This is a genomic window from Aromatoleum diolicum, assembly GCF_012910955.1.
Lineage (GTDB): Bacteria > Pseudomonadota > Gammaproteobacteria > Burkholderiales > Rhodocyclaceae > Aromatoleum > Aromatoleum diolicum.
Map to the genome: position 1 here is coordinate 170,474 of NZ_WTVQ01000002.1, position 54,044 is coordinate 224,517.

Below are 54,044 nucleotides of genomic sequence, written 5' to 3' on the forward strand. Positions count from 1 at the left end.
GCCATCTGATGCCTCTGGTGGGCGATTTCATCACGACGTATCCGGACGTCAGCGTCGATCTGGAATTCAGCGACCGGCGGGTCAATCTGATCGAGGAAGGCATGGACTTTGCCGTGCGCATTTCCGAACAGATCGACCCGACGCTGGTGATTCGGCGCCTGAGCGTGAGTTCTCTGGTGACGGTTGCGGCGCCGGCCTATCTCGACCGCCATGGCCGCCCGCAGCATCCGGACGATCTGCTGAACCATCACTGCCTGACGTACACGCTGGGGCCGGGTCTGGGGTGGGGCTTTCGCGTCGATGGCGAGCCGTATTCCGTGCCGGCGAAAGGGCGCTTCCGCGCGAATAATGGCGATGCGCTCCTCGATGCGGCGATTCGCGGGCTGGGCATCGTGCGCGAGCCGACCTTCCTGGCGGCGCAGGCGGTGCAGGCAGGCCTGCTGGAGGTGTTGCTGCCGGAATACTCGGCGACCGAATTGCACATCTACGCGGTGTTTCCCGGCAGCCGCTATGTGCCGCACCGGGTGCGGACGCTGGTGGATTATCTGGCGGAGCGAATCGGGCCGGTGCCTTACTGGGATCAGGGAACGCTGGCGAGGAAATAGCCAAGCTGCGGCCCACCACGATGGTGCGCGCTATGCGCGCGCTGCCGCCCCCGGCGCGGCGCCGACGCCGGGACAGCCTCGATGTGGGCGGATCAGGTCAGAAATTCATCCGCCACGGTAGTTCGCCCTGGATGAACAAGCGTGCCTCTTCGGAGGAGGGACGCGCGAAGAAGCGTTGCACCGGGGCGTGTTCGCGCACGCGGCCGGCGCTCATGAACACCACGTCGTCACCCAACCTGGTGGCCTGACCGAGGTTGTGGGTGGTCATCAGGATGCGTGTTCCATCGGTGCGGATCTCGCGCACGATGCGCTCGACGGCGGCTGTCGCGGATGGGTCGAGGCTGGCAGTGGGCTCGTCGAGCAGCAGCAGGCGCGGCGCGGTGACCCATGCGCGGGCGAGCGCCAGGCGCTGCCGTTCGCCGCCGGATAGCTGCCGTGCGCTGTCGCCGGCGCGCGCGGCGAGTCCCACGCGTTCGAGCACCTTCGCGGCGCGCTGGTGCCGCTCGCGGCGTGCGATGCCGTGCGGTTTGAGCGCGAGCGCGACGTTTTCCAGCACCGATGCACGCAGCATCATCGGATGCTGGAAAACCATCGTGACGCCAAGTTCAGGGCGCCCGCCGCCGCCCCAGTCGATCGAACCGCTGCTCGGTTCGAGCAGACCGCACAGCGTGCGGAGCAACACGGTCTTGCCCGCGCCGTTGGGGCCGAGCACGAGCGTGATGCCCTCCCCGCCCAGTTCAAGGTCGACGCCGTCGAGGATGGCGCGGCCGTTGGGCTGAAAACGCACATCGCGCAGACGCAAGGGAAACATCGGGCTCACCCGTATCGCCGCATGGCCCAGCCGCGTACCGCGAAGGCGACGGCGTTGAGCGCGAGGATTACGGCGATCAGCACGAGTCCAAGCGCGATCGCCAGCGGCAGGTCGCCCTTGCTGGTTTCCAACGCGATGGCGGTCGTCATCACGCGCGTGGCGTGGTCGATATTGCCACCAACGATCATTACGGCGCCGACTTCACTCATCGCCCGGCCAAGTCCGGCGAGCACCGCCACCATCAGCGAATGGCGGCAGTCGTACAACAGCGTAGTGACGCTTTGCCACCATGAAAAACGCATCGCACGCAGTTCCTCGGCGTAGCGTTGCCAGGTGTCTTCGACCACCTGACGGGCAATCGCCGCCATCAGCGGCACGACCAGCAACGTTTGTGCTGCGACCATCGCGCCCGGGGTATACAGCAGGCCCCATTCGCCGAGCGGCCCTGAACGCGACAGGAACAGGTAGACGACAACGCCGACCACCACCGAAGGCGCGCCCATCAAGCCATTGATCAACACTGACAGCGCATGCTTGCCCGGGAAGCGTCCGATCGCAAGACAGGCACCCAGCGGCAGTCCGATCAGGGTGCCGAGCACCACCGCAGCACCGCTGACGCGCAGCGAGAGCGCGACGATTTCCATCGCGCGCTGGTCAAAGGTAGCGAGCAGTGAGAAGGCATCGGCGAAAGTCGTTGCGAAGGCGGACATCGGCGGGAGAATAGCGTAAGCGCACGGATTAGGCAGCTTCGCAGGCCGGAATGCGAAGCGTGGGCTTCACGGGCAGAAGCGAAGTTCGGAAATCAACCGCCGCCGCGCTGCATCGCGCGGTCGAGCGGGGTCAGCAGATTGCGCCGCGCGGTCTCGTCGCCACCGCAGAATTCATAACGTGCAGCGAGGAGGGGAAGTTCGAACAGGCCGAGACGGCGGATGCCGCGTGCGTCGATATGAATATCGAGTCGGGTCGTGCCGGAATGCAGGCGGAAATGGCTGGCGGAGACCGCGTCGACGCCGGCGGGCCAGGCCTTGCGCAGATCGCGCTCGAACTCGGCCGGCGTGGCGGTGAGTTCGCGCTCGAAGCGTTCCGGCACCGGGCCGGTGATGTATGCCAAACCTTAGCCGCCGGCGATCGGCGGCCAGATGGCGAGTTCATCGCCATCGGCGAGCCGGTGGGCGGGGCGCTGCGAGGGCGGAATGAACAGGCCATTGACCAGGACGAGATGGGCGCTGCGCTCGGGCACCTGGTAGCGCGCGATCAGGCTGGCGATGGTGGTGCCCTCCTCCACCTCCAGTTCGACGCGGTTGCCTTTGCGGTCGGACGGGAGGTAGTCGGTGAGTGAGGCGAAGAGCTTGAAGCCGATCTTCATTGCGCGCGCATCTCCATTCGCTTCATCGCGCCAGGGCCATCGGCTGCTGTGAGCGCGCGACGTAGGCCTCGACGAACTGCAGCGGATTGGCGAGCAGGCGGTCCTTCCAGTCGCCGAGTTTCACCTGGCCGTGGATCAGGCCGCGCAGTGCGCCCACATGCTGGGTGAGGCCGATCGAGGTCGCGCCGATCATCACGTCGTCCTTGAACTGCAGGCTGAGGTAGCGGTATGCGGTGTCGTCGGCGTGTTCCACGCCGGTGCCGCCGCTGTCGCTACCCTCGCCCCACCACTGGCCGAAGGATGCCGAGATCAGGCCCAGGGTATCGAGCACGTTGATCGCCAGCACGCCGTTGAGGCGCGTATCACGGCCCGCCATGTTGAGCGCGGCGACGCGCGCCTGGTCCGCGGCATTGGGCTGGATCGCGGCGACCAGATGGGCGCCGGTGAAAAGGTCGGGCGCTTCGGCCACATCACCGGCGGCGAAGATGCCAGGCACGCTGGTTTCGAGCTTGTCGTCGACGAGCACGCCCTTGGCGACATGCACCGGCGTCGAATCGAGGAAGGCGGCGTTGGGCGCCACACCGGCCGCGACAATGACGAGATCGCAGGGCAGGACTTCGCCGGTCGACAGCGTGACGTCGACCGTCGATGGCGCACTGCCGCGGTCGATACGCTGCACGCCGGCGTTGGTGACGACGCGGATACCCTTGTTCTCGACCCAGCGCTTGATCATGCCGCCGGCCTTGGGCGTCATCATGCGCGGCACCATGCGGTCGCCCATCTCGACAACGGTGAGTTCCACGCCGCGCGCGGCGAGTGCCTGCATGATGATGCAGCCGATGAAGCCCGCGCCCAGCTGCAGCACCCGCGCACCGGGTTTGGCCAGGCGAGCGATGGCGCGGGCATCGTCGAGCGTCCAGCAGGTCTGCACTTCGGGCAGGTCGACGCCGGGGATCGGTGGGCGCACGGGATGCGAGCCGGTCGCGATCAGCAGGCGGTCATAGTCCTCGAAGTGGCCGTCGTGGAACAGGATGCGACGCTTGTCGGTGTCGAGCGACACGGCACGCGCGTGCAGTTCGCCGATACGCAGATTCTTGAAGTAATCGGGCGATTTGCGCAGGTAAGTCCCCGACTCGTCGATATGATCTTCCAGCAGATACGGTATGGCCATGCGCGAGTAAGGCGGTGCGTCCTCGTTGCCGACCAGCAGGATCTCGTCGGCGGGCGCCGCGCGGCGCAGCGTCTCGGCTGCGACGACCCCGGCAGGTCCATTGCCGAGAATCACGTGTTTCATGGGATGTCCTCGATTGGGCGATGCAACCCCCGCCCCGCGCAAGCGGGACAGGGGCAAACCGTTTAAGGCAGCGCTCAGAGTCCGAGCCGCGCCAGGGTTTCCGGCGTCGGCACGCCTTCCGGTGTCCAGCCGCGCACCTGGTAGTACTCCGGCAGCATCTTGTCGAGGCCGTTCACCAGACCCTTGGCCGGACCGCTTTTCGCCGGCTCGGTCAGCAGGCGCGGCGGCAAATTGTCGTCCTTGTTGGTGAAACCGGCCGCATTGTTGAACTGGCGCTCCATGTTCCAGATGCGCTCGCCCACTTCGTTGAGCTTCTCCATCGTCCACTCGCTGCCGCACGCCGCGGCAAGCTGCGGCTGCACGTCGGCGAGCGTCCACGCGAACGAGGTGAACACGCAGATGCCGGCGGCGTCGAACACCGCGGTCGCGTCCTGGAAAGCCTTCACGAGTTCCGCCTTGCCTTCGGTAACCAGCGGATCGGTCTTGACCGGAATGCCCAGCACTTCGGACGCGACGGTGTAGCCGCGCAGGTGGCACGCACCACGGTTGGAGGTCGCATAGGCCAGGCCCATGCCCTGGATGCCGCGCGAATCGTAGGCGGGGAACTCCTGCTTCTTGACGCTCATCGACAGTTCCGGGTGCCCGTACTTGGCACACATGCGCGCCGAGCCTTGCCCGAGTTCCTTGCCGAAGCCTTCGCCGGCCGCGGTCATCTCGGCGAGCTTCGCCAATGCCTGGGCCGAGCCGAACGGCGCATCGATGCCGATCTGCTCCTTGGTCAGCACCCCCATCTCGTACAGTTCCATCGCCGCAGCGACGGTGGCACCGAAGGTGATCGGGTCGAAACCCTGTTCGTTGCACAGCAGGTTGGCGTACTGCAGGGCTTCGAGATCGCCGACGCCGTTGGCGGCACCGAGCGCCCACGCGGCTTCGTATTCCAGGCCCCCGGACGCACCCCAGTACTGCGGGCTGTTCTTGACCGTGAAGTGGTTCTTGTCGATCTGCGAGATGCGCCCGCAGGCGATGGTGCAGCCGAAGCACGCAGCATTCGTCACCAGGTGGCTCTTGCCGTCGGATTCACGCTTCTCGTGCATCGCTTCGGCGGAGATCTTCGATGCGTCCTCGAACTGCACGTCGCGGTGGTTGCGGGTGGGCAGCGCACCGATTTCGTTGATGACGTTCATCAGCACCTGGGTACCGAATTTCGGCAGCCCCTGGCCGGTCACCGCATTGTCGGCGAGCACCTTTTTCGCTTCGGTCGTGGCCTTGAGGAAGGCCGGGAAATCCTTGATCCCGGATACGCCCTTGGTGCCGCGGATCGCCACCGCCTTGAGGTTCTTCGACCCCATCACCGCGCCAACGCCCGAACGGCCGGCCGCGCGGTGCAGGTCATTGATCACGACGGCGAACAGCACCTGATTCTCGCCCGCCTTGCCGATCGACGACACACGGATCAGCGGATCCTGGTGGTCGACCTTGATCTGCTCCTCGGTATGCCAGCAACTCGTGCCCCACAGATGCGAGGCGTCGCGCAGTTCCGCCTTGTCGTTTTCGATGAAGAGGTACACGGGCTTGGGCGACTTACCTTCGAAGATCACCATGTCCCAGCCGGCGAACTTCATCTCGGCGCCGAAGAAGCCGCCCGAATTCGAACAGGCGATCGCGCCGGTGAGCGGTCCCTTGCAGCTGACGGTGTAGCGCCCCCCGGTCGAAGCCATCGTGCCGGTAAGCGGGCCGGTCGCCATGATCAGCTTGTTGTCGGGCGACAGCGGATCGACCTTGGGGTCGATTTCCGAGACCAGATATTTGGCCGCCAGACCTCGCGAACCGAGGTATTCGTTGGCCCACTCCATGTTGAGCGGCTCTTCCTTGCACGTGCCCTGAGTCAGGTTCACCCGCAGGACTTTGCGATTCCATCCCATGATGTCCCCTCCTTTCAGGCTGCCGATGCAGCGGTATTGGCTTTGGCAGCCCAGGCCTGCATGCGGCCGAGTCCGGTCCAGTTGGCGTCGATGTAAGTGATTGCAGCGGTCGGACAGGCTTTCGCACAGGCCGGATCGCCCTCGCACAGGTCACACTTCTGCACCTTGCCGGTATCCTGGTTGTAATTGATCGTGCCGAACGGACAGGCGATCGTGCACACCTTGCAGCCGACACAGGTGTCCTCGAACACCATCTTGGCGCCGGTCGTCAGATCGAGCCGGATCGCATCGACCGGACAGGAATGCATGCACCAGGCGTCGGTGCACTGGGTACAGGTGTAGGGCACCTTGCGCCCTTCGTGCTCGAAATTGAAAACCTTGATCAGCGAGTTGCTCGGATTGATGACGCCGGTGTGTTCGTACGAGCATGCCATTTCGCATTGCAGGCAGCCGGTACACTTTGCGGGGTCAATGTGAAGAGATTTCCACATCGATGTTCTCCTCCGTTATGTGATTTGCTTCGGGACACAACAGACAACAGAACGCAAGTACCATGCCCACAACGACATTGTGGGCATGGTACAGGCCCGGTCAGTTCATCCGGCCGAGCTTGCGATACAGCGTGTTTCGACTCACCCCAAGACGACGTGCGGCAGCGGAGACGTTTCCACCTACTTCGCGCATCACCGTTGCAATGGCGTCCAGTTCAATTTCATCCAGGCTGCGGGGACTGGTGGAAACCTCCGCTGCCACGGGTACAGATGCCGGGCCGGACGCAAACGATGATGCCGGGACCGCTGTTGCCCTGCGATCGTCCGCATCTTCGACCGGATCCGTACCAAAAAGCTCCTCGGGCAAATGCACCGGACAGATTTCATTCTCGTTGTCGTCGAGCAATGCCACGGCGACGCGGATGACGTTCTGCAGTTGGCGCACGTTGCCCGGCCAGGGATAGCGTTCGAAGAATTGCATCACGTCCTCGCTGATGCCGATGCCGCCCTCGCGCAGGTCGGCGGCCTCGACTTCGAGGAGGGTCGTCACGATGCGGCGGATATCGGTGCGATCGCGCAGCGGCGGCAGTGTGACCGTCAGGCTGTTGACGCGGTAATAGAGATCCTCGCGGAACAGCCCCTGCTTGACCGCGTCACGCAGCACCCGGTGCGTGGCGCACACCAGCGAAATGTCGACGGGTATCGATTTCATCGAACCGACCGGCGTGACACTGCGCTCCTGCAATACGCGCAGCAGCCGCGCCTGCATGCCCATCGGCATGTCGCCGATCTCGTCGAGGAACAGCGTGCCGCCGTGGGCCTGTTGCAGCTTGCCCACCGCGCCCTCGCGCCGGGCACCGGTAAACGCGCCGCCCACGTAGCCGAAGAGTTCGGACTCGATCAGGTTCTCGGGAATCGCCGCGCAGTTGAGAGCGACGAAGGGGCCGTCACTGCGCACGCCGCTGTTGTGGAAGGCGCGCGCGAACAGTTCCTTGCCGACGCCGGATTCGCCCTGGATCAGCAGCGGAATGTCCTTGCCCTGGACGCGGCGAGCACGATCGAGGGCGAGTTGCAGGCGCTCATCGCCGGTCGCCAGACCGTCGAGCGTGATGCGGTTCTTCGAGCGGTCGCACGGTTTGGCCGTGGCTTTCGAGGTATCCGTGAGTTTGGCTGTCGGCACTTCGACACGCACGGCGCGCTGCCCGCGCACCTGGACATAGACCGATTCGCCGCGCCGCATCTCCAGCAGCAACAGGTCATCGGGCGAATTTGCCGCACGATCGAGCACCTGACCGAAGGCGGCCTTGAACAGCGTACTGAAGGAACGTGCTTCGCCGAGCCCGGCGGACAAGCCCAGCCATTCGCGCGCCACCGGATTGGCACCGAGGATGCAGCCGTCGGCGCTTACGGCCAACATGCCCTCCTGCAGGCTGCCGACGTACTCGGGGCGCGGATGGAAGGCGATACGGATTTCCTTCGCGAATTCCGCCTCGAACAGGCGTTTTTCCAGCAACTGCACCGACAGCCGCACCAGCCCCAGGGTGTGGCGCTGGTGATTGCGTGAATCACCGGAAATATCCAGTACGCCGGCGAGCCGCCCTTGCGCACTGAACACGGGTGCGGCGCTGCAGGTCAGGAAGCCGTTGCGCTCGAGATAATGTTCGGCACCGTGGACTTCCATCGCCGCCCCCTCGAGGATCGCGGTACCGATCGCGTTGGTGCCGCGCACACCTTCCTCCCAGGTCGCACCGGGCTGCAGGGCGACGCGCTGGGCGCGGCCGACGAAATCCGGGTCGCCGAGACAGTGCAGGATCATGCCGTCGGTGTCGGCGAGAATGACCATGCTGCCCGACGCGCGAATCTGTTCGAAGACATGCTCCATGATGCCGCCGGCGTGTTCGAGCAGCCGGGCGCTGCGGTCGCGGGCATCCGAGAGGCGGGATCTGCTCGCAGGATCGATCAGTTGCATGTCCAGATGATCGATCCCGCCTGAACGGCAACGCTGCCACGAGCGCAACACGGGCGGCGCGAGCCCGGTTTCCGGGGTCTCGCCCAGCTCGAAGAAAAACCGTCGCGCGTCCGATACGGTGTTGTCGCGGCGGTCCCGCAACTCCGGCAATACGACCATCATCTCCTCCTGTACTGCGTGTCTGGCGGGACTATTTTGTTGTCTGCCCCTTGTGTCAGAAAGTAGCACCTGCCCCAAGTCGAAGCAATCTGTTTCCTGACCTCGTGGTGCAAACGGAGCAATTTCCCTGCCAATGCATTAACGGATGCAATCCACGGCACTACTGGGCGCAAGCCGGACTCAAAGCATCGTGACAACCATGGCACAGCGCTTGCAGTAGTGAGTCCATGCCAAGCGTGCCGGCAATCAGCGCACCGTCAATCAGCGATGAGGAATCAAAAGGTGGATACGTACAACTACAAGGAGACCCTGACCCGCAACCTGCGAGTCGGAGCAATGGCCATCGGACTCGCGTTCGGCGCGGGGCTGGCACACGCACACGGCGACGTCACGCCCCAGGCGGTGGATGTGTCGACGCTGAAACCGCTCGGGCCGGAATGGCAGGCCGTCAATCCGTACCGTGATGACAAGGAAGCAATCCGCATCGGCGATTCGGCCTTCAACCAGAACTGCGCACGCTGTCACGGGCTGGGCGCGGTGTCCGGCGGCATTGCCCCGGACCTGCGCAAGCTGGACATCGCCCCCGAAACGGACGAGTATTTTCTCAGCCGCATCCGCAACGGCGTGACCCGCAACGGCGCCGTGTATATGCCGCCGTTCGAGGGCATGCTCTCGCAGGAGGCAATGTGGGCAATCAAGGCATGGCTGGAGACCGTTCGTGAAAAATGATCGCCGTGGATTTCTGTTCGCTGCTGGCGCCCTGTGCGCCGGCGCGCTGCTCCCCGCGCATGCCGCTGCACAGCTGGAAGTACAGCAGGCCGGCACGCTGCGGGTGGCGGTGTACGCCGACTTCGCTCCGTATTCGGTGCGCGGCAAGGGCGTGGATATTGCGCTGGCCCAGGCCCTGGCAGAGCGACTGGGGCTGCGTGCCGAGATCGTCGAATTTCCCGCCGACGAAAACATGGGCGATGACCTGCGCAACATGGTGTGGCGCGGTCATTACCTCGGCCGGCGCCCCGCCGACGTGATGCTGCATGTGCCGGTCGACGCGCAGTTCGCCGCGCAGAACGACAAGGTGGCGATCTTCGCGCCCTACCACCTGGAGACCATGGCGATCGCGCGCAATCCGGCGCGCGTGCCGACGGTGGCCGGCTCGGCGGCAAACGCTTTCGAGGTGTTCACGCGTGAAAAGATCGGCGTGGAGCTCGACACCCATGCGAGCGACTTCATGCTAAATGTGCTCAATGGCCGGCTGCGCGACAATGTCGTGCATTTCCGCAGCATCAATGAGGCGGTGGCGGCGATGGGTCGCAACGAGGTCAGCGCGGTGATGGGGCCACGCAGCCAGCTCGAAGCATCGCTGAAGGAGCACAGCGGGTTCGAGCTGAACGCGCTGAACATGCCGGAGATGCGCGTCAGCGGCTGGCCGCTGGGCATGGCGGTGAAGGCCGACCACAAGGAACTCGCCGCATCCCTGTCGGCGGCGCTGGCCGACCTGCAGCGTTCCGGCGAATTGGGGCGCATCTTCGCGGCGCATGGCGTCACGCACCGCGTCCCCTGAGCAACCCGGGAACGTTCCCGACTGCCCCTAAGAAGTAATCGGCACCCTGTCCTGCAGATCTGATCGTTCCGCTTTGGAGCAGGTGCTCCAGAATGGAACACCTTTCATTGCTCGGGCGATCTGCGGGGAGTTTTCACTGCTGCAGATCGCCCGCGGCGCGGGGGCGCAGGCAGTCCCGGACACACACCGCTCATGCAGGCTTGCCGCCGGCACGTTTCAGCATTCCGCGCTGGGGGTCGTAGCCGCGCACCGCGAGGCTAAAGAACACCGCAAGGCAGCCGGCGACGATTAGGAGCGACACGCCCGCGAACTGGCCATACAGCGCGAAGCGGATCGCCTCCACGGCGTGCGTGAAGGGGTTCCACTGCGCGACGAGATGGATCACCGCGGCGCCGGACTCTTCCAGCTTCCACAGCGGATACAGCGCGGGCGAAATGAAGAACATCGGGAAGATGACGAAATTCATCGTGCCGGCGAAGTTCTCCAGCTGGCGCACATGCACCGACAGCAGCAGGCCGAGTGCGCCCAGCATCATGCCGGCGAGCACCACCACCGGCAGCGCGTACAGCCAGCCGCTCCAGGGCACGTCGACGCCGAACAGCGCGGCAATCACGAGAAAGACATAGGCCTGCAGCACCGACAGCAGGGTGCCGGCGAGCAGCTTCGCGAACAGCAGGAAGGAGCGCGGCAGCGGTGCAGTGAGCAGCAGGCGCATCATGCCCATTTCGCGGTCGTACACCATCGCCAGCGATGACTGCATGCCGTTGAACAGCAGCACCATGCCGAGCAGGCCGGGCACGATGTACACCTGATACGGGATATAGGTGTCGTAGGGCGGGATGATCGACACGCCGAACACGTTCTGGAAACCGGCGGCGAACACCACCAGCCACAGCAGCGGCCGCACCAGCGCGGAGGCGAAGCGCCCGCCCTGGCGGACGAATTTGGCGACCTCGCGGCCGGCGATGGCCTGCAGCGCGAGCAAGGCGTGTTGCAGTCTCATGAAGGGGTCCGGGGTGTCGGACGCCCTCAGAACGCGCAGCGGCTGTCGCGCTGGTCGAATCCGAGGGTATCCAGGTTGTTGGTCGGATGCAGGAAACCCGCGATCGGCGCGCGTTCGATGACCGCGTTGTGGGTTGCGAGCAGGACTGGCTGGCGCAGCTGGTTGTCCCACGCGCGGAAGCCGAGACGGTTGCCCTTGAAGCCGTCGAGCGTGATCTCCTCGCCCTTGAGGTACTTGGCCAGCGCGGCGAAGGGCGCGTTCTGCGTGCGCACGACGGCTTCAACGACCGCCTTGACGGCCATCCACGCGGCCCAGTCGGGGTCGGCCATCTTGCGAGCGGCGTGTTTTTCGAGGCGGGCGTTGAGCTGCGGCGCGCCATGGCGCTCCCACGCCCACGACCATGCGGCCGCGGCGAGGCCTTCGGCGCCGACGACCGGGCGCGATCGCACGGTCCGGTAGGGCACGCTGCGGGCGAATTCGCCGTCGCTGTCCGCGACGAAAACAACGTCGTGATCAGCACCGGCCGTCAGCAGGGCGACGTTGCCCTGGTCGCGCTGGCGCGGGTCGTTGCTGAGCACGAAGGGCTTGCGCTCGGCGATCTTCAAACCGAAACGCTTCGCCGCGCGCTCGAAGGCATCCGCTTGCAGGCGGTCTTCGGGGCGCGGCCCTTCGAGCAGCAGCACCGAGCGCCACTTCTTCGACACCAGGAACTGGGCCAGCGCATCCGCCCGCATCGCGTCGTTCGGCAGCGTGTGCAGCAGGTTGGGCTGGCACTGCGCCTGGCGCAGCGCGTCGTCGGGCGCCGAAACGTTGAATAGCAGCAGTTCGCGACCGCGTGCCGCCTTGGACACTTCAGCCACGACCGCGCCGGGCGCGTCGATCAGGAAAAAGCGCACGCCGTCCTTGTTGAGGCGTTCGACCGCCGCGACCAGCGCCTTCGCGTCCGCGCCCGATGCACGCTCGAGCGCGAATTCGACACCGATCGCCTGGCCGACGAAACGCGCCTCGCGCAGCGCCACTTCTGCGCCGGCAAAGGGTCGCCCGAGCGGCTGCGCGAGTCCGCGGAAGAACAGGCGCGTCTCATCGTAGCGGCCATCCGGGTCAAGCTCCAGATGGACGATGCGCACCGTCGTCGTCGCCGCCGCAACCGGCGTTGCCAACGACAGCGCGGCGACCATGCCCAGAGCGAAGCGCAGGAATAGTTTCATGCAGGCATGCATTGCGCAGGGTCCTGTCTTCGTCGATCGCAGCGCGGTATTCATCAGTCGTCGATCACCACGGTGTGCGGCACGCGCCCGACCGGCACCGAACGCAGCACCTTGCGGCTGCGCGCATCGACAATCGAAATGTCGTCGGACAGGCCGTTGGCGACGAACAGCAGGCTCTCGTCACGATTGAGCGTCGCGCCCCATGCACGGTTGCCGACGAGCACGTAATCCTGCACCTTGCGGCTGGCCACATCGACGACGGCGACGTGATTGGCGCGGCCGAGCGTGACGAAGGCGGTCTTGCCGTCGCGCGTCATGGCGATGCCGACCGGCGTGACGTCGTCGGCGCGGAAGCCCTTCGGCGTGAAGGTCACCTTCGCCTTCACCTTGTTGCTCACCCCATCGAGTACCGTCACCTGCCCGCCCAGTTCGCTGGTGACCCACACTTCGCCACCGTCAGGCGTCATCGCAAAGCGCCGCGGGCGATTGGCGACGACGACGTTGGCGAGGATCTTGTTGGTCGCGGTGTCGATGACGTGCACCATGTTTGCGACCTCGGATGTCGCATACAGGCGCTTGCCGTCCGGGCTGAGCCGCACGCCTTCGGGCTCCTCGCCGACCTCGATCTGCGCGAGCGGCTTGCGGCTGGCGACGTCGATCACCGAGACCTGCGCGTCCTCTTCATTGGAGACGTATAAGCGCTTGCCGTCAGGCGAGAGATCGAACATCTCCGGATCCTCGCCGACTGGGATGCTGTGCGTGAGCTTGAGCTGGGCGATGTCGATGACGTCGACGCGGTTGCCCTTGCTCGCGATCACATACAAGGCCATGCGGTCCGGGCTCAGGCGCATGTCGCGCGGACGCTGCCCGGTGGCGATGGTCTTCACGACCTGCCAGGTCTTGCTATCGAGCACGGTGACCGCGTGGTCGTTCTCGCTGCTGACGAACACGTAGCCGGTGTCCTTCGCTGCGGCAGCGCCCGCCGCAAGGACGACGGACAGGGCCAGCGCGTGCAGTGCGGCGGTGCTTCTCGAACGAATCACGGATTGCCTCCTGTCGGGTTGTTCAAGGGTATCGTGGGGACTCAGGCGACGGTATCGCCGGTCATTTTCAGGAAGGCTTCGGCCAGTGTCGCGGTGCCGGCAGCCTCGGCGAGGTTCTGCGGCCGGCCCTGGGCGAGGATGCGCCCTTGGTGCAGCACGATGACGCGATCGGCGGCCTCGGCTTCGTCGACCAGATGCGTCGCCCACAGCACGCCGACGCCGCGCGCGCGCAGCGCCAGCACCTCGTCGAGCAACTGGCGGCGCGAGGCCGGGTCGAGACCGACGGTGGCCTCGTCCATCAGCAGCACCGCCGGCTCATGCACCAGCGCGCGTGCCAGTTCCACCTTGCGACGGTTGCCACCGCTCAGTTCGCGCACCGGATCGCCCGCGCGCTCCGAAAGCCCCAGGCGCTGCAGCGCGTCCGCGATGCGTTCGCGTGCGCGGCGTCCGCCGAGACCGTGCAGACTGGCGTGAAACTTCAGATTGGCGGCGACGCCGAGATCGAGGTCCAGCGTGCTCTGCTGGAAGACGACGCCGATGCCGGCCAGCGCTGCGACCGAATTGTGGCGGATGTCATGGCCGCACACCGAGAGGCTTCCGTCGTCAGCATTGAACAAGCCAGTGAGCAGCTGGAACAGGGTGCTCTTGCCGGCGCCGTTGGGGCCCAGCAAGGCGACGAATTCGCCGCGCGCCACATCCAGACTGACGCCGCGCAAGGCTTCGCGCGGGCCGTAGGACTTGCGCACGTCACGCAGACTCAGCAGGGGCTCCGCATGGGGCGGCGGAGTTATGGAATCGGCCATCGATTCGGCGCTCCAAGCGGTGATCAAATCAGTCATCGGCACTTCCGTCGCTGCCCGTGCCGGCCGTCGCGAGCCCGGCCAGCAACTCCGGGTGCTGCGCAAGAAGGCTCGCCTGCAGCGCCTGCACCGTGGCGTCGTCGGGCATGCGCGGACGCGGCAGCGCGAGCGGATACTCAAGCACCACGCGCCCCGGCGCCGCGGACAGGAAACACACCCGGTCGGCCAGCGACAGTGCTTCGCGCAGGTCATGGGTGACGAACAGCACCGTGCAGCGGCAACGCTGCCACAGTTCGACCAGCATCGCACGCAGGCGGTTGGCGGTGGGCACGTCGAGCGAGACGAAGGGTTCGTCCATCAGCAGCAGCTTCGGCTCGATGACGAAGGCGCGGGCGAGCGCGACGCGGCGCTGCATGCCGCCGGACAGCCGCCCGGGAAAGGCGTCCATGACTTCGCCCAGGCCCATCGCACCCAGCAGGTCACGGGCGCGCCGCTGCGCTGCGTCGGATTGGCCGGCGACCAGCAGCACGTTATCCAGCACCGTGAGCCAGGGCATCAGGCGCGGCTCCTGGAACATGAAGCCGATGCCGTGTTCGGGGGCTGCGCCGCCGAGGCTGACACGTCCGTCGACATCGCGGTCGAGCCCGCCGACGACATTCAGCAGCGTGCTCTTGCCGCAGCCGGACGGGCCGACCACGCAGACGAATTCGCCCGGCGCCGCGTTCAGCGCGAGCCCGGACAGGGCCAGGTGCGGCTGACCGCCGCGGTCAGGATAGGATTTTCGCCGGATTGCGATCTCAAGCATGCCGTTTACCCCCGCCACCGCGTCAGGCGCCGCTCCAGCGGCCGCAACGCGGCCGCCTCCACGATCAGCACAATGGCGGCGAAAACCAGCGTGTAGGCGAGGATGCCGGCGATATCGAAGAACTGGAAGAACATGTTGAGCTGGAAACCGATGCCGTTGCTGCGACCGAGCAGTTCGACCACCAGCACGATCTTCCAGATCAGCGACAGCCCGGAGCGCGCCGCCGCCATCAGGTAGGGGTAGAGCTGCGGCAGATAGACGCGCGTCAACGTACGCCAGCGCGGCAGGCGGTAGGCGTGCGCGACCTGCATCAGATTGCGGTCGATGGCGCGCGCCCCTTCGCGCACGGTCACCACCACGGTGGGAATCTTGTTCACCGCCACGGCGAAAATTGCAGCCGCATCGTTGAGGCCGAACCATACGTAGCACAGGATGATCGTCACCAGCGCCGGGATGTTGAGCCCGAGCACCAGCCAGCCATCGAGCAGGAGGTCGAGCTGCCGCCAGCGGCCCATCGCGATGCCGATCGCGGTGCCGATCGCCATCGCCAGCAGGAAGCTGACCACGACGCGCGCCAGCGTGATGGCGAGATGCCAGGGCAGCGCGAGCGACACGGTTTCATCGACGACGCGCCCGAACACCACCGCCGGAGCCGGGAGGCTGGTGCTCTGCAGCAGCCACGCTAGGAACTGCCACAGCGCGAGGAAACCGAGCAGCGACGCGAGACGCACCCAGCCATCGCCGCGCGGGAACAGCGGTTTCATCCGCCCTCCCTTGCGCAGCGAAGACGAGGGCAACACGGCCGTGTCATCCGCGCCGCCTTTCATTACCGTGCGCCACCCGGGTGCCAGAAGGTTCCGGCCGGCAGCGCCGTTGCCGGCCCAACCAGTTCCGCGCCACCTTCCGCGGCCAGGATACCGAAGACGCGACCTGCGGTGCGTTCGGCCTGCGCACTGTCCGTACCCGGAATCCCGGCACGGAAACCCTGCCGCAGCGCCGCCAGCGTCGCATCGTCCTCGGCGCGCGTGAGCGGACGCAGATCCTCCCACACCGCATCGGACTCCAGCATCAGCTGCTTGGCCTTCGCCGAGGCGCGCAGGAAACCTTCGATCGCGGCGCGGTTGCGCCCGGCCCATTCCTCGCGGAACACCCAGCCGACCATCGGTAGTTCGCCCTCGACGCCCAGCGCGCGCAGGATGTCGTCGAGATTGACCAGTTCGCGCATGCCGGCCGCACGCAGGCGCGCGGCGTAATGCCAGAAGTTCAGCACTGCCGGCAGTTCGCCCTTGAGCATCAAGGCATTGAGCAGCGGCGGCGCGCCGAAATCCGGCTTCACGAGCCGTGCGGCATCCTCGCCAATGGTCTTGCGCGAATAGGCACGCAGCAACAGCCAGCTCTTGTCCAGCGCCCCGCCCGCAACACCCAGACGCATGCCGCGCAGATCCGCGAGCGTTTGCACGCCCGCATCGGGCCGCACCATGACGCCGCCGATCGCCCGCGAATAAGGCACGAAGGCGAAATCGCGCCCCTCGGCACGCTGGCGCGCGACCCAGATCCAGTCATTGACGATGACATCGACGGCACCGCCCTGCAGCGCGACATTGGCGGCATCCTTCAACGCCAACGGCACGACCTCGAAACGCACGCCTTCGCGCTCGGCGAGCCCCATGCGTTTCATCACGTCGAGTTCCCAGCTCACCGTGCCGTATTGCAGCACGCCGATGCGGATCGTCGGCAAGTCGGCAGCACCGGCCGGGGCGATCAGGCAGGCGAGCAGCGCGACAGCTATCAGCCATGCTCGCGCGAGAGGATGGAACATTTCCTGTCTCCATGATTCTTGTTTAATCACCCGCGGGATCGAGCCCACAGGCGTGTGATTCTGCTATGCACGATCTGGTCCAGGTGTCTCGATGCCCTGGCGGACATCGGCGGCCGCCCCGACCGTCCCGCTTTGGAGCAACTGCTCCATTTTGGAACACCCCGAAACCACGTGCTCGCTCCTCCATGCGTGCGACACGCGCTATCAAGGATAGTGCATTGCCCCTTGCGCTGCGCTTGCGCGTTCGGCCTGCTCATCGTCGCTGCCGTGAAGCCCACGCTGCCGGCGTGATCGCGACTGGTTCCGGAAAAAAAACGGGCGGCTGGAGCCGCCCGTGAACTCTTCCGCTCGTGGAGGGAGGAGAGAGGGAGAGAAGAACACTTCACAACGCAGGGCCCCGGACGCCCGCAGCGCGCGCGCCCGGGAACACCGCCGCGCTCAGAAGAAGCCGAGCGCGAGGACCTGGTAACGCGCTCAGAAAAAGCCGAGCGCGTTGGGGCTGTAGCTCACCAGCAGGTTCTTGGTCTGCTGGTAATGGTCGAGCATCATCTTGTGCGTCTCGCGGCCGATGCCGGATTCCTTGTAGCCGCCGAAGGTGGCATGGGCCGGGTAGGCGTGGTAGCAGTTGGTCCACACGCGGCCGGCCTTGATGGCGCGGCCCATGCGGTAGGCCGTGCTGCCGTCGCGCGACCACACGCCGGCACCGAGGCCGTACGGGGTGTCGTTGGCAATCTCCAGCGCTTCCGCTTCGTCCTTGAAGGTCGTCACGGCCAGCACCGGCCCGAAGATCTCTTCCTGGAAGATGCGCATCTTGTTGTGGCCCTTGAACAGGGTCGGCTGAATGTAATAGCCCTCGGCCAGTTCGCCGCCCAGACGGGCGCGGTCGCCGCCGATCAGCAGTTCGGCGCCTTCCTGCCGGCCCACGTCGAGGTAGGACAGAATCTTGTTCATCTGATCGGTCGAGGCCTGCGCGCCCATCATGGATGCGGTGTCGAGCGGGCTACCCTGCTTGATCGCCTTGACGCGAGCCAGCACGCGGTCCATGAACTTGTCGTAGATCGACTCCTGGATCAGCGCACGCGACGGGCAGGTGCACACTTCGCCCTGGTTGAAGGCGAACAGCACCATGCCTTCGACCGCCTTGTCGAAGAGGGCGTCGTCGGCAGCCGCGATGTCCTCGAAGAAGATGTTGGGCGACTTGCCGCCGAGCTCCAGCGTCGCCGGAATGAGGTTCGTGGCGGCGGCCTGGGCGATGACGCGACCGGTGGCGGTGGAACCGGTGAAGGCGATCTTGGCGATGCGCTTGCTGGTCGCCAGCGGCATGCCGGCTTCGCGACCGAAACCATTGACGACGTTGAGCACGCCCGGGGGCAGCAGGTCGGCGATCAGTTCGACCAACACCAGGATGCTGACCGGGGTCGATTCGGCGGGCTTCAGCACCACGCAGTTGCCGGCGCCGATGGCCGGGGCGAGCTTCCATGCCGCCATCAGGATCGGGAAGTTCCACGGAATGATCTGGCCGACGACGCCGAGCGGCTCGTGGAAGTGGTACGCGACGGTGTGTTCGTCGATCTCGCTGATGCCGCCTTCCTGAGCACGCAGGCAGCCGGCGAAGTAGCGGAAATGGTCGATCGTCAGCGGGATGTCGGCGTTCAGGGTTTCGCGGATCGCCTTGCCGTTGTCGACGGTCTCGGCGTAGGCCAGCATTTCGAGGTTGGCTTCCAGCCGGTCGGCGATCTTCAGCAGGAGGTTGGCGCGATCGGCAGCCGAGGTGCGGCCCCACTTGTCGGCTGCGGCGTGGGCAGCGTCGAGGGCGAGATTGATGTCTTCCTCGGTCGAGCGGGCGACCTGGCAGAACGGCCTGCCGGAGATCGGCGTGATGTTCTCGAAGTACTGGCCACGAACCGGCGCCACCCACTTGCCGCCGATGAAGTTGTCGTAGCGTGTCTTGAACTGCACCTTGGCGCCAGTCTTGCCGGGCATCTCGTAGATCATGAACTCGTCTCCAGAAGTTGATTGATACGCTGTTGCGTCGCAATCTCTTTCGCAGGTGGCGTGCCAGCCTGCCGCCGGCGCCGGCATTTCGACGTTTTTCCTTTGCGCAGCAATTACTTGAAAGGCTTATCCATGCATGATCTGTGGTTATCGAGATGAGCACCTGCGCCGCCGCGGGCTGTTCAACAAAGACACAAGTGTTCCGATGCGACGCACCATGAACTCCCCGGTGCGCACGGCCAGATGCGCGCATGCTTGCGCTTGAAGGCCGTTTCGCCAGCGGCACCGCCACCGGCAGCCCGCCGCCTTCAAACAAACGGAATGATTTGTGCTTCATGGATCGCCATAATGCAATCCCATCAGCCCCCCTCCCTGCCGGATACGCTTGCCGCCTCGTGGGAGCGTAGCCACCGGCACGGGCTCCGGCCGGACGAACGGCTCAACGACACCGCACTCGCGCGTACCGACCTGACCGAGCGGCTGGAGGCCAATAACCGGCTGCTGGCCTTCTCGCGGCCGATGATCGAAGGCCTGTACCGCCAAATCGGCAGCCCTTCGTCGACGGTGCTGCTGGCCGACCGCCAGGGCATGATCCTGAGCGCGCTGGGCCACACGGATTTTCTCGACCGCGCCAGCGCCGTGGCGCTACGCCCCGGGGTCGACTGGACCGAGGCCAGCATGGGCACCAACGCCATCGGCACGGCGCTGCAGACCGGCACAGTCGTGGCGGTGCAGGGCGACCAGCATTACCTCGAGCGCAACCGCATTCTCGCCTGCGTGGCGACACCGATCCTCGCGCCCACCGGCGGCATGCTCGGGATTCTCGATGTCTCGTCCGACGCCCGCGAGAACCTGGCCCACGCCGGCGCCCTGCTGCGCACAACCGCCGAGCTGATCGAGCACCGCCTGCTCGAAACGCTCGACGAAGGATTCGTGCGCCTGCATTTCCACACCCGCCACGATGCCCTCGCGGACCCGCTGCATGCGCTGGCGGTCTTCGATGAAGGCGGCCGCCTGGTGGCGAGCAACCGCCAGGCGCGCGCGCTGCTGAAACTGCCCGGCAGCTATCCGGCCACCACCTACGAGGCGTGCTTCGGCACTCCGTGGGCGGCGGTGGTCAACTGGGCCGCGCAGGACCACAACACCCCGTTTCCGCTGCATGGTATCGGCGGCCAAAGCTTCATCGCCCGCGCCAGCCTGCGCACGCGGCGTCGACGCGACCCCGGCGTGCGGACCGCGAGCGGGAGCACACGACGCGAGGATTCGCGCCTCGCGGCAATGGTCCTGGGCGACCCGCATATCGCGCGCATCATCGACACGCTGCACGACTGCGCGACAAGCAACACCCCACTGCTGTTCGAGGGCGAAATGGGTACCGGCAAGGCCTATCTGATGCGCGCCTTTCACGCCGACCATCGCGCATCGGCCGACGCTCCGCTGATCGGCCTGGACTGCAGCACGCTGGCCGCCGGCGCGGCCGGCGAGGAGGAACTGGACAACGCCTGGCTGCAGGCGGCCAACGGCACCCTGTTCCTGGTCGAAATCGACGCCCTGCCGACCGCCCTGCAGGCCCGGCTGTTCGACGCCAACGACGGCACGCGCGCGCGCGTCGTCGGCACCGCACGCCAGCCGCTGGTGGAACTGCGCCGCGAGGGACGCCTCGACCTGCGCAATTTCGACGCCAGCGGCGGTCACGTATTGAGCCTGCCGCCCCTGCGCGAACGCACGGATTTCGACGCGCTGGTGCGCCAGTTCGTGCGCGAAGCGTCTCCCGATCGCCCGATCTACGTCTGTCCCGACGCGCTCGCGCTGCTGCGCCGTCACCGCTGGCCCGGCAACCTGCGCGAACTGCGCAACCAGCTGCGACTGATTCTCGCGCTGATCGGCGACGAGGCCGGTCAGCTGTGCCCCGAAGACATCCCCGTCGAACTGTTCGACGACGGTGGCGACTTGCACCGCTGATGGGGATCATCCCCCGCTACACCGGGCGTGCAAGTTCAGCGTACCGAGGAAGTCATCGCCGTGGCGCTCAAGATCGAGGCCTGTATGCCCCGCTGAGACATCCGTAAGCGGCACCGCCGGCGGGTGCCTGCGCCAGCCTGATGCGTTGTATCTGCACTGCCGACGCCTATACTGGAACGGTAGATGCTCGGCGCAGAACGAGCAGTGCATCCTAAGGGACCAATTCGTTCAGGAGACAAGACATGAACTCCAGATCGGCTTTGCTGGCATTGATCGCGGCACTGACGCTGGTCGTACCGGCCAGCGTCGCGGCCCCGACGGTGAAGGGCGATTCCTTTGACGAGCAGGCCCAGGCCGTGAAAGAAGGGCTGCAGATCAAGCAGGACGCAGGGGTGTTCGGACGTCCCGGCGACGTTCCGGGTGAAGAAGGTCCGCGCGCAAGCGCAGTAGGCGACCGCGACCTCAACCGCTATGTTCAGCGCCTGGCGCTTGAAATCCGCATGCGCAACGCCATTGCCGACCGCGACCCGGAAGGTTTCCGCTAGCAACACGCCGCCGCATCACCTCATCGTGCAGGGCACGCCGGATTCGCGACGCGCAAACTCAATCGTGCAGCGGGCCCGCGTTGCCTGCCTGACCTCCTGATGAATCGCGGGACGGTGGCGGCGTGATCGCTGCGGCCGATTGCGCCCGCGCGGAAACCGTCACGTCGCCGAGGCCCAGTTCGCCTGCCAGTTCGTCGATGAATTGCTGGTGGTCGCGCGGCGCGTTGCCGCGCCAATTGCGCAGATACTGAGGCAGATCGGCAACGCTATCGTCGGGATGCAGATTCAGGTGATGGAGCGCCGCCCATTGTTCCGGCGCCCGTTCGAACAAGGGCAGCAGGAGGTTCGCGACGACCTCGTTGTCGCTGCGGCGGTAGGGATTGCTTCCCAGCGTTTCAAGCCTTGCGTGCAACCAACGGCCCGGCGAAACACCCTCGGGCAAGTGGCGGTGCGCTTCGCCGACCAGGCGATCGGCGTAGGCGCGCAGCGCGGGCGCGTAGTCCTGCCAGGTCGGATACGGTGCCTCGGTTTGCCAGCGCGCGGCCATGCGCCTCAGCGCGAAGAGGCCCGCCGTCTCGCACACCGCTTCCTCGAACCACTGGTTGCGTTTGTGCGCAGTGTTCGCGGCGCGAACTTCGAAGTTCGACATGATGTGGCACAGCTCGTGACCGAACTGGTAGACGTACTGCGCCCAGCGCCGGTCGCGTGCGGACAAGTGCACCTGATATTCGCCCGCGGCCCCCCTCTCGTAGAGGGTGACCGGACTGCCGGCAGCGTAGCTCACCACGATCGGCGCGGCGAACATGGGGGCCGGGCCAGTGACCAGTTCGTTCGCCACGGCCTGCAGCACGGTTTCGATCTCGTCCCGCTCGGCGCTCCCCCAACCCTCACCTGCGACACGGATCGTCACCCCGACAACCGTGTCCGGATCTTCCGCAGCGCGGGCAGACGGCGCCCAGGGCAACGAACCGAGCACGATCAGCAGCGCACACGCAAGGATCCGCCGAACGTCCGATCGCCTCCCAGTCACCCTGCTGTCCCTCCTGCGTTGCCAACCCGACCAAGCGGTCCGGCGATACCCACCTACTCGATATAGTGTCCCACGCCGATCAGCGAGCCGCCCTCGCGCCGCACATAGGAGCGTTTTTTCTCGACACGGTTGGTGACCGGATTGCGCCACACGTAATCGACCGTGGCCTCGTCCGCGGTCTTCAGCTTCTCGATCATCTCGGCGACGATCGCATGCCCCGCGGCATCGACGAGACCGCGTGCGTCGGTGTCCGCCAGCGCGGGGTTCATGCCCATCGCCTCGAAGCGGCCGCTGTCGAGATTGACCATGAACACGTACAGATCATCCTTGATGAAGGCGCCACGGCGGTCGTTGAATGCCGTCGCCGCCTTCGCCGGCCCGTCCGCCCGGGCCAGCGCGACCGCGCGGCCGAGCATGGCGCGCGCGTCGTCCGCGCTCGCGCGCGGCGCCGAATAACCGACACCGACGACGTAGGTGCCGACCTTGCGCACATAGCTGACCTTGGGCTCGACCTTGTTGGTCATACGGTTGAGCCACATGTAGCGCACCGTGCCTTCCTGCGTCGCGCGCGTGGTGTCGATCATCTCGCGGAACAGCGGATTGCCGGCGGCGTCCGTCGTGTTGAGCACCGTCAGGCCGACCAGCGCCTCGGGGGCCGCACCGCTGGCGTGATAGACACCCTTGTCGTCGATTACGAAGACATACAGATCCTTGCGCACGAACTGCCCGTTGCGGTCGTTGAACGCCGCAAAGGCGCGCTCCGGACCGTTGGCTTCCATGAACTTCACGGCCTGCTCGAACAGCGTACGGGCCTCCCGCGGGGTGCCGCGGTCCACCGCGGTGGCGGTATGGGCAGCCAGGCTCAGCAGCACGGTCGCGAGAAGCGGTTTCAGGATGGATTGTTTCACTTGCAGATCCTCTCATGCAGGATTCGGGATGGTCTGCTGAACCCGTTCCGGCCGGACAGGCACCCCGCGCACGGGCTCAGCAGACCACCCCGGCGAACCGGGATGGACAGGGAAAAACCGGGGCGGCATGTGCCGCCCCGCATGCGATTACGGCTTGTGCAGCTTGAACACCCACACGGAACCGCCCTGCTCCAGGAAGTTCACGCGCTTGGCGACATCGCCGCCCCACAGCGGCACCGCACCGCCCCAGCCCGAAACGACCGCGACATACTGCTCGCCGCCGTCGTCCCAAGTGATCGGCGGGGCGATGATCCCGGAGCCGGTCTGGAACTTCCACACCTCCGCACCGGTGGTCGCGTTGATCGCCTTCAGGTAGCCCTCCGGCGTGCCATAGAACACCAGATCGCCGCCGGTGGTCAGCACCCCGCCCCATAGCGGCGCGTTGTTCTTGACCTCCCACACGATCTTGCCGCTGACCGGATCGACCGCGCGCAGCGCGCCGATGTAGTCCTCGTGCAGCGGCTTGATCGTGAAGCCGGCGCCCAGATAGGCCGCGCCACGCTTGTACGACACCGGCTCGTTCCAGATGTCCATCGCCCACTCGTTGGACGGCACGTAGAAGTAGCCGGTCTTCGGGCTGTACGCCATCGGCATCTGGTTCTTGCCACCGAGGAAGGACGGCGCGTTCAGCACCACCTCGCCCTTCTTGCCGTCGCCACCGCCTTCGGTGAAGGGGTTGCCGGGACGCTTCTTGTCGTCGTAGATCGGCCGGCCGGTGTTCAGGTCGATGCCCTTGGCCCAGTCGATCTGCTTGACGAACGGGAAGGCGTTGAGCAGCTTGCCGTTGGTGCGGTCATTGACGAAGAAGAAGCCATTGCGGTCAGCCTTGCCACCGGCCTTGACCATCTTGCCGCTCTTCGGATCCTTGTACTCGAAGGACACGAACTCGTTGACACCGTCATAGTCCCAGCCATCGTGCGGCGTGGTCTGGTAGTGCCAGACGATCTTGCCGGTGTCGGGATCGATCGCCACTGTCGAGGACGAATACAGGTTGTCGCCCGGGCGCAGCCAGCTGTTCCACGGCGCCGGGTTGCCGGTGCCGATGAAGATCAGGTTGACCTCGGGATCGTAGTAGGCCGACAACCAGGGTGCGGCGCCGCCCGTCTTCCACAGGTCGCCCGGCCAGGTCGCGTTGGTCGTGCCCGAGATGCCGTTCTCGACCTGCTTGCCTTCCTTGTCGTACTTGAAGCCCATGTGGCCTTCGACCACCGGCCGCGTCCACACCAGCTTGCCGGTCTTCGCGTCGCGCGCGTCGACCCGGCCGACGATACCGAACTCGCCGCCAGAGTTGCCGGTGATGACCATGCCCTTGACGATCTGCGGCGCTGCGGTGAAGGAATAGCCCGCCTTGTAGTCCTCGATCTTTTCCTTCCACACCACCTTGCCGGTGTCCTTGTCGAGCGCGACGAGCTGCGCGTCGAGCGTGCCGAAGATCACCAGGTTGCCGTAGATCGCGGCGCCACGGTTGACGACGTCACAGCACGGCATGATGCCGTCGGGCAGGCGGTGCTCGTATTTCCACAGCTTTTCGCCGGTCTTCACGTCGAGCGCGAAGATGCGACTGTAGGAGGCGGTAACGAACATCTTGCCGTCATGCACCAGCGGCTGCGACTGCTGGCCGCGCTGTTTTTCGCCGCCGAACGAGAACGACCACACCGGCACGAGGTTCTTGACCGTCGACGGGGTAATCTGCGCCAGGGGGCTGAAACGCTGCCCCTTGGTTCCCAGGCCATAGGTCACCACCTGGTTGGTGTTCTTCGTCCCGTCATTGAGGATGTCCGCATCGGTAACGTCCTTGGCCTGAACACTTCCCAGGCTCGCAAGGGTCAGCGCCAGAATGGTGATGGCGCCGGGTACGCTTACGCTTTTCCGGATCTGCTCCATTTGATTCCTCCTTTCGTTTCTCGTCGTTTTTTCGGAAACCGCCTCCCCGCACAGGGCGACCGGGTTCGGTACCCAAGATCGCAAACTGCGTGCCACCGCTGCAACATCCGGAAACGTAACGTCGATGCGCCCGAAATACGCGAAAAACACAGTGAAATGGCACCCCGCGCTTGCCCGGCCGGCATTTGACCTGTCCTGATTGACAGCAGGTGTTCCGTTTTGGAGCATCCCGCAATTGCTCACCTGCCTGCCCGCCGTACATAAGGTATGGCACACGCCTTGCTGAAAGCGAAGACAAATATCGAGGGCGGCATCGACCGCCCCGTGGAGGAGATTCGATGCGCTGTGCAATCCTGCTCGCGTTGGCGACGCTGTGGCTCGGCCTGACACCGGGCGCCAGCGCCGCGTTACCTGTGACGGCCATGCCGGCCGGCGCGCAATCCGTGGCGCCCGCCGCGGCAGGCGGCGCGGTCACGGACCCGCTCGACTCCGCCCGCTGGGGCGACATGCAGAAGACCTTCTTCGCCGGGCGCACGGTCGTGTTCGACCCCCGCGTAAAGATCAGCGCCCCGGCCATCGCCGAGGATTCGCTCAACGTTCCGGTCAGCGTCGACGCGAGCGCGCTCACCGGCGTCGAGGAAGTGCTGGTGTTCGCAGACTTCAACCCCATTCTCGCCGTGCTGCGCTTCCATCCAGGCCGGGCCAGGGCGAGTCTGGGCTTCCGTCTCAAGCTGCAGCAGTCGTCCCCGGTGCGTGCGGCGGCACGCACCACCGACGGCACCTGGCACGTCGGCGGGGTGTGGATCACCGCCACCGGCGGCGGCTGCACCGCCCCATCCACCGGCTCCGGCTCGCCGGTTTGGCAGGAGCGCCTCAACGAAGTCAGCGGCAAGATCTTTCCGCGCATCGACGGCGGCGAACGCCTGCGCATGCGCATCATTCATCCGATGGACACCGGTCTCGCGCCCGGCATCCCGGTGTTCCACATCGAGGAACTGACGCTCTCCGACGAGTCCGGCGCCGAACTGATGCGTATCCAGGCCTTCGAGCCGGTCTCCGAAAATCCGCTGTTCACGATCGACATGCCTCCGGATGCGACGGGCGGCACGCGCATCCACGCCCGCGGCCGCGACAATAACGGCAACCGCATCGATGCATGGGTGACGCAATGACGGCACAAGGGATCATGTCGCGCCTCGCCGACGCACTGCGCGCAGTGCCGCGGACCATCACCCTGTCCCTTGCCCTGCCCCTCGCCCTGACTCTCACCCTCGCGCCACTGCCGGGCGCCGCCCGCGCCCAGGCGCCCGCAACGTCCAAGCGATTCGACTATCACCTGGAACCACACCGGATCGCCGCTGGCGTGTACGTCCTCATCGGCCGCAACGAGGATTTTTCCGTGGCGAACGGCGGCAATATCCTCAATACCGGTTTCATTGTCGGTAGCGGCGGCGTCATCGTCATCGACACCGGGCCGTCGCGCCGCTACGGCGAACAGATGCTCGCCGCGATCCGGCGCGTCACCGCGCTACCCGTCGTGCTGACGATCAATACGCACCACCACCCGGATCACTTCCTCGGCAACCAGGCCTTCCCCGCCGCCACGCTCGCCGCGCTGCCGGAAACGCGGCGCGGCATCGAACAGGACGGCGAATCCTTCAACGAAAACCTTTACCGCATGACTGGCGACTGGATGGACGGCACCGAGCGCGTCGCGCCGACGCAGCCTCTCGCACCGGGCCGGCGCACGATCGGTGGGCGCGACATCGAATTCCTCGCGCTTGACGGCCATACGCCGGCCGACCTCGTCGTCATCGATCACGCGAGCGGCACCGTCTTCGCCAGCGACATGCTGTTCCACAACCGCGCCGCGACGACCCCGCATGCCAAGCTCGCGCCCTGGCTGGCCGCGCTGACGCGCCTCGAAGCGCTTCCGGCGCGGCAGTGGGTGCCCGGTCACGGCGCGGTCGCGAGCGACACCGCGCCGATCCGCCAGACCCGCGCCTACCTCGAATGGCTCGCCGCGACGATCCGCGAAGGCGCCGAGGCGGGCCTCGACATGACGGAGATGCTCGCCCGCCCGATCCCCGCGCAGTTCAAGGAACTGGCCGAAGTCGAACGCGAATACCGCCGCTCGGTCGTGCATCTGTTCCCGGCCGCCGAGCAGGCCGTGCTGGAGAAAGGCCATGCGCGCTAAGTCAGCGAGCCTCGGTACGCGTGTCGGCCTCGTGCTCACCGCCACGCTCGCGCTGATCCTGCTCGCCGGTGCCGGCTGGTGGGTGCGGGAGACGCGCAAGTCCATCCACGAGGAGGTACAGGCCGCGAGCCACGTCGCGCAGCAGTGGATCGCCGTGCTGGTGTCCGAAACACTGCGCGACAGCGCCGACGGCCCGGCGCGGCTGATGGCGCACCTGCGCGCGGTCGGCCGGCTACGTGCCAACCAGCTCGAAGTGCTCGCGGCCGACGGCGCCCGCCTCTACGTCTCGCCCGAATCCACCTACAAGGCCGGTCGCTTCGCGCCGGACTGGTTCGCCGGCAGGCTCACGCCCCCCCTGCCGGTGCGCCACTTCGATGCCGGCGACCGCCAGATTGTCCTGCGCCCCGACGCCTCGCGCGCGGTCCTCGACGCCTGGGACGACCTCGCCACCGGCCTCGGCTCGGCCCTCGCGCTGCTGCTGATCGTCGCCATCGCCGCCCGCCTTGCGCTCAACCGCGCGCTCGCGCCGCTTGCGCAGATCGACGCGGCCCTCGCCCGCGGTGCCGACGGCCGCTTCGACATCCGCCTGCCCGGCTACCGCGTCGCCGAACTCGACCGCGTCGCCGCGAGCTACAACCGCCTCGCCGACACCCTCGACGACACCCGCGCGCACAACCTGCGTCTCGAAGAAGACCAGGCTTTCGCGCGCGCCGTACATATCCGCCTCGAAGACGAACGTCGCGTGATCGCGCGCGAACTGCACGACGAACTCGGCCAGGCGATCACCGCGGTGCGTGCGATTTCCGGCGCGATCCTGCAACGCTGCGAAGATCAGCCGCAGATCCACGGCAGCGCCCAGGCGATCCTCGCGATGACCGGCCAGATGCAGGACGGCGTGCGCGCGATCCTGCAGCGCCTGCGCCCGGCCAGCGCCGACACCGGCGGTCAACTCGACCAGGCCGTCGCCGACTACTGCCGATTGTGGTCCCGCCACCATCCGGACATCCATGTCGACTGCCGCACTGCACTGCAACATGCCCCCACCGGCGAGGCGCTCGGCCTCACGGTACTGCGCCTGCTGCAGGAAAGCCTCACCAATGTCGCCCGCCATTCCGGCGCATCACACGTCGATGTGCGTCTCGAATTCGAGTCCGACGCGGTCGCGCTCGAAGTCTGCGACAACGGCCGCGGCCTCGCGCCGGAGCCCGGCCCGGGGCGCTATGGCCTCACCGGCATGCGCGAACGCGTCGCCGAACTGCACGGCGAACTGCATCTCGAAACGCCCCCTGGCGGCGGCCTGCGCGTCAGCGCCCGCCTGCCGCAGCTTCTGTCCCGCGAGGAATGTCCCCATGGCCAACACTCTTGAAAACCTCCGCCTCGTCCTCGCCGACGACCACGCCGTCGTCCGGATGGGCTTCCGCATGCTGCTCGAAGGGGCCGGCGCAAGCATCGTTGCCGAAGCCGACTGCGGCGAGGCCGCGCTCGCAGCCTTCGCCGAGCACAAGCCGGACGCACTGGTGATGGACGTCACGATGCCCGGCATCGGCGGTCTGGGCGCCCTCGAACGCCTGCGCGCGCGTCACCCCGACGCACGCGTGCTGATGCTCTCCGCCCACGAGGACGGCCAGATCCCGCTGCGCGCGCTGCGTGCCGGCGCCACCGGCTACTTGTCCAAGCGCGCCCAGCCGCAGGAACTCGTGCGCGCCGTCGCACAGGTCGCGCGCGGCCAGCGCTATGTCGACCCGGAACTCGCCCCACAACTCGCGCTCGCCCAGTTCGGCGGCAGCAACGACCCCGCCGACGCCCTCACCGACAAGGAATTCGCCGTCTTCCTGCAACTCGCGAAGGGCCGCTCGGTGAGCCAGGTCGCGGACACGCACAAGCTCAGCGCGAGCACTGTCGGCACCCACCTGTATCACATCAAGCAGAAACTCAACGCCGCGAACGCCGCGGAACTCGCGCTGATCGCCGTGCGCTCCGGTCTGATCGAAGCCTAGCGTCGTTATCCGATAGCCAAGCCAGGCGGCTGCCGGCCGGTCCGACCGCCGCGACCGCAATCGCAGAACAACACGCCGTCAGCGGTACGATCCGCGCGCATCCCGTGTTGGCGCCAGCCACATCGCGTCCTAGCCGATCGTGTAACCACCGTCGACGACGATATCCTGTCCGTAGATGTTTCTCGCCCCGTCCGACGCCAGGAATACCGAGGTCTCGGCGATATCTCCGGGCTTGCCGAATTCACCCGTCATCAGACGCGAATTGATCGACTGTACGACGGCGCCGAGCACCTCCGGGGGCAGGCCGACCGTGCCCCACAGCGGTGTGGCGATGGGTCCGGGGGCAATCGAATTGACGCGAATCCCCCTCGGAGCGAGTTCTGCTGCAAGCGTCTGGGCAAGCGATTTCAGTGCCGCCTTGCTTGCGCTGTAGATCGCGAGACCGGGGAATCCGACCTGCGTGAGAAAGGTCGTGATGAACTGCACCGACCCGCCGCGCCGGACATGCGGCAGAAACAGGCGGACGGTTTCGGCCGCGGCAAAGAAATTGACCGAGAACTGCGTCTCGAACGCCTCACGCGTACTCTCCTCGAACGAGACCACGCGCGCGATGCCCGCATTCGGTACGACGATATCGACACCGCCGAACGCCTTGACCGTTTCGTCGACGAGCCGCGCGAGATCGTCGCCGCGGGTGACGTCGCCACTGACACCGATCACCCTGCCCGGACTGGCTGCAGCCAGTTCATTCAATGCTTCCACATTGCGTCCGAATGCCACGACCTTTGCACCTTCGGCGACGTAGCGCTCGACGATCGCATGGCCGATGCCGCTGCTTGCCCCCGTCACGACCGCAATCCTGTCTTCCAGACGTCCATTCATCTTCGCATCCTCACCGGCAACTCGTGTAATTCCACGGTTCGGCCAGCATCGCCGGCAGCGCCGCGAAGCTCATTGATATCCATCAATCGGCCGATCTGCTGCCCTCTCCCCAGGGTTGTCGACCATCCGGTCGCTCATCGGTTTCGAGAACAGCAGGCTTCAGCTTATCTCCAGTCGCGGCGGTCGCGATCTCCGTCGCCGCGGCGGTCATCATCGCGATCTCTGCGGCGGTCATGATCCCGATCTCCGCGCCGACCATCACCGCGGCCTTTGAACTTGATCTCCTTGGGGTAGTGACTCCGGGGAAGATCCGTCCAAGGACCGGATCTGGAACCGGAATAACGCCAGTGGTTATTGTCGTAATAATAGTAATAGCCGCTTTGATAGTAATAAGGCTCTACGTCCAGCTCCACGACCAGCGGCAGTGCCGGTGCCATAACCATTCCCGGGCCGCGGCCCGCGGGTGCCACGACGCACGCGCTGAGGAGAAGCGCCGCAAGTGGCGCCACAATTAGCATTCTTAGCATCTCAATTCTCCTGATTGGGCGGCGCATCGGATCAATGATCACTAGCCCTGCGCCTGCCGGCGCCAGCAATCTGCGAACTACACCGATATCAATACAAGTGAATATTAGATACCCGCTCGCGAACAGTCAGTGCGATAGCGCACATAATGGTTTGTTCCGGTCAATGGGTTCGATTGAATCGGGCATGCCGTGCGGAAGCCCCGTGGAAGGCCCGTGGGCAACGCCACAGGACGCTAAACGCTACGACGTTGTGCCAGCACCATCAGGTTGCGCGGCGTGAGCGAGCGGGCACAGAAGGTGCCGACCCGCACCTCGAAATCCGCCTCTTCCAGCCCCAGCGCAAGATCCATGACGAGCCACATCTCCAGCGCGCGGCGAAATGCATGGCGAACGAGCTCGAAGCGCCGCACCTCGGCGCGACGGCGTTCCCCCTCGGCGAGCCAGTGCCCCCAATCGACCACCGCCGGGAAGCACACCCCTTCGCGCTGCGCCAGTGCCTGGCAGTACGCGGCAAAGTCTCCCGATAGCCAGCGCGACGGCACGGGCCGGAAAGTCCGGATCGCATCGCCCTCGAGCGCATTGCGCAAGGCGATGAAGCCCAGCTTCCAGGCCTGATCCCGCGCGAGACGCTGCCGGACATGGCGCGGCGCAGTGACGGTCTCGGTCACCGCCAGACGCAAGGAGCCGGCATCGAGCGGCAGGGAGGCGTCGCGGCTCAGCGGGCGATAGCGCTCGCCCGCGCCGAGGTGATAGCAGCACGGCGCGATGCGGTAACTGTGCCCACCGTCATGGGCTGCGCCGCGGACGAGTGCCCGGTGCAATTCGCCACACGCATGCAGCGCCACGACGGCGCGGCCACGCACGTGGGCGAGCGAGGCACCATCCAGGGCGTCGGCACACAACACCGTCTGCTCGACGCCGGAACGCACCGCGAGCCGCTCGGCCGCCTCGCACAGCGCAGGGTTGATCTCCAGCAAGCTGACCGGCACATGCTCGACGAGCGCCAGCCGGCGCCCGAGATGTCCCTTGCCGGCGCACCACTCCAGCAGCGGCCCCGCCGCGACCGGACCATGCGCCGCGAAGGCGTCGATCTGCTCGCGCTTGCGCCCGGGAATCGACCAGTTCAAATGCGCATCGCAAGGCGGCAGCGCACGGGGGACCAAACGTGGAACATCGCACAAGCGCTCCAGCGTGTCGGCGACCGGTAGCCAGCGCACGAGCCATGCGCGGCATGCGTCCGGCTCGTCGATGAATCGCTCGAGCGCGAACTCGTCGAGCCCAAGCACCGCTTCGGCGAGCGCCGGCCAGTGATCGCACCAGTCCGGGCGGCGCTCGCGAAACGGCGACGGCCGCCAAAGCGCCTGATGCGCGTCCAGCACCGATTGCAGTTCGAGAAATCGCTCGCGATGGGTCATTGGTCAGACGTGGGAGGACGAAAGGGTTGGATAACGGAGCGCTCACGGCCGCTACGCCGCACTCCGCCGTGCCGCAGAAAATACGCGAAAAACGTCGACCAGTGCCGAAAGCCGACCTCGACATTGATATTGGCTCGACAAATGCACCGGCAACCCGGAGAGCCTCGGCGTCGGCCTCGCGGTCGGCCTAATCGCTGCCCTGCCGTTCAAAATTTCACATGGAGTTCGCGTCCTGCTCGGTATTCTGAACCCCGGTCAACGTGGAGGGTCACACTTGGCCCGGACAGGTGGCTAATCAGCGCCCATCCGCGGCTTGTTATATGAGAGGCTTTAACCCGGCGTGATTGCGAATCATGTGTTCCGGCTCCGGAACATAACGCAGCGCCCCCACGAAGGACTGCCATGTCCGACTTGTCGAAACCCCGCGACACGCCGCCGGCCGCAACCGGTCTGTGGCTCACCGTCAAGAAGGCCGCCAGCCGGCTGCAGGACTGGTTCGTGATCCAGTCGACGGCCGTCAAGCTGACGGTGCTGGCCCTGGCCATCCTGATCCCTGCCACCGGCATCTATTCGTTCACGCTCTTGCAGAAGCGTGCTGCCATGGCCGAGCAGGTCGAGAGCATGGTCGTTGCCGGCAAGGCCGGCGAGGGACTGTGGACTTTCAACGACAAGCTGCCCGTGGTCTTCGGCAGCGGCTCGGTGCTGGGTTTCCTTGAAGCGAACCCGGTCGAGCGCATTGTCGTGATCTACGAGCCGCTGATGTGGAACGTGTCGGAGCGCATCATCCTGATCGAATCGCAAGGCAAGCAGCACGCGTATTACCCAAGCGACATGGAAACCAGGATCTTCACCGACAAGGCCGTTACCGCGCCCTGGGGCGCCAGGCTTGCCTTCATTCCGCGCGGCGAGCTCAGCCCCAGCGGCCTCGAATTGTTCGAGCGCCTGGATCAGCGCTTTGCCAGCGGCCGCCCGCAGTCCGCGAACGACGGCTGGAAGGCCGGTGCCAGCGGCGCGTTGTCTGCCGCGCTGATGCTCGGCCTGCTGGCTTTCCTGTACCTCCAGCTCAAGGGCCAGTTCAAGTCGCTCAAGTTTATCGAGCCGGCGCAGGTGCGTGGCTCAATCGACGACCTGGTCGGCATGGATGACATCAAGGCCGAGGTGGCACAGATCAAGGACCAGTATCAACGCCGCGCGGAGTATGCCGAGTACGGCATCTCGAAGCCCTTCAACGTGATGTTCAGCGGCCCGGCGGGTACCGGCAAGACCAAGCTGGCCAGCTACCTGGCAAAGGAGTTGGGCCTCCCCATCCTGTTTCACTCCGCGGCCAACCTGGAAACGGGCTTCGTCGCCGGCGGCTCGAATACACTCAGCCGCATCATGGCCATGGCCAAGCGGCGCAAGCGCTGCATCGTCTTCCTGGACGAGGCGCAGGACCTCTTCATGAAGCGCGGCGGGCGCCGCAAGTTCGACGACGACACCGCGAACACGCTGCTGTCCGTGCTCGATGGCGTGCGCAGCAAGAACGACGCCGAGATCATCTGGATCGTGGCCAGCAACTTCAACAGCGAAACCATGCAGATGGACGAAGCGATGCTGCGCCGCTTCCAGATGAAGGTGGACTTTCGTCTGCCCAATCAAGAGGAGCGGTTGGCGATCTTTGGCCACTATCTCAGCCAGCGCGCCGACAAGGTGCTGCCCGACATGGATCTGCGCCATCTGGTGGCGGTGACGGAGGGCCGCAGCCCGGCCGACCTGGAGACCATCGTCAACCAGGCGGGCATCACGGCCGTGCAGGCGGGCGAGATGATCGGCGCCGATACCCTGATGCAGGCCGCCGAGCGCGTGCTGGTGGGCAACGTCAACGCCAACACTACCGACGAACGCGAGCGCGACCGGCGCATCATTGCGGTGCACGAATGGGGCCACTTCCTGATGGACCTCGATCACGAACGCAAGCGGACCAACGACGACTGGGAGGAGATCCTGGCCGACATGAAGACGATCAAAATTTCGCTCAAGGCCAACCCGCGCAACAACGCATTGGGCTTCGTCTTCCACAAGCAGGGCGCCAACCTGCTCAAGACCAAGGGTGACATCGAACACGACGTGCGCGTACTGCTTGGCGGCATGGCCAACGAGGAACTGTTTTTTGGCGAGGATGGCACGACCAACGGGGCGCACAACGACATCACCCGCGTGACGAAGCTGCTGCACCACGCCGTGGGAGAGATGGGCATGTACCGCAAGACGCGCCTGAACTTCGGCGCACTCGCCAATGACGGCCAACGCAGCAGCACCCTGGACGAGGAAACGCGCAGCATCATGGAAGCACAGAGCGAGCGCCTGTACGGCGAAACCAAAGCCGTGCTCGCCCGGCACAAGCGGCTGACCGAGCATCTGGCCGGCAAGCTACTGGAAGCCGGCGAGATGAGCCTGGGTGAGGCACTGTTCGAAATCCGCAGCTTCGAGGCGGCCCGGGTACCGCCTCAAGCGCAAGAAAGTTTGTCCCACGCGGAGTCGGGCACGGGCGGCCACGAGCACCCGATGATTTAGCGACTGACCGCACACTTCCCAACGCAGAGAGGGCACCCCATGGCCGCAAATCTCTATGACATCGAAATCGAACGTCTTGAAGGTGGCAGCACCACGCTTGGCGAATACGCCGACAAGGTGCTGCTGATCGTCAATACCGCCAGCGAGTGCGGCTTCACGCCGCAGTACGCCGGTCTCGAAGATCTATACGAAAAGCACCGCGCACGCGGCCTGGTCGTGCTGGGATTCCCGTGCAATCAGTTTCGCGAGCAGGAACCGGGCAATGCCGCCGAAATTGCCGCCTTCTGCTCGAAGAATTACGGCGTCAGCTTCCCGATGTTCGCCAAGATCGACGTCAACGGCGACACCGCCCATCCCCTTTACGTCTGGCTGAAACAGCACGCGAAAGGCGTGCTCGGCACCGAGGCGATCAAGTGGAACTTCACCAAGTTCCTGGTCGATCGCAGTGGCACGCACGTTGAACGCTACGCCCCCATGACGACGCCCGAAGCCATCGCCGGCGACATCGAAGCCCTGCTGTGATGCCGCCTTGGGCGTAATCGGCCGACGCGCGTCAGCGTTGCCCGACTCAATCCGGAACGAACACTTCGCGGCGCACCACCGTGATCAGGTCGGACTCGGGCGGGTCGGCGCTGATTGGCGGCACGTTTGCAGCGGTGATCGCGACCGCCGCCCCGGGGATCCCCGCGCGCGGCGTGGTGCGCACGACCTGCGAAGGCGGCAGCGGCGCATGCGCGGTGAGATGGCCATGCATCAAGTCCAGCGCGCGGCGGAAATACACATGCATCGGGATGAAGCGCGTGTCATAACCCGGGAGCAATGCGTTGCCGATGAAGGTATCGAAATGCTGTGCGTTGGTGACCTCGATGTAGCGCAGCCGGCTGCGACCGCCCTCTTCTATGTGGTTCATGCCGAGGTACGGACGCGAGGAGAAACCCACCGGAACCAGCGCGTCCGCACGCCCATGCACGATGATCGCCGGCTTGCCGCGCAGGTCGCCCTTCACGCGGACCTCCTCGACGCCGTCGCGGACTCGTAGCGACTCGACGCTGTCGCTGGCCCACAGGCTACGCAGGCACAGCGCCCCATCCACGTTGAAGTCGAACTTGCCGGTCGAGGCGGAAATGGAAGCACCGTCGCGAAGCGGTCCGCCGACCGAGGCATCGTTGATGATCTGCAGCCCCGAGACCGGCGGAATGCCGTTGCCGGTGCCGAAGCTCTGCGCCGCGCCCGCTGCCGGCCAGGTCGCGGGCGCGCCGGCGGCGTCGACGGCAGCGAAGCTGTAGTTGCATGTTCGCTCCTCCACCCCGAAGCGGCCATAGGTGTTGGCGTAGGTCACCGCGATCGCCGGCATCGCAAAGGCGTAATGCGACGCCGTCAAGGGAATCGATTCGGGCTCCCAGCCATAGGCAAGCAACGCATCCAGTGCGCTGTCGCCCTGTTCGACCGGGGTGCTGCCACCGATCAGCCCCTGGTTCACGAGCGCCTCGCAGCGGTTGGCGGCAAGCACCGCGGGGACGAAAGCCGCGCCGGGCGATCCCGCCGCGCGCGGAGAGAGCGTGGCGCACGGCTGCAGCAGGTTCGCGTAGGTGGTGTAGTCGAACAGTGTTCGACCGCTACCGACGCGCGCCTGGCTACCACGATGGACCGTGAGGCGGTCGTTCTCGCGCAACTGGATCTGGGGTTCGCCGACGGCCACACCGTCGATCAGGTGCTCATCGTCCTGTTCCGCGGCGGCGAGTGCCGCACCGCCTCCGTTCGACACACTCGCCGCAATCACCACGGTGTTGGGCTTGAAGATGGTGCGGACCACGCCCTTGCGCGTCGGCAGACCGTAGGTTTCATTGAGCACATAGAACGCGAAACGCACGGCGTCCAGCGTATCGCGCCCCCAATCCGCTTCCGGGTTGAGCCGGGAATGGGCATGCTTGACCGCGACGCGGTTGGGCCACGCGGCGAGGAAGGCTGCCCGCGCCGAATCGGAGAGATCCGCGGTGAAATGCGAGGCGTCCCCGGCCAGGTCTGCGTCGCTGCGGATCCCGTCGATCAGGCCGACGGTATTGCTCGTCAGGTCATGCATGCCGTTGCCGGTACCCTTGTCGGCATAGGCCACGGCGCAGCCCTTTTGCAGCCCCCATTCGCCCGAGGTGCCGATGGCGCCGTAGATGCCGCGCGAGCCGCTGGAGGTACCGGTGACGATGCAGGGGTCCGCCGGGTTGAAGTGAGCCGGAACCTGCACCATCAGCGTCACGTTCTGCCCTCCCTCCCCGCGGTTGGCATAGGCCAGATACTCCGTGCCGGCGATCCTGCCATCTCCGGGACTGCTCACCACGCCGTTGGCGCTCACGCCGAGCAGCGGACCGAACAGCGTGCCATAGCCGCCATTGCTCGTGGTATCGACCAAAGCCCGGTAGTTGTTGTAGATCGCCAGCCGGCGCAGTTCGGTGGCCGTGGGCACGGCGGAGACCGAAGGTGCCGTCGCGGACTGGATGCCGGCGCTGCCGAGTCCCCCGGTGAGCAGGTCGTCGGAAACGCCATCCGTCGTGCGCACGATGATGTCGCCGAGAAACGCCGGTTTGTCGTTGTAGCCGAATTCGATTTCAGGTGAAGCGGCAAGGCTCGGCATGGCGGCCAGGGCCAGCACCAGCGGGGTCACGATGCGCACACGGAGATACATGGGGGCTCCTCGGTTATTGGTCTTGTTTGTACGCGGAGGACCTCTCGAAACCCGTCGTCCTATGCTTCCCGCGTGCAAGTGTACGTTATTGACCCGTTGTGACCGCGGCGAAATAAGGGTTTGCCCTAGCACAGCAGAATGCGGCGTCAGCATGAGGCCGAAACGGCACTCGCGCTTCACGGTGCGTCGGCAAGCGGATCACTGCCCCAAGCCGACCAGAAATGCAGTGCCGAACACCGCTCCGGCCCCCGTCCCGGAACCGCTACCGCGGTGCGGGGACGGCGTGCTCCTTGCATGGGCAGCGCGGCGCGGCGAGGCCGACTCTTTGCGAAGGGGCCAATAGTTCCTTGTTATACTAGTATCGATAAGTCCCGTTTATTCATAATGACTGAAATGAGAGACCCATACGAAGTTCTAGGTATTTCGCCAGTCGCATCTCTTGATGACATCAAAGCGGCCTACCGCAAGGCGGCCCGTCTTTACCACCCCGACAGAAACCCCTCGGCCGACGCTTCGGCCCGTTTTCGGGAAGCCCAGACGGCTTACGAGTTGCTGGGTGACGATGCGAAGCGCCGCGAATACGATGCGCTGCGCCGTCGCAACCTGATCGACGATCCACTGCAGGAAGCGACCTCGCTGTGGAATGCGTATATTGAAAAAGTGATTACATGACGTCGTTTTATTTTGAAGATCTTTCCGAGCGTTACAATAGTGAGCTGGATGACTTGCGCACTGATTCGGAAAACAAGAACGTGCTCAACAAGCGTCTGCAGGAAAAGCGGCAGTGCTTCAAGGATCTGATGCCCATGATCGAGGAGGCGCCGGAAATGGTCGCGCCCGCGCTGCATGGGGCGTATGCGTTCAACGACCGCAGGATTCTTGACCGGGCGGCCAACGGCACCCCGGGGCTCGGTCGTTTTCCGCGCTGGGCGGAGATGGAAAGAACCCTGGATATTCAGCCGTGGGCGCGTCCGCTGATCGAGATGTGCCTGGGGACTGCCGATGGCGATGCTTTCCTGACCTCCACGGCGGTCCTCGAGTGGATGTTGACCGAAGACATCCGCAGGCCCGACGCCCCGTCCCAGGCCGATGAAGAAAATGAAGACGATACGGAAGACCTTGGCGAAGCCGGTGAAAGCTGGATGACCGAACAAGGTTTCGATACCCCTGACCGTTGAGCACCAAGTCCATGACCCATCCTGCCGTCATTCAGACCCAAGCCCTGATCCTCGCCGGCGAAATCGCCGAGGCGGAATCGCAACTGGTCGCCATCGCCGAAACGCAGGGCGACCAGGCGCTGGTGAGCATCCTCGACGAAATGGCACCAAAGGATCTGCTGGCCATCATGCGCGAGTTCGACTCCAGCAAGGAGTCCGTGATCAATCTGGTCGTCAGTCCCGAACAGTTTGTCGACGCGATCCTGCTCGAACGCAAGTATGGCGAGCCGCTCGAGAAGTACGTGCCGCGCCTGCGCAACACCATGAATGCCGTCATGCACCGGGGGGCAGGAGCCTGCATCGAGATCCTTGAATGCCTGACCGAACGCGATGAAGGCATCCGTCTGCTGGCGGACTACTTCACCGACTACTACGATCTGCTGCAGAACTTCGCCTTCCACGGGCGGTTCGAAGACGACTTCGATCTCGAGAAGGCCATGGCGCCCAAACGGACGCACTCCTTCGATGCGGAGCAGTTCGACGAGATGGAGCAAGGACTCGAAGCCGGTGACTCGATGGAACTGGCACGTCCGAGCATGTCGCGCTCCGAAGTGGCTGACGGCGACTGGATGGAAACGGCCTGGGTGCTTCGCCATGAATTCCAGGACAGCTTCGAACTGCTGATCATCGAAATCCAGGATCGCATGCGTCGCGAAATGGAAGCCGCGCATGTGCCACCGCCGGTCGTGGCCGGCGAGCCGGGTGTACCGAAGATTCAGGAAGACGAAGAAGAGTCCGCCATTTGATAGGGAAGCGCGAAGCCGTTGCGCTTCGCGCGCCACACACGAATGTCCAGCAATACCACTGTCGCAACCGTCGATGTCCGCCCGTATTTCGAGCAGGTGCTCTGTTATGGCGTGAACCAGCGCGTGATCGACGATGAGCGCCTGGCGGCCATCGGACGCGAAGGCGCGAAAGGGATCGTGCAGCTGGCCAGCTTCTTCGGTACCGCCAACCTTCGCCCTGAACTCGAAGCGGCGCGCACCCGCCTGGTGACCCTGGTCAGCCTGGCGCTCGAAGCGGCATCCGGCGGAAAAGTTGCGGCGGCCGCCGACCAGCTGCGCCAGAAAACGCTCCTTGCCCTGTCGAAGGCCGGGGCCGACGCGCTGCGTGCCTTGCTGAAACTCCCGGAAGACCTGATTCTGGAACCGCCCGCCGCCGTCAGCCAGATCGAAAAGCAGATGTTGTCCCTATGGACGCTCGACGAGCCGATGACGCATGCCCGGTATCGGGAGGAAATGCATCGGCGCGAGAGCATCCTGGCCCAGCACGAATTGAGCTACTGGCTGGCCGGAAAGCTGGGCGTGTCGCGCAAGGATCTGCAGATGAACGAACCCTGCGAGGCGGTCATCAACAGCGCATTGCTGGTGTTCTTCGTCGAGAAGAAGCCCGGCAAACTGTTTTCCACCGGCCAGTTCATGGAACTCCATGCATTGGCCTGCAAGAAAAGGAAGCGCGATTTCCCCGCTCTCGACGAGTGGGCCGAAGAGGCGCCAGCTGCCATTCGCGGCGTGCTTGGTGACGCACGTGAGAACTTCCTCGGCAAGCTTTTGCCCACGCTCAAGCAGCACCCCGCCGCGGATTTCATTCCGAAGGAGGAGGTGGGGCCACTGTCGGGATATTTCTTCTTCAACAACTGCGGTCTCGACGAGCTGACGCATCACGACAAAGAGACCGAAGACACCTGGCGGAAAATCACCGGTGGCAAGGGCGAACACCCGGATGTGATGTGCACCGTCCTGTTGATGGTCGCGACCGGCCTGGAGCCCTGTCCGGCGCTGCGCAAGAAGGATGCGATCAGCGTCTGGGAAGGTTTCCGCAGCTCGGGCTTTGACGAGGCGGCGGTCTCCCGATTCATCCAGCAGGTAGTGCCGTTTCAGTATCAGGCCGACGTCAGGCATCTTTGGTCCGAAGACCTGGGGCCCGATGCCGGCATGCAGCTGAACGACACGGATGCGAATCACGTGCTCGCCTACCTGCACGAAACGTGCAGGGCGACGTACAAGCTGCGCTAGAAGGCGGGAGTCGCCTGCAGTTCGGCGGCGGCTGAGCGGAACGGAGACAGCAGAGCCCGGACTACCGGTCTCATGATTTTCTGTAGGATGATTCGGTTGGCTTATGGACGCGGGACTGTGCGCGAAGCCCTAAAGTTGGTACAAACGCCCAACGCGGCGCACGACAACCGACAGGACGCTGAATCATGCTCGTTTCGACCCGGGCCACGCCCCCACACCCCCACCTGCGCACCCGGCTTCGACCGCTGCATCTCGCGCTGCTCGCGGGCCTTGCAGCCTCGACGGCCGCGGCTGCGGAGCCCACCGCCACGCCGACGCTCAACCCGGTCGTCGTGACCGGCAGCCGCGTCGAAGCTGAGAGCTTCGATCTGCCGTTCTCCGTCGACGTCGTCGACATGAAGCCGGTCCAGGACGGCAACCTCGGCGTGAATGCGTCGGAAGCGCTCGCCGGCATCCCCGGGCTGGTGGTACAGAACCGCCAGAACTACGCGCAGGACCTGCAGATCTCGATCCGCGGGTTCGGCAGCCGCGCGGCCTTCGGTGTGCGTGGTGTGAAACTGATCGCCGACGGCATTCCCGCGAGCACGCCGGATGGCCAGGGCCAGGCGGCGACTTTCAACCTCGACACAGCCGAACGCATCGAAGTGATGCGTGGCCCCTTCTCGACGATCTACGGCAACCACGCCGGCGGTGTGATCCAGCTGTTTTCACGGGATCCGAAGGGCGCACCGAGCGTGCGCGGCGGCTTTCTCGGCGGCTCGTGGGGCACGACGAAAGTCGACATCGGCGCCGAGGGCGAGAAAAACGGCATCGGCTACGTACTCGACGCCTCGCGCTTCGACACCGACGGCTATCGCGACCACAGCGCAGCGACGCGCGACCAGGCCTTCGGCAAGCTGAATTTCCGTCCCGATCAGGACAGCAAGCTGACGCTGACTGCCAGCGCACTGCGCCAGGACGACACCGACGATCCGCTGGGGCTGACATGGAATACCTTCCGTGACGATCCGCAAGCCGTCGAAAGCGTCGCCGAGACCTTCAACACGCGCAAGAGCATCGACCATCAGCAGGCCGGCGCCACCTACGAGCGGCGCTTCGGCCCCGGGCGCCTGCAGCTTGCCACGTATGCCGGCGAGCGCAGCGTGATCCAGTACCAGTCGATCCCGACCGGCCCGCAGGGCAGCCCGCGCCATTCGGGCGGCGTCATCGACTTCGACCGCAGCTTCCACGGCCTTGGCGCGCGCTGGATCCACACGCTGATGGCCGGACCGGGCGAAATGACCCTGACCGGCGGCATCGATTACGACCGCTCCGAGGACGCCCGCAAGGGCTTCCAGAATTTCATCGGCACCACGCTCGGCGTGAAGGGCGCGTTGCGACGCAACGAAACTGACACGGTGACGAGCGTCGATCCTTACGTGCAGGGGAGCTGGAAGCTCGACAAGTGGACGCTGCAGGCCGGCGTGCGCCACAGCGACGTGAAGTTCGAGGTCGACGACAAGTACATCGTCACCGGCAACCCCGACGACAGCGGCGACGTCCGCTACCGCAAGACCACGCCGGCGCTGGGCATCGTGTATCAGGCCACCCCGGTGCTCAACCTGTACGCCAGCGCGGCGCGCGGCTTCGAGACGCCGACGCTGACCGAACTGTCGTACTCCGGCGCGGGCGGCATCAATGGCTTCAACTTCGACCTCAAGCCCTCGACCAGCAAGCAGTACGAACTGGGCGCGAAAGCCTTCATCGGCGAGCATACGCGGGTCAATGCGGCGGTCTTCGAGATCCGCACCAAGGACGAACTGGTCGTCGACAGCAGCCTTGGCGGGCGCACGGTGTTCAAGAACGCGGGCCGCACCCTGCGTCAGGGCATCGAACTCGCGGCCGATACCGAGTTCTCGCGCCACTGGCGCGGGCGGCTGTCGGTGACGCGGCTGCACGCGATCTACGACGAGGACTTCGTCACCGGCACCGGCGCAACGGCCAAGACGGTCGAGGACGGCAAGCGCCTGCCTGGCATCCCGGCGCTGTCGGCCTATGCGGAACTCGAGTGGAAGCCGCGCGAAGGCCTCGCCGCGGCGATCGAGACCCAGTATCGCGGCAAGGTCTACGTCGAGGACACCAACACCGAACGCACGGCACCGGCGTACACGCTCGCGAACCTGCGCCTGACCGCGGAACAGAAGTCCGGAAACTGGACTTTCGGCGAGATGCTGCGGGTGGATAACCTGTTCGACCGCGAACACGTGGCATCCGTGATCGTCGGCGACGGCAACGGCCGTTTCTATGAACCCGGCCCGACCCGCAGCTGGTATGCGGGCGTGAGGGCAAGCTACCGATTCTGACCGGCACCGTGCTCCTCCTCCTTCGCGGCGACCGTTTTCACCCTGCCCGACTTTTGCGGGCGGGGTGCATTTTTCTTGTCGCAACGCTGCTTGCCACGACGACGCAAGCCATTGCGGCCGGCCCCGAAGTGATCGTGCTCGAACTTTCTCCGCTCGCCTATGGCGATGCGCGCAACGCCCTGCAGGACGCGATGACCGACGAGGGCCTGGCCCCGCCAAGCATCAGCGAGTTCGGCCAGATGCTCGCTCGCACCGCGAAGGATCTCGGCCACCGCGCGGACTTCTACAAGCAGGCGGAGATCTTCTCCTTCTGCAGCGCGCAGGTTTCGGCACGCATGATTGCCGAGGACGTACGCCACATCGCCTTGTGCCCGCTGACGATTGCCCTCTACACGCTGCCCGGACAAGCCGGCACGGTGTTCCTCGCCTACCGCGCGCCCGACCTTGCCTCCCCGGCCGGCGATTTCGCCCGCGCAATGCTGCGCCGCATCGCCGCGCGCACGCTCGAACACGCCGGCGTGGGTCGCTGAACACCCTCCACCGGCGCCTGTCTGGCGACGTCAACGCCCCGCTCTATCGCGCCACATCCGTCAGCCCGCGGGGACTGTTCCGCTACGCAGGATGTGAAAAATTTTTCGAGCATCCGTCACTGATATTTCATCCCGTCACCGGAATACGCTAGATTGAGCGCTGCTTGCTCGTTCCCCGCGTGATACAGGTGGCGTGTGAAACCTCCGCAGCTCAATCGCGTCGTCCTGCTGATCTACGCTGCCGTTCTCGGCTTCGCCGGGCTGGGTTTCTACGAGCTGTGGTCCTTCCGCATGGCCGCCGCGCTGCGCCTGTCCGGCGAAAGCCTGCAGGCGATGGCCGTGGCGGTGGATGCGACCGCAAGATCGGCAACCAACCACGTTGCGATCCTGCGCGTCGAAGCGGAGCGTGCATTGCAGCAGCCCCCGCCGGAAACGCCACACCCGCTGCGACAGGCGCTTGTCGCTTTCCCGGATGCGGACCGCTTCGCATTGACGCAACTTCCCGCGGGCGTGCCGCCCGAACTGGGCACGTATCTGGTCGGCAGCGGTGACCCCGCGATGCTCTCCGTCGAGGTCGTGCGCGAAATCGAGGCTGCCCTGCATCTGACGCCCTTGTTCCATCGCGTCAAGCAAAACCTTCCGCAGGCCGCCTGGGTGTATTACACGTCGGCAAACCGCTTCGTCAGCGTCTATCCGCTCGAGGCGCAGTGGGAGCATCTGACATGGAACGACGCGATGCTCGACCATCCGGTGTTCGCGGATACGGCGCCCGAGCGCAATCCCCAGCGCATGCAGCAGTGGAGCGAGACCTACGTGGATGAGGCCGGCAAGGGCCTGATGAGTTCCGTGACGGCCCCGGTGGCGGACGAAACCGGCCGCTTCCGCGGCATGGTGGCGCTGGATATCACCCTGACCACGCTCAACGACTACCTGACCGGTCCCGGCCTGGAAATCGGCAGAGTGCTTCTGGCCAACGAGCACGGCCAGCTTCTCGCCGATCCCGCCCTGGTCAAACGCGACGACACCGAGGTTCGGCGACTCGACGACACCCTGCCGCCCGCCCTCGTCCGCCGCCTTGCCGATCTGGTGGCCGGCGCCCCCCGCGATTATCGCGAGCACGAGGGCTGGCTGCTGCGTGGCGTCCGCTTGAAACATGCGCCGTGGACGGCCTATCACCTGATCGAACGCCGCCAGCTCGCATGGACCACGCTGTCGCACATGCGCGTGGAAATGGCGACACTGCTGCTCCTCGCGCTGTCGATCTTCCTGCTCGAATGGCGTCGCCGCGCTGCGCATCGCCTGCGACTCTACAAGGCTGCGGTCGACGCAAGCACTTCCGCAATCATCATCACCGACCGCAACGCGGTGATCGAATACACCAACCCCAGCTTCTCGCGGATCACCGGCTTTTCCAGCGATGAGGCGCTGGGACAGACGCCCCGCTTGTTCAATTCCGGGCGCACCGCCCCCGAAGTCTTCGCGCAGCTCTGGAATGTCATCCTGAGCGGCGAAAGCTGGCACGGCGAATTGCTCAATCGCCGCAAGAACGGTGAGCTGTACTGGAGCGATCTGCGCATTGCCACCATCCCGGCACCGGACGGAGAACCGGCGCAGTTTGTCGGACTGATGAACGACATCTCGGCACGCAAGGAGGCCGAGCAGGCGCTGATCGACAGCGAGTCCTACAACAAGACACTGTTCGAGCATTCGCACGTCCCGCAGGCGATCCTCGATCCGGACAGTCGCCAGTTCATCGACTGCAACGATGCCGCCGTGGCACTTTACGGCTATACGAACCATGCGGACATCATCGGCAAGTCGCCGCTCGACCTGTCTGCCCCGACGCAGGCCGATGGCGACCCGTCCACGGATGCCGCACGCAAGCGCCTGACGGAATGTCTCGCCGCCGGATCGAGCGTCTTCGAATGGCGCAACCGGCGCCCCAACGGCGAGATCTGGGACGCAGAAATACGCTGCATGAACTTCCATCATCGTGACCGCACGCTGATCCAGTTCAGTCTGCAGGACATTACCGAACGCAAGCGCATCGACGCGCAGATGACCAAGGCGATGGTGGTGTTCAACGCCTCCAGCCAGGGCATCATGACCACCGATGCCAACCGCGTGATCACGTCGGTCAACCCGGCGTTCACGGCCATTACCGGCTACACCGCGGAAGAAATTATCGGGCGCAAGCCGTCGATGCTCTCGTCGGGGCGTCACGACGCGGCCTTTTACGACAACATGTGGGATTCGCTCGCGAGCTCCGGGCAATGGGAGTCCGAGATCTGGAACCGGCGCAAGAACGGCGAGATCTATCCGCAGTGGCAGACGATTTCCGCGGTCACCGACGAGCGCGGCAAGGTCATCGCCTACATTTCGCTGTTCAACGACATCACGCAGCGCAAACAACAGGAAGAAGCGATCTGGCGCCAGGCCAATTTCGATGCGCTCACCGGGCTCGCCAACCGCAGCCTGCTGCAGGACCGCCTCGAGCAGGCGCTGACGCATGCGCGACGCGCGCGTAGCCGGGTCGGTGTGTTGTTCCTGGATCTCGACGGTTTCAAGTGGATCAACGACACGCTCGGCCATGACACCGGCGACGAACTGCTGGTCGAGGTGGCGCGCCGTCTGACCTTCTGCGTGCGCGAGCAGGACACGGTCGCCCGCCTGGGCGGCGACGAATTCACCATCGTCGTGCACGATCTGGTCGCACCCGACGACCTCAATGCGATCGCCGAGAAGATCGTCAGCGTGTTGCGCGACCCGTTCGCACTCGGCGGCATCCAGCACCGCATGTCCGGCAGCGTCGGCATCACCGTGTACCCGGATGATGGCGAGGACGTGCAGACCCTGTTCCGCAACGCCGACATCGCGATGTACAAGTCCAAGCAAGCCGGCAAGAACCGCTTCCAGTTCTACGCTCGGGACATGCAGACGGACGCGCTGGCGCGCATGAAGCTCGAAGGCGATCTGCGCGTCGCCCTCGAACAGCAAGCCTTTTCGCTGCATTACCAGCCCATCGTCGATTCCGACAGCGGCGAACTCGTCGGCGCGGAAGCGCTGATCCGCTGGCAGCATCCCGAGCGCGGGTCCGTGTCGCCGATGGAGTTCATCCCGGTGGCGGAAGACAGCGGTCTCATCATCGGCATCGGCGAATGGGCGTTGCGCGAAGCCGCGCGGCAGTCGCGGCACTGGCGCGACTGCGGGCATGGCGCGCTGCGCCTGGCGGTGAACATGTCCGGCGTGCAGTTCCGCGAGGTCGGCCTGCCGGATCTCGTCAGTTCAGTGCTCGCCGAATTCGGCATCGACCGCGGCTGCCTGATGGTGGAAATCACCGAATCGGTGCTGATGGGCGGCAGCGAGGTGATCGAAGCGCGCATGCGCGACATCAAGGCGCTGGGCATCGGTTACGCACTCGACGACTTCGGCACCGGCTTCTCGTCGCTGTCCTACCTCAAGCGCTTTCCGGTCGACATCGTCAAGATCGACCGCAGCTTCGTGAACGGCTGTCCCGACGACCGCAACGACGCCCACCTTGTCGAAGCGATCATCAACATGGCGCACAGCCTCGATCTGCACGTCACCGCCGAAGGCGTCGAAACGGAGGAACAGGTCAGCTTCCTGCGCGATCTGGGCTGCGACTTCCTGCAGGGCTATCTGATCAGCAAGCCGCTGCCGGCCGCCGAATTCGAAGTGCTCATCGCACGCCATTTCCTGCTGCCGTCCGTCGACGGCGCCACCCCGGAGGAAACACGCCTGCTCACCGCCCTGCGTGACGACCAACTGGATGTGGACGAGTGGCTGCGGCGCCTGCTCGGCGAACGCTCGCCCGAGCTGGCGGCGTTCATGACCCGAGAAGGCTGGACGCGCCACGGCCTCGACCTGAAGCAGGCCGTCAAGGCCCACCTCAACTGGCGCAAGTACCTCAATGACTACGTATCCGGGCTTCCCTCCGGGAGCGCGCTTGACCTCGACAATGCCGGCTCGGTCAGCCACTGCACCCTCGGGCAATGGATCGAGCGCCATTCCGGGCTCCCTGACCGCAAACTCGAAGAACTCGATCGCATGCATCGGGAATTCCACAAACTGGCCGGACAGATCGTTGCCGACTATAAACAAGGCTATCAGGCGTCCGCGCGACGCACCCTCGCGAGTCTGAAGTTCCGTACTGCGTCGCGCAATGTCGTGATCGCGCTGATCGACTGTTTCGACACGACGGTCGAGTCGCTCGACTGAACCGGCACATGCCGCACGCACCGCACAGCTGGTTTCCCCAACCAAGGAGCCAACGCAATGCTCACCGCGACACAAAAGAAGACCGCCGAAAGCATCGTCAACCTCTTCGAAACCAGTCAGGTGCTCGGCGACTACGGCATGGTGACGCTGATCGCCGGCGATACCGGGCACCTGACATTTGGCCGCTCACAGACGACGCTGGGCTCGGGAAACCTGGGAAAGCTGCTGCATCTGTATTGCTGCAACGGTGGCGCGGCGTTCGGCCCCCTGCTGAGCCGCTATCTGCCGCGCTTCGACGCCTGCGACACCGCCCTCGACCACGACGGCGCGCTGCACAACCTGCTGCGCGCAAGCGCCGACGACCCGGTGATGCGTGACATGCAGGACGCCTTCTTCGACGAACACTACTGGCAACCGGCGATGCGTGCCGCCAGTCGCGAAGGCGTCAGTTCACCGCTCGGCGCGGCCGTGGTGTATGACAGTTTCGTGCACGGCGCATGGAAGGCGATGCGCGACCGCTGCAACGCGCGCGTCGGCAGCCTCGCCAGTGTCGGCGAACAGCGCTGGATCGAAAACTACGTCGCGACGCGGCGCGCCTGGCTGGCCGGCCACGCGCGCAGCGACCTGCGCCCCACGGCTTATCGCATGGACGCCTTTCAGCGTCTCATCGACCAGGGTTTCTGGAATCTCGAACTGCCGCTGGTGGTGCGCGGCCAGGAGATCTCGCCCGCATCACTCGCCGCCCTGCCGCCGGGCTGCTACGACGGCCCGCCGCCGGGCTCGCGCGTGCTCGCGGTGCAGTCGCCGATTCAGCGCGGCCTCGACGTGCGCCGGGTGCAGGTCGGCCTGTCATTGCGCGGCGTCGACATCAAGGCCGACGGCCTTTTCGGCCAGACCAGCGCGCGCTGCATCAAGGCCTGGCAAGCGGCCAAGGGCTTGCCCGCGACCGGCGTCGCCGACGTCGCGTTGGTCGCACAGTTGTGCGCGCTGGACGAAGTGCCGGTTTGACAAAGCCAGGGCCGGCTTCTAAACAGAGATAGTTAAAAAGAATATGCGTGGGCCGTGGCCGCACGGGGTTCCCCGCGGCACACGGCGACGCGCAAGCCCCCGACAGCAAGCCCGGCATCGACCACGGCATGGTCGCGACGCCTGCGGCACGCAGATCCGGACCGCCCGGCTGCAGCCGGGGATTATCCAATCCGTCAGGAGACCGTCATGGCCAAGCACGCCCTTTGCATCGGCATCAACAATTACCCCGGCACCGACAGCGATCTGTCGGGCTGTGTCAACGACGCCACCGACTGGGCCGACGCACTGGGCGAGCGCGGCTTCAGCGTTACCCGCCTGCTCGACCGCGCGGCGAGCAAGGCGGCGATGGTCCAGTCGATCGACACCCTGATCAGCGGCGCGGTGAAAGGCGATACGGTGGTCCTGAGCTATTCCGGCCACGGCACCTGGGTACCCGACACCGATGGCGACGAGCCCGACGGCCGCGACGAAGCACTGTGTCCGTGGGACATCCACGACGGCCAAGTGCTGCTCGACGACGAAGTTCACGAACTATTCACCCACCGCGCCGCCGGCGTGCGCATTCTGCTGATCTCCGACAGCTGCCATTCCGGCTCGGTCACGCGCGGTGATGACAGCGACCTCGACGCCGGCATGCCGCGCGCGCGCTTCCTGCCCCCGGCAGTGTGGATGAAGGCCGACGCCCTGCCGCGCGACACCGCGCGCCCGGCCAGACTGTTCGGCGGCTTCACGCGCGCCGGCGGCGACCTGTTGCTCGCCGGCTGCCTCGACACCCAGTTCAGTTGGGACACCAGCTTCAACGGCCGCCCCAACGGCGCCTTCACCTACTACGCGCTGAAGACGCTCACGACGCTCCCGGCCACCGCCAGCTACGAATATTGGTTCAAGGAAATCCGCAACTACCTGCCCTCCACCCGCCTGCCGCAGGACCCGCAAATCTTCGGCACCCGGACGACACGCCGCTTCAAGGTTTTCGTCTGAACCCTGCGCCCGGACGGCGCCCCCGAAACGGCCCGCCCGCGGCCCTTCGATCCACCGATGGAGGCATCGATGCCGGCAGCCCGCAAACCCAGCGAAATCCTGTTCCATCTGCCCGGCACGGCGCGCAGCGCCGACACCCTGCCGGCCGCGCTCAAGGCCGGCAGCCGCGCCGCCGGGGGGGCGCCCGATCCGTTCCTCGACGGCGTGGTGACGGTGCAGGCCGCCTACACGCTGGCCGCGCCCGGACGCGACGCCGGCCCCGGCACGGACACCACGCTGGCCGACGACAGCCTGCTCGCGCTGGAAACGAACGACGGCACCACCGTTTTCATCCGCGCCGACAAGCTCCGCGAAGACATCGCGCGCACGCGGCCCGAAGCGCTGCGCGCCGACGGTTCGATCGACCTCGCGGCGCTGCGCGATCCGGGCGCCGCCGCGCGCGGTGTTTCGGACTGGCTGTGGTCCGGTCTGTCGGTGCTGTCACTGGATGGCGACGCGATCGCCGATGCGGCGCGCGACAAGGCGCTCGAATGGCTGCACGAGTGGCTCGGCGAAAAGGCCGAGGAACTCGCCGCCCCGAGCGCATCGTGGCTCGGCGCCAAAGCGCTGATGTGGGCCATCGAAAGCCGCCTCGCCGGTGAACCCGGTCTGTATCAATGGCGTGACGGCAGCCCCCTCGCGGCGAGCGACCGTTGCCCGCCGGGCGACCCGCGCCTCGCTGGCGCTGCCAACAACCCCATGCTGTTGTTCATCCACGGCACCGGCTCGCACACCCTGGGCGGTTTCAAGGACTTGCGCAGCGGTGGTGCCGCCGGCGACTGGGAACCACTCGCGCATCGCTTCGGCGAACGCATCTTCGGCTTCGAACACCGGACTTTCTCCGAAAGCCCCATCGACAATGCATTGCAGCTCGCCCGTGCGCTGCCTGCCGGCGCGCGCCTGTCGGTCGTCACCCACTCGCGCGGCGGGCTGGTCGGCGACCTGCTGTGCCTCGCCGGCCTCAGCGACGATGCGATCGCCGCGTATCGCCATCCACTCGCGCCCAACGCCAGTGAGACGCCACGCGAGAAACGCCTGCGCGATCTCGTCACCGCACGTGACCAGGACTCCCTGCGTGCGCTGCGTCAGGAACTCGCCGACAAGAACTTTCGCATCGAGCGCTACCTGCGCGTTGCCTGCCCGGCGCGGGGCACCACGCTGCTGTCGGACAATCTCGACGTCTTCCTGTCGGGCCTGTTGAGCCTGACCGGCAAGCTGGTCGGCGCCGTCAGCGGCCCGGCTGGCGGCGCCGTGCTGTCGGCGCTGAAGCGCATCGTGCTTGAGATCGCCGACAAGCGCATCGACGCGCGCCTGGTGCCGGGCATCGAAGCGATGCTCACCGACGCGCCGATGGGGTCGCTGCTCGCCAACGCGCAGCGCAAGCAGGGCATCGCGATGGCCATCATCAGCGGCGACATCGAAGGCGGCAATGTGCTCAAGCGGCTCGGTGTGCTGTTCACCGACTGGATGCTGTTCGACTACCTCGACAACGACCTCGTCGTCGACACCGATTCGATGTACGCCGGCCTTGCCGCGCGCAACGACGCCCGCTACCTGTTCGACCAGGGCGCATCGGTCAATCACTTCAGCTACTTCGCCAACCGCAACACCCGCGCGGCGCTGCGCGACTGGCTGACCAGCGAGGAACCCGCCGCGCTGCCGACCTTCAGTCCGATTGCCCGTCCGCACGAACCCAATGCCGCCGAATCGCGTCAGCGCGCTGCCAGCCGCGCGGCCACACGTGCTGCACCGCGCCCCGACAGCCGCCCGGTGGTGATCTTCCTGCCCGGCATCATGGGTTCGCACCTCGAGGTGCGCAAAGCGGGCAAGAAGCCCGGCGACGGCGATCGCGTGTGGTTCGATTTCCTCGACCTTGCCGCGGGCGGCCTGCCGAAGATCGGCATGGAAAAGCGCGACGTGCGCGAGGAATCGCTGTTCGACATGTTCTACGGCGATCTCGCCGAGCACCTTGAAGCAAGCCACACCGTGATCCGCTTTCCCTACGACTGGCGCCAGCCGATCCACGCCGAGGGTGCCGCGGCGGATCGACTGGCCGAAGTTCTGGAGCAAGCCCTCAAGGACCACCCGAGCCAGCCGGTGCGGCTGCTCGCGCACAGCATGGGCGGCCTCGTAAGCCGAACGATGATCGCGAAACGCCCCGACCTGTGGGACGCTGTCGTCAAGCGGACCGGCGGCCGGCTGGTGATGCTCGGCACGCCCAACAACGGCTCGCACCTGATGGTCGAAACCCTGCTGGGCAAGTCCGGCACGATGCGCAAGCTCGCGCGCATGGACCTCGGCCACGGCATGCAGGACGTGCTCGACGTCGTTGCGGGCTTCCCCGGCGCCCTGCAGCTGCTGCCCCGCCCCGGCTTCGCGGACACCGGCTCGACGCTGCATGACGACTACCTTCAGAGCGCGATCTGGCCGGCGCTGGCGATGGCCAACCGCGACCGCTGGTTCGGCGACGGCATCGCCGGAAAACCCTCGACCGACACCGTCACGGCCGCGCGCGAACTGTGGGAAGGCCCGCTGGCACACAATGAAGCACCGCTGCCCATCGAGCGGGTGAATTACGTCTTCGGCCAGGCCGAAAACACCCCCTGCGGCCTGACTCTCGAAGGCGGGCAGCTCAAGATGATCGGCACGCCGGAAGGCGACGGCTCGGTCAGCTGGGCCTCCGGCCGCCTCGCCAACCTGCCGGCCGAACAATGCTGGTACATGCCCGCCGATCACGGCGCCCTGACCGATACCGAAGAATACTTCCCGGCCATTGTCGAGCTGCTGCAGACCGGCACGACCAGCCGCCTCGGACGGCAGCCGGCGACACGCGCCGCCGCCGCGGCCACTGTCACCTACGACGCCCCGCCGCCGGTCCTGCCGACCGAAGAGGAACTCGCCCGCGGCCTGCTCGGCTCGCGCCCGCGCCGGCGCCGGCCGGTTGCCGCGATCCAGCCGCTGCGCGTGTCGGTCACCGCGATGGACCTGCGCTTCGCGCGCCAGCCGATCCTGTGCGGCCACTATGCCGGCGACTCGATTGCCGGCGCCGAGGCGGCGATCGACCGCTATCTGGTCGGCGGCGCCTTGCGCCAGCGCGAACGCCTCGGCGTGTATGCGGGCGAGATCGGCTCCTGCGCCATCGTGCTGCAGGCGCGTGGCAACGAAGACCGCCTGCGCGGCACCGGGCGCGGCGCGATCATCGTCGGGCTCGGCCGCTTTGGCGAACTGACCGCGGCCGAGGTCTCCGAGACGGTACGCGCCGGCGTGCTGCGCTACCTGCTGCATTCGCACGACCGCCAAGGTGCCGACGGCACCACCGCGGACACGGAGCTGACCCTCGCCAGCCTGCTGATCGGCTACAACTCGACCACCCATATCAGCGTCGACGACTCGCTCGAAATGATCGTGCGCGGCGTGCTCGCCGCCAATCGCCAGTTTTCCGAAGCGATGCCGCTGACCCGGCTGCGCGTGGCGCGGCTCGAGCTGGTCGAGCTGTTCATGGATACCGCGATCAGCGCTGCGCGCGCGGTGCGCATGCTGCCCGAACGCATGGCCGGCGACCTGCGCCGCCTCGAAGCACGCATCGAAGCGGCCGAAGTCCTCAACGAAGGCGAAGGCGTGCGCCCGCGCCTGTCGGTGTTCGCGCGCTTCGGCTACTGGCCGCGGATGCTCATCACCGATGCGGACGCCCCCGAAGATTGCCCACCCGATCAGGCCGCCAAAGCGGCGCCGGCGGCACGTCCGATTGCGACGCGGCTCAAGTACGTCTTCCTGTCCGAACGCGCGCGCGCCGAAAGCGTCGTGCAGCAGCGCCAGCCGGGTCTCGTCGAGGCACTGGTGAGGAATGCGATCACCCACGACCATTACAACGCCGACCTGTCGCGCACGCTGTTCCAGCTGATGGTCCCGCTGGACTTCAAGGCCGCCGCGCGCGAGGCCGACCAGCTCGTGCTGGTGGTCGACGGCTACACCGCCAACCTGCCGTGGGAAATGCTGCAGGCCGACGAACAGCCGATGGCGCTGCGAACCGCGATGGTGCGCCAGCTCGCCTCCACGCGCTTCCGCCGCAATCCGCTGAGCATCACGCGCAAGGTCGCCTGCGTGATCGCCAACCCCTCCACCCATGGCTTCCACACACAGTTCGGCGACCCGGCCCGCCCGCTC

The 54,044-nt window shown here is 65.8% G+C and carries 44 protein-coding genes (1 of these 44 cut by a window edge); 21 read left to right on the plus strand and 23 right to left on the minus strand.

All coding sequences use genetic code 11. From position 1 onward, the window contains the following. Positions 1–605 carry the 3' portion of a LysR family transcriptional regulator gene (locus GPA25_RS01995; RefSeq protein WP_169258670.1) on the plus strand. The gene continues 313 nt to the left of window position 1, outside the view, so the window shows 605 of its 918 coding nt (coding positions 314–918); its start codon lies off the left edge, out of view; it ends in the stop codon at positions 603–605. Between the two features lie 97 nt (positions 606–702). Here GPA25_RS01995 and GPA25_RS02000 read toward each other — a convergent pair whose 3' ends face one another. The 8 genes from GPA25_RS02000 to GPA25_RS02035 form a co-directional block, all read right to left on the minus strand. Beyond that, a complete protein-coding gene (locus GPA25_RS02000) occupies positions 703–1,416 on the minus strand; it encodes an ABC transporter ATP-binding protein (protein ID WP_169258671.1) in 714 nt (237 codons plus the stop codon). Between the two features lie 5 nt (positions 1,417–1,421). After that, positions 1,422–2,126, minus strand: coding sequence for an ABC transporter permease (locus tag GPA25_RS02005; protein WP_169258672.1), 705 nt, complete (start codon positions 2,124–2,126; stop codon positions 1,422–1,424). 92 nt (positions 2,127–2,218) lie between these two features. Next, on the minus strand, positions 2,219–2,527 hold the full coding sequence (locus GPA25_RS02010; protein WP_169258673.1) for a hypothetical protein: 309 nt from the start codon (positions 2,525–2,527) through the stop codon (positions 2,219–2,221). Positions 2,528–2,530: 3 nt separating this feature from the next. Next, positions 2,531–2,782: a sulfur carrier protein ThiS gene (thiS, locus tag GPA25_RS02015; RefSeq protein ID WP_169258674.1), complete on the minus strand. Its 252-nt coding sequence runs from the start codon at positions 2,780–2,782 to the stop codon at positions 2,531–2,533. A 22-nt stretch (positions 2,783–2,804) separates the two neighbouring features. Further along, the gene (locus tag GPA25_RS02020) at positions 2,805–4,076 is read right to left on the minus strand and encodes an NAD(P)/FAD-dependent oxidoreductase (RefSeq protein ID WP_169258675.1); all 1,272 of its coding nucleotides are present in this window, start codon (positions 4,074–4,076) and stop codon (positions 2,805–2,807) included. Between the two features lie 74 nt (positions 4,077–4,150). After that, positions 4,151–5,998: an aldehyde ferredoxin oxidoreductase family protein gene (locus GPA25_RS02025; RefSeq protein WP_169258676.1), complete on the minus strand. Its 1,848-nt coding sequence runs from the start codon at positions 5,996–5,998 to the stop codon at positions 4,151–4,153. A 14-nt stretch (positions 5,999–6,012) separates the two neighbouring features. Continuing rightward, positions 6,013–6,489 carry a 4Fe-4S dicluster domain-containing protein gene (locus GPA25_RS02030; RefSeq protein ID WP_169258677.1) on the minus strand — a complete coding sequence of 159 codons (477 nt, stop codon included), beginning with the start codon at positions 6,487–6,489 and terminating at the stop codon, positions 6,013–6,015. Between the two features lie 100 nt (positions 6,490–6,589). After that, positions 6,590–8,617: a sigma-54-dependent Fis family transcriptional regulator gene (locus tag GPA25_RS02035; RefSeq protein WP_169258721.1), complete on the minus strand. Its 2,028-nt coding sequence runs from the start codon at positions 8,615–8,617 to the stop codon at positions 6,590–6,592. A gap of 282 nt (positions 8,618–8,899) precedes the next feature. On the opposite strand from GPA25_RS02035, the gene pedF reads away from it, so the two are divergent. Both pedF and GPA25_RS02045 read left to right on the plus strand, forming a co-directional pair. Then, positions 8,900–9,346: a cytochrome c-550 PedF gene (pedF, locus tag GPA25_RS02040; protein ID WP_425486358.1), complete on the plus strand. Its 447-nt coding sequence runs from the start codon at positions 8,900–8,902 to the stop codon at positions 9,344–9,346. Beyond that, positions 9,336–10,178, plus strand: a complete 843-nt coding sequence (locus GPA25_RS02045) for a transporter substrate-binding domain-containing protein (RefSeq protein WP_169258679.1) — start codon at positions 9,336–9,338, stop codon at positions 10,176–10,178. Before pedF ends, GPA25_RS02045 begins: the two co-directional genes overlap by 11 nt. Positions 10,179–10,368: 190 nt before the next feature. Here the strand turns inward: GPA25_RS02045 and GPA25_RS02050 are convergent, their stop codons facing one another. From GPA25_RS02050 to adh, 8 genes are all read right to left on the minus strand, one after another. After that, positions 10,369–11,181, minus strand: a complete 813-nt coding sequence (locus tag GPA25_RS02050; RefSeq protein WP_169258680.1) for an ABC transporter permease — start codon at positions 11,179–11,181, stop codon at positions 10,369–10,371. Positions 11,182–11,207: 26 nt separating this feature from the next. Continuing rightward, positions 11,208–12,389: an ABC transporter substrate-binding protein gene (locus GPA25_RS02055; protein WP_211162895.1), complete on the minus strand. Its 1,182-nt coding sequence runs from the start codon at positions 12,387–12,389 to the stop codon at positions 11,208–11,210. Between the two features lie 53 nt (positions 12,390–12,442). Continuing rightward, positions 12,443–13,432 carry a PQQ-dependent catabolism-associated beta-propeller protein gene (locus GPA25_RS02060; protein WP_169258682.1) on the minus strand — a complete coding sequence of 330 codons (990 nt, stop codon included), beginning with the start codon at positions 13,430–13,432 and terminating at the stop codon, positions 12,443–12,445. A gap of 41 nt (positions 13,433–13,473) precedes the next feature. After that, positions 13,474–14,235 carry an ABC transporter ATP-binding protein gene (locus tag GPA25_RS02065; RefSeq protein WP_169258722.1) on the minus strand — a complete coding sequence of 254 codons (762 nt, stop codon included), beginning with the start codon at positions 14,233–14,235 and terminating at the stop codon, positions 13,474–13,476. Between the two features lie 28 nt (positions 14,236–14,263). Beyond that, positions 14,264–15,037, minus strand: coding sequence for an ABC transporter ATP-binding protein (locus GPA25_RS02070; protein WP_169258683.1), 774 nt, complete (start codon positions 15,035–15,037; stop codon positions 14,264–14,266). Between the two features lie 5 nt (positions 15,038–15,042). After that, entirely contained in the window at positions 15,043–15,801 is a 759-nt protein-coding gene (locus GPA25_RS02075) for an ABC transporter permease (protein ID WP_246265215.1), read from the minus strand. Positions 15,802–15,863: 62 nt separating this feature from the next. Further along, positions 15,864–16,856 carry an ABC transporter substrate-binding protein gene (locus tag GPA25_RS02080; protein ID WP_169258685.1) on the minus strand — a complete coding sequence of 331 codons (993 nt, stop codon included), beginning with the start codon at positions 16,854–16,856 and terminating at the stop codon, positions 15,864–15,866. 474 nt (positions 16,857–17,330) lie between these two features. Continuing rightward, a complete protein-coding gene (gene adh, locus GPA25_RS02085) occupies positions 17,331–18,851 on the minus strand; it encodes an aldehyde dehydrogenase (protein WP_169258686.1) in 1,521 nt (506 codons plus the stop codon). 348 nt (positions 18,852–19,199) lie between these two features. On the opposite strand from adh, the gene GPA25_RS02090 reads away from it, so the two are divergent. Beyond that, positions 19,200–20,813 (plus strand): sigma-54-dependent Fis family transcriptional regulator, encoded by a 1,614-nt coding sequence (locus tag GPA25_RS02090; RefSeq protein ID WP_169258687.1) that lies wholly within the window; start codon positions 19,200–19,202, stop codon positions 20,811–20,813. Between the two features lie 242 nt (positions 20,814–21,055). Beyond that, positions 21,056–21,358 carry a hypothetical protein gene (locus tag GPA25_RS02095; protein ID WP_169258688.1) on the plus strand — a complete coding sequence of 101 codons (303 nt, stop codon included), beginning with the start codon at positions 21,056–21,058 and terminating at the stop codon, positions 21,356–21,358. Positions 21,359–21,416: 58 nt separating this feature from the next. Here GPA25_RS02095 and GPA25_RS02100 read toward each other — a convergent pair whose 3' ends face one another. The 3 genes from GPA25_RS02100 to GPA25_RS02110 form a co-directional block, all read right to left on the minus strand. Then, positions 21,417–22,388: a hypothetical protein gene (locus tag GPA25_RS02100; RefSeq protein WP_169258689.1), complete on the minus strand. Its 972-nt coding sequence runs from the start codon at positions 22,386–22,388 to the stop codon at positions 21,417–21,419. 53 nt (positions 22,389–22,441) lie between these two features. Beyond that, the gene (locus tag GPA25_RS02105) at positions 22,442–23,296 is read right to left on the minus strand and encodes a cache domain-containing protein (RefSeq protein ID WP_169258690.1); all 855 of its coding nucleotides are present in this window, start codon (positions 23,294–23,296) and stop codon (positions 22,442–22,444) included. A 147-nt stretch (positions 23,297–23,443) separates the two neighbouring features. Then, entirely contained in the window at positions 23,444–25,240 is a 1,797-nt protein-coding gene (locus GPA25_RS02110) for a methanol/ethanol family PQQ-dependent dehydrogenase (RefSeq protein WP_169258691.1), read from the minus strand. Between the two features lie 338 nt (positions 25,241–25,578). On the opposite strand from GPA25_RS02110, the gene GPA25_RS02115 reads away from it, so the two are divergent. From GPA25_RS02115 to GPA25_RS02130, 4 genes are read left to right on the plus strand one after another with little or no spacing between them, the layout of a single operon-like run. After that, on the plus strand, positions 25,579–26,412 hold the full coding sequence (locus tag GPA25_RS02115) for a quinoprotein dehydrogenase-associated SoxYZ-like carrier (RefSeq protein WP_169258692.1): 834 nt from the start codon (positions 25,579–25,581) through the stop codon (positions 26,410–26,412). Next, positions 26,409–27,437 (plus strand): quinoprotein relay system zinc metallohydrolase 1, encoded by a 1,029-nt coding sequence (locus tag GPA25_RS02120; protein ID WP_246265216.1) that lies wholly within the window; start codon positions 26,409–26,411, stop codon positions 27,435–27,437. Before GPA25_RS02115 ends, GPA25_RS02120 begins: the two co-directional genes overlap by 4 nt. Next, the gene (locus tag GPA25_RS02125) at positions 27,427–28,803 is read left to right on the plus strand and encodes a sensor histidine kinase (RefSeq protein WP_169258693.1); all 1,377 of its coding nucleotides are present in this window, start codon (positions 27,427–27,429) and stop codon (positions 28,801–28,803) included. Before GPA25_RS02120 ends, GPA25_RS02125 begins: the two co-directional genes overlap by 11 nt. Then, the gene (locus GPA25_RS02130) at positions 28,787–29,434 is read left to right on the plus strand and encodes a response regulator (RefSeq protein ID WP_169258694.1); all 648 of its coding nucleotides are present in this window, start codon (positions 28,787–28,789) and stop codon (positions 29,432–29,434) included. Before GPA25_RS02125 ends, GPA25_RS02130 begins: the two co-directional genes overlap by 17 nt. A 129-nt stretch (positions 29,435–29,563) precedes the next feature. On the opposite strand, the gene GPA25_RS02135 is transcribed toward GPA25_RS02130, so the two are convergent. From GPA25_RS02135 to GPA25_RS02145, 3 genes are all read right to left on the minus strand, one after another. Continuing rightward, positions 29,564–30,316: an SDR family NAD(P)-dependent oxidoreductase gene (locus tag GPA25_RS02135; RefSeq protein WP_169258695.1), complete on the minus strand. Its 753-nt coding sequence runs from the start codon at positions 30,314–30,316 to the stop codon at positions 29,564–29,566. A gap of 82 nt (positions 30,317–30,398) precedes the next feature. Then, the gene (locus GPA25_RS02140; RefSeq protein WP_169258696.1) at positions 30,399–30,551 is read right to left on the minus strand and encodes a hypothetical protein; all 153 of its coding nucleotides are present in this window, start codon (positions 30,549–30,551) and stop codon (positions 30,399–30,401) included. A 525-nt stretch (positions 30,552–31,076) separates the two neighbouring features. Further along, entirely contained in the window at positions 31,077–32,258 is a 1,182-nt protein-coding gene (locus GPA25_RS02145) for a methyltransferase (protein ID WP_169258697.1), read from the minus strand. A gap of 402 nt (positions 32,259–32,660) precedes the next feature. On the opposite strand from GPA25_RS02145, the gene GPA25_RS02150 reads away from it, so the two are divergent. Then, positions 32,661–34,811: an AAA family ATPase gene (locus tag GPA25_RS02150; RefSeq protein WP_169258698.1), complete on the plus strand. Its 2,151-nt coding sequence runs from the start codon at positions 32,661–32,663 to the stop codon at positions 34,809–34,811. Between the two features lie 39 nt (positions 34,812–34,850). After that, complete coding sequence (locus GPA25_RS02155; RefSeq protein WP_169258699.1) at positions 34,851–35,333, plus strand: glutathione peroxidase; 483 nt, start codon at positions 34,851–34,853, stop codon at positions 35,331–35,333. Positions 35,334–35,379: 46 nt separating this feature from the next. On the opposite strand, the gene GPA25_RS02160 is transcribed toward GPA25_RS02155, so the two are convergent. After that, a complete protein-coding gene (locus tag GPA25_RS02160; RefSeq protein WP_169258700.1) occupies positions 35,380–37,488 on the minus strand; it encodes a D-(-)-3-hydroxybutyrate oligomer hydrolase in 2,109 nt (702 codons plus the stop codon). Between the two features lie 384 nt (positions 37,489–37,872). On the opposite strand from GPA25_RS02160, the gene GPA25_RS02165 reads away from it, so the two are divergent. From GPA25_RS02165 to GPA25_RS02210, 10 genes are all read left to right on the plus strand, one after another. Then, the gene (locus GPA25_RS02165; RefSeq protein ID WP_246265224.1) at positions 37,873–38,160 is read left to right on the plus strand and encodes a DnaJ domain-containing protein; all 288 of its coding nucleotides are present in this window, start codon (positions 37,873–37,875) and stop codon (positions 38,158–38,160) included. Beyond that, positions 38,157–38,666 (plus strand): hypothetical protein, encoded by a 510-nt coding sequence (locus tag GPA25_RS02170; RefSeq protein WP_169258701.1) that lies wholly within the window; start codon positions 38,157–38,159, stop codon positions 38,664–38,666. Before GPA25_RS02165 ends, GPA25_RS02170 begins: the two co-directional genes overlap by 4 nt. An 11-nt stretch (positions 38,667–38,677) precedes the next feature. Next, entirely contained in the window at positions 38,678–39,451 is a 774-nt protein-coding gene (locus tag GPA25_RS02175; protein WP_169258702.1) for a hypothetical protein, read from the plus strand. Positions 39,452–39,493: 42 nt separating this feature from the next. Next, a complete protein-coding gene (locus GPA25_RS02180; RefSeq protein ID WP_169258703.1) occupies positions 39,494–40,720 on the plus strand; it encodes a hypothetical protein in 1,227 nt (408 codons plus the stop codon). A 185-nt stretch (positions 40,721–40,905) separates the two neighbouring features. Beyond that, the gene (locus GPA25_RS02185; protein WP_169258704.1) at positions 40,906–43,062 is read left to right on the plus strand and encodes a TonB-dependent receptor family protein; all 2,157 of its coding nucleotides are present in this window, start codon (positions 40,906–40,908) and stop codon (positions 43,060–43,062) included. A gap of 8 nt (positions 43,063–43,070) precedes the next feature. Next, positions 43,071–43,592 carry a DUF302 domain-containing protein gene (locus GPA25_RS02190; protein ID WP_343034802.1) on the plus strand — a complete coding sequence of 174 codons (522 nt, stop codon included), beginning with the start codon at positions 43,071–43,073 and terminating at the stop codon, positions 43,590–43,592. Between the two features lie 195 nt (positions 43,593–43,787). After that, on the plus strand, positions 43,788–47,831 hold the full coding sequence (locus GPA25_RS02195) for an EAL domain-containing protein (RefSeq protein ID WP_169258705.1): 4,044 nt from the start codon (positions 43,788–43,790) through the stop codon (positions 47,829–47,831). Between the two features lie 57 nt (positions 47,832–47,888). Then, positions 47,889–48,839 carry a chitosanase gene (locus tag GPA25_RS02200; RefSeq protein WP_169258706.1) on the plus strand — a complete coding sequence of 317 codons (951 nt, stop codon included), beginning with the start codon at positions 47,889–47,891 and terminating at the stop codon, positions 48,837–48,839. A 207-nt stretch (positions 48,840–49,046) separates the two neighbouring features. Beyond that, positions 49,047–49,841, plus strand: a complete 795-nt coding sequence (locus GPA25_RS02205; RefSeq protein WP_169258707.1) for a caspase family protein — start codon at positions 49,047–49,049, stop codon at positions 49,839–49,841. Positions 49,842–49,910: 69 nt separating this feature from the next. After that, on the plus strand, positions 49,911–54,044 hold a 4,134-nt coding region (locus GPA25_RS02210), incomplete at its 3' end, for a DUF7379 domain-containing protein (RefSeq protein WP_169258708.1).

What these genes read in the sequence shown, in the direction of transcription:
- GPA25_RS02055 (WP_211162895.1), bottom strand. Translation starts at nt 12,389, where the DNA reads ATGAAACTATTCCTGCGCTTCGCTCTGGGCATGGTCGCCGCGCTGTCG.
- GPA25_RS02020 (WP_169258675.1), bottom strand. Translation starts at nt 4,076, where the DNA reads ATGAAACACGTGATTCTCGGCAATGGACCTGCCGGGGTCGTCGCAGCC.
- GPA25_RS02125 (WP_169258693.1), top strand. Translation starts at nt 27,427, where the DNA reads ATGCGCGCTAAGTCAGCGAGCCTCGGTACGCGTGTCGGCCTCGTGCTC.
- thiS (WP_169258674.1), bottom strand. Translation starts at nt 2,782, where the DNA reads ATGAAGATCGGCTTCAAGCTCTTCGCCTCACTCACCGACTACCTCCCG.
- GPA25_RS02070 (WP_169258683.1), bottom strand. Translation starts at nt 15,037, where the DNA reads ATGCTTGAGATCGCAATCCGGCGAAAATCCTATCCTGACCGCGGCGGT.
- GPA25_RS02170 (WP_169258701.1), top strand. Translation starts at nt 38,157, where the DNA reads ATGACGTCGTTTTATTTTGAAGATCTTTCCGAGCGTTACAATAGTGAG.
- GPA25_RS02135 (WP_169258695.1), bottom strand. Translation starts at nt 30,316, where the DNA reads ATGAATGGACGTCTGGAAGACAGGATTGCGGTCGTGACGGGGGCAAGC.
- GPA25_RS02115 (WP_169258692.1), top strand. Translation starts at nt 25,579, where the DNA reads ATGCGCTGTGCAATCCTGCTCGCGTTGGCGACGCTGTGGCTCGGCCTG.
- GPA25_RS02180 (WP_169258703.1), top strand. Translation starts at nt 39,494, where the DNA reads ATGTCCAGCAATACCACTGTCGCAACCGTCGATGTCCGCCCGTATTTC.
- GPA25_RS02205 (WP_169258707.1), top strand. Translation starts at nt 49,047, where the DNA reads ATGGCCAAGCACGCCCTTTGCATCGGCATCAACAATTACCCCGGCACC.
- GPA25_RS02075 (WP_246265215.1), bottom strand. Translation starts at nt 15,801, where the DNA reads ATGAAACCGCTGTTCCCGCGCGGCGATGGCTGGGTGCGTCTCGCGTCG.
- GPA25_RS02065 (WP_169258722.1), bottom strand. Translation starts at nt 14,235, where the DNA reads ATGGCCGATTCCATAACTCCGCCGCCCCATGCGGAGCCCCTGCTGAGT.
- GPA25_RS02000 (WP_169258671.1), bottom strand. Translation starts at nt 1,416, where the DNA reads ATGTTTCCCTTGCGTCTGCGCGATGTGCGTTTTCAGCCCAACGGCCGC.
- GPA25_RS02140 (WP_169258696.1), bottom strand. Translation starts at nt 30,551, where the DNA reads ATGACCGCCGCAGAGATCGCGATGATGACCGCCGCGGCGACGGAGATC.
- GPA25_RS02030 (WP_169258677.1), bottom strand. Translation starts at nt 6,489, where the DNA reads ATGTGGAAATCTCTTCACATTGACCCCGCAAAGTGTACCGGCTGCCTG.
- GPA25_RS02185 (WP_169258704.1), top strand. Translation starts at nt 40,906, where the DNA reads ATGCTCGTTTCGACCCGGGCCACGCCCCCACACCCCCACCTGCGCACC.
- GPA25_RS02155 (WP_169258699.1), top strand. Translation starts at nt 34,851, where the DNA reads ATGGCCGCAAATCTCTATGACATCGAAATCGAACGTCTTGAAGGTGGC.
- GPA25_RS02160 (WP_169258700.1), bottom strand. Translation starts at nt 37,488, where the DNA reads ATGTATCTCCGTGTGCGCATCGTGACCCCGCTGGTGCTGGCCCTGGCC.
- GPA25_RS02120 (WP_246265216.1), top strand. Translation starts at nt 26,409, where the DNA reads ATGACGGCACAAGGGATCATGTCGCGCCTCGCCGACGCACTGCGCGCA.
- GPA25_RS02005 (WP_169258672.1), bottom strand. Translation starts at nt 2,126, where the DNA reads ATGTCCGCCTTCGCAACGACTTTCGCCGATGCCTTCTCACTGCTCGCT.
- GPA25_RS02050 (WP_169258680.1), bottom strand. Translation starts at nt 11,181, where the DNA reads ATGAGACTGCAACACGCCTTGCTCGCGCTGCAGGCCATCGCCGGCCGC.
- GPA25_RS02150 (WP_169258698.1), top strand. Translation starts at nt 32,661, where the DNA reads ATGTCCGACTTGTCGAAACCCCGCGACACGCCGCCGGCCGCAACCGGT.
- GPA25_RS02090 (WP_169258687.1), top strand. Translation starts at nt 19,200, where the DNA reads ATGCAATCCCATCAGCCCCCCTCCCTGCCGGATACGCTTGCCGCCTCG.
- GPA25_RS02145 (WP_169258697.1), bottom strand. Translation starts at nt 32,258, where the DNA reads ATGACCCATCGCGAGCGATTTCTCGAACTGCAATCGGTGCTGGACGCG.
- adh (WP_169258686.1), bottom strand. Translation starts at nt 18,851, where the DNA reads ATGATCTACGAGATGCCCGGCAAGACTGGCGCCAAGGTGCAGTTCAAG.
- GPA25_RS02110 (WP_169258691.1), bottom strand. Translation starts at nt 25,240, where the DNA reads ATGGAGCAGATCCGGAAAAGCGTAAGCGTACCCGGCGCCATCACCATT.
- GPA25_RS02200 (WP_169258706.1), top strand. Translation starts at nt 47,889, where the DNA reads ATGCTCACCGCGACACAAAAGAAGACCGCCGAAAGCATCGTCAACCTC.
- GPA25_RS02080 (WP_169258685.1), bottom strand. Translation starts at nt 16,856, where the DNA reads ATGTTCCATCCTCTCGCGCGAGCATGGCTGATAGCTGTCGCGCTGCTC.
- GPA25_RS02025 (WP_169258676.1), bottom strand. Translation starts at nt 5,998, where the DNA reads ATGGGATGGAATCGCAAAGTCCTGCGGGTGAACCTGACTCAGGGCACG.
- GPA25_RS02165 (WP_246265224.1), top strand. Translation starts at nt 37,873, where the DNA reads ATGACTGAAATGAGAGACCCATACGAAGTTCTAGGTATTTCGCCAGTC.
- GPA25_RS02130 (WP_169258694.1), top strand. Translation starts at nt 28,787, where the DNA reads ATGGCCAACACTCTTGAAAACCTCCGCCTCGTCCTCGCCGACGACCAC.
- GPA25_RS02035 (WP_169258721.1), bottom strand. Translation starts at nt 8,617, where the DNA reads ATGGTCGTATTGCCGGAGTTGCGGGACCGCCGCGACAACACCGTATCG.
- GPA25_RS02095 (WP_169258688.1), top strand. Translation starts at nt 21,056, where the DNA reads ATGAACTCCAGATCGGCTTTGCTGGCATTGATCGCGGCACTGACGCTG.
- GPA25_RS02175 (WP_169258702.1), top strand. Translation starts at nt 38,678, where the DNA reads ATGACCCATCCTGCCGTCATTCAGACCCAAGCCCTGATCCTCGCCGGC.